The sequence below is a fragment of the Rhodococcus mengyinensis genome, from assembly GCF_048381435.1.
GTDB classification, from domain to species: domain Bacteria; phylum Actinomycetota; class Actinomycetes; order Mycobacteriales; family Mycobacteriaceae; genus Rhodococcus_F; species Rhodococcus_F opacus_D.
Genome location: NZ_JBLWIT010000062.1, coordinates 1 through 53,713 on the forward strand (window position 1 = coordinate 1; position 53,713 = coordinate 53,713).

Consider the following 53,713-nt stretch of genomic DNA (forward strand, 5'->3'; position numbering starts at 1 on the left):
TCGCCAGAATCTCGTCCGACAACGCCCCCTGGATATCTCCCCCGAGCCCCATCCTTGAATTCTAGTTCGAACACACTTTCGAGTCAATGGTTTCGAACCATCGGCATCAGGCCTGGTCCGCACCACACGTAGGCGACCGCGACCCCAGCCCCCGCGAAAACGCACGCACGCGAACGCGGGATGCCGAAGGACCGCGGGTTCCGGCGTTCCAGCGCGATCAGCAAGGCCCTTGCCGGACCACATCAACTTCCGGAGACGGCTGCCGATGGCCCGGCTTCACCGGCCTGATCGGGATGACCAGTGGCGGATCACACGCACATGCTCGACCGCGAAGGTGCGCCGGGCCTCCACCATAAGGCCCCGTTTGCTCTTGTCCCCCTTAAGCGTTCAGCATCGCACATCGCCGCCCTATTATCAGAGTCCTATAGTTCAACCATGAACATTTGTGTCTTCCTCTCCTCCGCCGACCTCGACGAGCGCTATACCCGACCGGCTCGCGAGTTCGCAGAACTCATCGGAAACGGCGGCCATACCCTGGTATGGGGCGGATCCGATACCGGGCTGATGAAGGTTGTCGCCGACGGAGTACAGGAGACCGGAGGGCGGCTTGTCGGGATCTCGGTCGAATTTCTCCGGGCTTTTGCCAGAAAGGACGCCGACGAGATGGTGATCGCCAAGGATCTCGCCGAACGCAAGGCGCTGCTGCTCGCCAGATCGGATGCGGTGGTGGTGATGGTCGGCGGCCTGGGCACGCTGGACGAGGCGACTGAAATCCTGGAGTTGAGGAAGCACGGACTGCTCGACAAGCCGGTGGCCCTGCTGAATACGGTCGGCTTCTATGACGGGGTGATACTTCAGCTCCGACGGATGGAGGACGAAGGGTTCCTGCCGCTACCCCTGATGGAGCTGGTCTACCTCGCCAACGAGGGTGCCGACGCACTGGCCCACCTGGAGGATTCCGTCAGGAGCCGGTGATGGAATCATGCCGCACTGAACACATTGGCGCCTCCGGTGCGAAGCGACTGTGAGCAGCATCGGGCTACGGCACCGCCCTGTCTAGAGCATCACCCTGCACAATGCGTCCAGCGCGCCTGCCCACGCACTGTCCGAGGGAGCCGCGTAGTTGACCACCAACGCGTCCCGCTCGGGCAACTGCCACCCGGCGTCCGCCACTTCGTAGCAGAACTGAGCGATTCCGCTGACCGCCAGTCCCTGCCGGGCCGCCGCCTCCACGACCGTGCGCTCGGTCCCGCGCGGGAGTTCGAGGACCGCTTGCAGCCCGGCCGCCATGCCGGTCACGCGGATGCCGGGCGCCCTCTGCGCCAGGGCCGCGACCAGTTGGTCACGGCGGCGCCGGTAGCGCAGCCGCATCGAGCGCACATGACGGTCGTACGCGCCCGATGCGATGAACTCCGCAAGTGTCAGCTGCTCCAGCGCACTCGACATGTAGTCGCCGTGCGCCTTGGCCGTCACGATCTCCGGGATGAGTTCCTCTGGTAGCACCATCCAGCCGAGCCGCAACCCCGGCGCCAGCGACTTGCTCACCGAACCGAAATACACCACCCGCTCGCGGTCGAGGCCCTGCAGAGCACCCACCGGCTGACGGTCGTATCGGAACTCCCCGTCGTAGTCGTCCTCCAAGATCAGCCCGCCGGTGGCACGCGCCCAGTTGACAGCCGCCGAGCGCCGGTCCGGGCTCAGCGCGACCCCCGTCGGATACTGATGCGCCGGAGTCATCAAAACCGCACCTACTCCGCGCAATCGTGCCAACTCGTCTGTACGGGCACCATATTCGTCGACATAGAGGGGCGGGGTACGCAGGCCGGCGCCGGTCAGCAGGTCACGATAGAGGTCGAGGCCGTACGACTCGACGGCCACCGCCTGCACCCGCCGCGCCCTCAGTGCCTGCGCCATCAACGTCAAACCATGATGGAAACCGGAACAGATGACGACCCGCTCCGGCTCGACGTACACCCCACGGGCCCGCGCCAGATAGTCCGCCAGGGCGGTACGCAACTCGACCCGGCCGAGGGCATCGCCGTAACCGAACGCTTCGTGCGGCGCCGCGGTCAGAGCGCGGCGGGCCGCGGAGAGCCACTGCATGCGCGGAAAGTCCGTGAGGTCCGGTGAACCCGGCAGCAGTCCGTACGTGGGACGGCGCTGAGTCGGCCTCGCACGGGCAGCTGCAGGCGCGGCCGTGCGCGCCTCGGCCCGCCTGGCCACCCATGTCCCGGAACCCTGCTGCGCGCTGAGCCAGCCCTCGGCCACCAATTCGGCGTAGGACTCGGTCACGGTATTTCGTGAGATACCAAGATCGGCGGCCAGCGAGCGGGACGCCGGCAGCCGCGTGCCAGGCGCCAGACGCCCCGTGCGCACGGCCTCTCGCAATGCGTCCGTGAGACCGGCGCGCAGCTTGGGTCCGCTCAGTTCCACCAGCAGGTCGGCACCGAACCCGGAAGGTGGCAAGCCCCCAGAATTGGTATGAATTTCTGGCATAGAAATGGACCATACTCTAGAGCCACTCGGGACGTAGCGTTGCTGGCATGACGATGAACGAAGTACACGAAAGCACTGAACTTCTCCCCGAGCACGCACCCCGCCTGGACTGGGCAAAATTCGCACCCGAGGCCTACAAGGCCATGATCCGCCTCGACACGGCCGCCGGGCTGGGCGTCGAGCCGACGTTGCTCAACCTGGTCAAGATCCGCGCATCGCAGATCAACCACTGCGCCTTTTGCCTGGACATGCACAGCAAGGACGCACTGGCCGCCGGCGAATCGGCGGAGCGGATCATCCAGCTCAACGCATGGACGGAGTCGAAACACTTCTACACGGCGAAGGAGATCGCAGCGATCGAGCTGACCGAGGCGATCACCGTGCTCACAGACGGATTCGTCCCGGACGAGGTGTACGCGAAGGCCGCAAACGAGTTCGACGATACCGAGCTCGCCCGACTCATCGTCGCCATCGCGACGATCAACACGTGGAACCGCTTCGGCGTATCCACCCGATTGGTCCCCGGTCACTACACGCCGGACTCCTAACGACCCGATCGAGCGAACGCGATAGGGCGACCAGCGAACTCGCGGAGGGGCTCGCGTCTGAAATCTGGTATCCGGGCGGCCGGTGGCCGAGAACGACCGGGACCTGCTGTCCGGATGCGTCCGGAATCCACGCCGCTTCCGGCACACCGACGCACCGACACACCGACACACCGACACACCGACACTAGGAGATCATGGTGAGTACCGCTTCGCCTCTGCCACACCGGCAGCCACTGGCGCGCGCCGCCGACGAGTTCGCGCTCACCACCGTCCTGCTGTTCCTCGCGGTGACTGTCGTCCGGTGGTTGCGTGATCCGGCCTCCACCCTCTACATCGCCGACCTGCACGTCGCACTTGCCGTCATCGGGGTTCTCAGCGGGATCATCCTCACCGGCCTGATGTTCAGTCCACCCGGCAAACGCGCTGGCGGGCACATGAATCCCGCCGTGACCATCGCCCTGTGGCTCATGAACGGCTTCCCTGGTCGCAGCGTTCCGCCCTACATACTCGCCCAACTTGCGGGTTCAGCGGTGGGGACGGTGCTCGGGCGCCTGGTGTGGGGGCATGCGGTCTCGTTCGCTCCTGTCGACTACGCCGCGATCAGGGCCGCGTCCGACTGGCAGCCCGCGTCCGTCTTTCTCGCCGAGATGGGCTCGATGATGGTCCTGATCGTTGTCGTCGGGTTCTTCCTTGCCTGTCCCGGCCGTGCACGCCTGCTGCCGTACGTCATCGGAGTGTCGGTCGGGCTGGTCATCGCCCTCCTCGGTCCCCGCAGCGGGGGATCGATCAACCCCGCCCGCCAGTTCGGTCCTGCTGCACTCTCTGGGCGTACCACCGATCTATGGATCTATCTGGTCGCGCCGGTCCTGGGAGCGGCACTCGGGGCCTCGGTCGACCACGTAATCAACCGGCGGTTGCGCACACCGCACCACGAGCGGGACCCGCGATTGCATGAATACTTGCGCAGCCCACAGCCCTCCGACACTCGTCACCTGGGGCCGGAGCGATGACATCATCGCACCCACTGACCTCACAAGCTGGGACGTACCGATTCGCGTTCGCCCCGATCCCTTCTCGGCATCAGATTGCCGAGAAGGACAGAAAAGAGTTCGACATGAAGAATTTTGCGCGTGGTGCACTGATCGCGGTTGCGGCCGTCACAGTCATCGGAGGGTACGGCGCCGGCGCCGCGTCGGCACATCCGACAGGCGCTCTGGACCGTCTGGCATCGGTCCACCAGTCGTCGATCGAAAACTCGTTCCCTCACCATCCTCACCACCCCATCGCCCCTCACCGCCTCGGCCCCAACCCATTCGGTCACGAGCGGGGAGGCCCAACAGAACGTCACAGGTTCAACCCGTTCCAGTGGGGTATCTGTCCCGGCTCTTCTCCCCAGAGCCATTGCTTCCCTCGAGGGCCGCGGTAGTCGGCCTCCTTGGGCCTGCACAGAGGCCAGCGCTTCCGAAAAGGCAGGGACCCGTATGACATCACCGTGCCGCGGTTGACAGCGGCGGTTCGGTTCTCACTTCCATTTCGTATAGTAAGGAGTAATCATGAGGATATTTCTTGCCGGCGCATCCGGCGTGATCGGGCAGCGGCTGATTCCCCGGTTGATTCAGGCGGGGCACGTAGTCGGCGGTATGACGCGCTCACCCAGCAAGACGGAGCTACTGGGCCACCTCGGTGCCGAACCGGTGCTGTGTGATGTCTTCAACCGGGAGGCTGTAATCCAGGCGGTTCGTGACTTCACACCGGACGTCATGCTGAACGAGCTGACCGATCTGCCGGATGATTCGGCGCAGATCAGTGAACACGCAGATCTGAACGCTCGCATCCGAACCGAGGGAACTCAGAATCTTATCGAGGCCGCTCGGCAGAGCGGGTCGCCGAAGATCCTGGCTCAAAGCGTCGCCTGGCAATTGCCTGATGGGCCCGCCGCTCGGGCGGTCGTAGAATTGGAGCGTACCGTTCTCGTCGAGGGCGGTGTTGTATTGCGCTATGGACAGTTCTACGGTCCCGGCACCTATCACGAGCAGCAACAACCCGAGGGACCTCGGGTTGGTATCGACCGAGCTGCCGAACGAACGGTGGAGGCGCTGGGCGAGCCGACGGGCGTCGTCGTCATAGTCGACTGAGCATTCCCGGGCTCTTACTGTTTCCACAGTCCTGACACGGCGACGACGTTGTCCGCCAACAGTTCCGTGGAACTGTCCGCCGGTACTGACGCCATCGACCGTTGGTGGGACTCACATCTGGAGAAGCGGGCTCGTAAACATGTTGCACACGGGGTTCCGACCGGCACGGACGTCTGGTCGACTACCTACAGTTGAGTGTCTACCTCGGCAAACCCAGGATTCTTTCGCCGATGATGTTGCGCTGAATCTGATTCGACCCGCGAGCGATCCGGCGTCCCCGGCTCTCGAGGAACACTCGCTGCAGGGAGTCGAGTTGATATCCGTCCCCCTCAGGACGGGTCAACGCAGACGCGCCGAGAAGCTCCAGCGCCGTCGAGCCGAAGATGCAGTGATACTCCGACCAGTTGACCTTGTCGATAGCCAGCAACTCGTCGACGGCCTGCCCCTCTGCGACTCGGGCACTGATCACGGAACCAACGGCACGCATCAACTCGACCTCGACCACCAGATCCGCCAACCGCTGGCGACCGATCACGTCGCCGAGCCGACCGTTCTTGTCCAGCCGCTCCACCAGCACGTCCAGTTCGTGGCGATAGCCGACGTACTGCGTCGCCGCCTTGCCCGCCCGTTCGGCGCCGAGTGTGGTCATCGCGACCACCCAACCGTTGCCGAGCCCACCCACCACATTGGTCAAGGGGGCGCGGGCATCGGTTATCCGTTCCTGCGCAAACCCCCTGTCGCCCGACGCCATCCGGATGGGGTCGACGTCGATGCCGTTGTCCGCCATGGGAACAAGGACAAACGAGATACCGCGGTGTCTCGGTGCTTCGCGGTCGGTGCGGCATAACAGGAACATCATGTTGGCCCGGGCTCCGTTGCTGGTCCAGATCTTGTCACCGGTTATCCGCAACTCGTCACCGTTCACGGTTCCACTGGTCCGCAGCGAGGCGAGATCGGATCCGGTCTCGGGTTCGGAGAAGCCCTGGCACCACGTGTCTTCGCCCGACAGAATGCGGGACAGGAACCGGCGCTTCTGGTCCTCGCTCCCATGGGCCAACAGGGCGGGCGCGAGCAGGGTCTCGCCCATTCCGAGATGCGGGCGTCGAAGTCCCGCGCGCGCGAACTCCTCTTCCACAACGAGAGTTTCGACCGGTCCCAGGCCCCGGCCGCCGTGTTCCTCCGGCCACGACAGGCACAGCCAACGCCCCTTCCGCAACAGATCGGTCCATCGCTTCTCTGCATCGGTGGCTTCGTGCCCGAACGGCTCCTGCGCGTATTCGAGTGGCATCCCCTCGGCGCGGTGGTCGGCCAGCCAGGCGCGGACCTCGGTCCGCAGGTCCGCCAGCCGAGCGGGTTCGTCGGCCCGCGCCGGCGCCTCGAACGCGGCGCCGGTGGCGAGGACTCCGGCGAGCAGACGCTCGCGGTGCCACACCGACGACCCGAACATCAGCTGATCGGTCTTCGCCCGCTTGAGATGAACATGAGCCTCGTGCTCCCAGGTGAAACCGATCGCGCCGTGCATTTGAATCGTCTCGCCGGCGATCTGCAGGTACCTCTCGGTCCCCGCGACGCTGAGCAGGCTCACCAGTGCCGGCAGTTCCGGCGCTCCGGTATCCGCGGCGTGAGCGGCAACGTCGACGGCAGCGGCGATCGGTTCGAGCGCACGGGTCAGATCGGCCAGCCCGTGTTTGACAGCCTGGTTGGTACCGATCGGACGACCGAACTGGTTGCGGGTCTTCGCATAGTCAGTCGTCAGGTGCAGGCACCTGCGGGCGCCGCCGACCCTCTCCGCCGCCTGCACGACGAGCGCCTTGTCGAGCGCTCGGGACAGCGCCTCCGAAATGTCTGCGGTGCCACTGATCCGTTGCGCTGCTGCGCTGTCGAAGGTGATGGTCGTGAGCGGACGGGTCAGGTCCAGCGCGGGTTGCCGGACCCGCAGCATGCTCGCGTCCGATGGTTCCACCAGAAACAGGCCGGTCCCGTCTTCGGTTCGGGCGGCGACGACGATCGTGTCGGCGCAGTGTCCGAAGATCACGTGATCGGCCCGTCCATCGATCCGCCAGCCGTCGCCGTCCGGCTGTGCACGCACGGTCTCCGAGCCGGCCTGCCACCACCCGTCGGCGTCGGCAAATGCCAGACACCCGAGACGAGTGCCGGCGGCGAGACCTGGCAGCAGCTCACTGAGCCACCGCTCCCGGGCGCAATCCGCGATGGCGAGCGTGGTCAACACGGAACTCGCGAAGAAGGGGCTGCACGCTGCGGAGCGCCCGCATTCCTCGGCGACCACCACGAGGTCACCGATACTCGCGCCTGATCCTCCGTATTTCTCGTCGACGAGCAGTCCTTGCAGTTCGAGTTGTTCGGCCATCGTCGCCCACATCTCGGGTCGGTATCCGAGTTCCGTGTCCTGGACGGCCAATACTTCGGCCGGTGCACTGGTTGCGGTGAGAAACTCGCGAACCGCGTCGCGAAGCGCGCGGTGTTCAGCGGTTGTAGTCATACCCATTCGATTGTCTCCTTCGAGTGTCCCGTGTAGCACCACCTCGGTCGGGATCCCCAGACCTGGGATGACCGGGCGGCCTGCGACCTGTCCGCCCGGCTGTGCATTATGTTGTCTTATATGGCTTTTCGACAGCAGGTGTGGCCGTGCGCACGCACTCACACGAGCAGTGTTCGGCGCGTCAGAATCGCTTGCTTCATGGCGATTCCCCCGCCGTTGGGGTAGGCCGCAATCTTGTCGGCGAGTTCGGTGGCCCGGACCAAAACCTGCTCGTCCGGCACCATCTCGTAGGCGAAGCTGCGGCGCAACAGGTCGGGACCGTACTGACGTTCACAGGCCAGCGTGAGCTGCAGTGCCTGGTTCACGTCGAATTTCGCGAGCAACCACCGCAGATTGTTCGGCGCAGCCACCCCCATCTCCGCCTCGCCGACCATGAGGAACGACGTCTCTCCCACCACGAGGAGGTCGCAGGACAGCGCGATCGCCGCAGCACCGTTGACAGCGGCCCGCTCCAGCGCCCCGATCAGCGGCTTCTCGAACTCGGACAGGGTGGTGTGCAGGTCGGTGATCGCCGCGGTAATCGCCGGCTCACCCGGGCGTACCTCGGCCAGATCCAAACCGGAACTGAAGCATCCGCCCGCGCCGTACAGCAACACCGCTGTGACTGTGTCGTCGTCCTGAGCGTCGGCGAACGTTCTGGCGAGCTGGGTGACCATCGGGACCGTCAGGGCATTTTTGCGCTCGGGACGATTGAGTTCTATGTCCAGCCGCCCACTCTGATGGTGCCGAACGACCACGACATCGCTCTCCGTAGAACTCACAACAGGCTCCTCGCGCGGCCGTCGAACTGCCCGACGGGAGCAGCCTGCCGCCCGGTGGCGCGTTCGCCGCCTATCAGGGACACGTTGCCTCTCAACCACATTGGTGTGCTCATCGCTTCCTTCCAGGATCGCTGACGACGGGCTGGTGCCTTCAGGCCAGGTTTATGGACGGCGGTGCCGTCGAACGTTCTGGTTCTGCCTACGTGTTCGGGTGGTGCGCGGCGATCGTGGTTGCGTCGCGTTCGGGGTTGACCAGGATGGTGGCGGCGAGTGCGCCGACCAGCATGATGACTCCCACGATGACGAAGCCTCGGCCGTATCCAGCGGCGGTATCGGCGGCGCCGGAGACGAGGGAGCCGATGAGAAGTGGTGCCGCGACACCGCCGAGGCTGTAGATCGCGACGGTGATGGACATGACGGATCCGCGTTGTTTGGCGGGTACTACGTCGGAGAGCAGGGAGAACGCCAATCCCCAGGCTGCGGTGTTGAGGGAGAACGCGAGCGCGATCAGCACCATTTGAGTGGGTCCGACGGGCAATGTTGTGAATCCGATCATGCACACACCGCCGGCGGCGAGTAGGCCGGCCGCGAACAGGGCGCGGGCGGTGCGGGACGATCGTCCGGCCAGCGAGAGGCGGGTGGAGATCAGGCCGGCGAGGAAGGTCAGGATGACGGCCGCGGCGAAGGGCAATGTGATCAGCAGTCCGGTGGCGTTGGCGCTGTAGTGCAGGCCTTCGCGCAGGTACAGCGGTAACCAACTCACCTTCAACGCGGTCGCCCAATAGGAGCAGAACGAGAAGATCGCGACACCGATCACTGTGGGGCGAGTCCACAGGAGCCGGACGGGCACGGTGTCGGGAAGCGTCACCGCCTGTTTCCCGGTGCCCGCCCCGGCATTGCCGGCGGGTCCTTCACCGCCGATGAACAGCCAGGCCACCAGCCAAATCACTCCGGCGGCCATGAGCACGAGAAACGCTGCGTGCCAGCTGTAGCTCTGGATGATCCAGGTCAGGACCGGGGCGGCGATCAGCGGGCCGAGGGAGGCTCCCATGATGACTACTGACGCCGGTAGTGAACGGCGGGTCGGGGAGAACCAGGTGTGGGCGATCTGCTGGGACAACGCCCCGGCGGGGCCTTCGGCGAATCCGAGCAGCATCCGGCAGGCGAGGAAGACCCCGAATCCGACCGTCGTGGTCATCGGGGCAAGGCTGAGCACCCACAGTCCGACCAGACCGGCGAGGAGCCATCGCGCGGAGATACGGCCGCCTAGGGATCCGAGAACGATCGCGCCCAGGGCGAACAGCCAGAAGAATGCGCTTTGGGCGGTGCCGAACTGTTCGCTGGTGAGTCCGAGGTCGGCCTTGATCTCGACGCCGGCGAGGCTGACGACGACCTTGTCGGCGAAGTTGATCAGCATGAACGCCATCAGCATCAGGGTGATGATCCAGCCGCGCCGGCGAACGCGGGGGCTGTCGAGTTCACGGTCGGCGGCGAGGCCGCCCTCGGTGCGGGTTTGTCGATTCTGTAGGGACACGAGTGCTCCTGGGGCCGTGACGGTGAGGGGTGGGTGGCGCGGTGGCGTGTCAGGTCACGTCAGGGAGTACTCGCCCAGCCGGTAGCGCGCGACGATCTCGTGGCTGTGTTCGCCGAGTTCGGGGACCCGCCCGGCGTCTGTGGTGCGGGGGGTGCTGCGGGAGCGGTAGGGGAGTCCTGGGATGGAATAGGTGTGTCCGTCGGCGGTGCTGCCGGTGGTGAAGATGCCGCTGGCAATCACATCGGGCGCACTGGGAACCTGGTCGTAGGTGCGAACGGCGCCGGCGACGATGCCCACGGAAGTCAGCGCCGTGAGGGCGGCTTCGGTGTCGAGGCCGGCGAAGAAGGGTGTGAGCGCGGCGAGGAGTTCGCCGCGGTGGGCGACCCTCGCCGGGTTGTCGGCGAAGCGGGGATCCTTCGGCAGGTCGGGTCGGCCCGCGAGGTCGCAGAGCTGGGTGAATCGCTGCTCGGTGTAGGCGGAGACGACGATCGAGCCGTCGGCGGTGGGGAAGATGTCGGCGGCCGGTGCCGCGGTCGGTTGCCCGTTACCGCGCCGGTGGGGCGCGACGCCGGTGAGGGAGTATTCGCCCCAGTTCACGCACTGCAGATCGATCGCCACGTCGAGCAGTGAGACGTCGATGTCGTCCCCGAGGCCGGTACGTTCTCGTCGGAACAGGGCCGCCAGCACCGCCTGCGTGACCACGTAGGAGGTGGCGTGGTCGACGAGCGGGAAACCGACCCGTTGCGGGTCTCCGTCCGCCTCTCCGGTCACGGACATCATGCCGGTTTCCGCCTGGGCGGCGATGTCGAGGCCCGGCCGGCGGCGGGAGGGTCCCTCGGTGCCGAAGCCGGACACCGCGGCGAGGACGACGGTGGGATTCAGTTCGCGTATTTCGTCGGCCGACAGGCCTAGCTTTTCCATCACCCCTGGTCGCAGGTTGTGGATCACGACGTCGGCTCGGGCGATGAGGGCCCGCGCGTGGCGGAGATCGTCCTCGGCTTTGAGGTCGAGGACGATCGACTTCTTGCGCCGGTTGTAGGCGCGCATGATGGCCTCGCCGTAGACGCCGATACCGCGCGCCTGGTCCCCGCCGGGGCCTTCGATCTTGAGGACGTCGGCGCCGAGGTCGGCCAGGGTCTGCGCGGCGCCTGGCGCCGCGATGTACTGACCGAAATCGACGACCATGATCCCGGTCAGGGGCAGGTCATCAGGAGCGTACGCAGAGTCTGGCATGGTTCCTCATTCTGTGCCGGTGTGGACCTCGGGGCTGGTGGAGCCGTTCTGGGTCCTCAGCCTGGCCGAATGGGTTGCTGTCGTACCATCGGCGGCTGTCACACTCTTCACGTCTGTAGTGTGTGACCCGTCACACCTAGGAGGCGTTCGATGCGCACCGCGCCCGAGGCAACCAAAGACGATCTGAAGGGCACCATCGCCCGTATTCGCCGGTCGGTGCCGCGGATGGCACGGACCATCATCGACCGCTACATCGCCACCTCGCCGCTCTACACGCAGACCGCGGTGCCCGAACATTTGCACCGGGAAAGCGCCCACACCGTTCGATCGTTGCTCGAGGTGTGCCTGCAGTCGATCACCGACGAGTCCATCGACGTCGCCGACACGATGCGCGAGAACATCGAACGCGGCACCGAACGAGTCGCGGAAGGGTTGCCGCTACGGGAGTACATGCGCTGCTGGCAGATCGGATTCGACGTACTCTCCGAAGAACTCGAACGCGAACTCGGCACCGACCACGGACTGTTCTGGTTCGCATACCGCCGAGCCCATATCACGTTTGACTGCATGCTACGAGAGGTCGTCTCCGCGTACGAGATCCACGCGCACGACCTCATTTCGGCGCAAGACCGAAACCATGCCCCCATCATCGATGCCCTCCTGCGCGGCGACGGGTGGGTGTTCGACGACCCCGACTCCGTCCCTGCCGAACCGAGCATCATGCTGCTGCACATCGGTGACACCCCCGCCGAAGGATCCGGCGACCGGAACGCCCGATCACTGGCGGCCACACGGAAGGTCCGCGCCGTTCGCGCCCACCTCGCCAGGGCGGTCCCCGGCCTGTGGCTCATCGATGTCCGGCCTCGGCACGCTCGGATTCTGATGCATCCACCGATCGGGGCTCTCGACCCGCTGGCCGTGGACCTTGCGCGGGTCAGCGGCGCACCAGTGACGATCGCGATCGAGGACGCCACTTCGATCGAGGATCTTCCGCGGGCCGGCACCACGGCCGCCGAGGTACTCGACATCGCGATCCGGTCCGGCCGCACCGGCACGGTCAGCCGAATGGGCGATGTCGCACTTGCGCACCATTTCGCCCACACCAGTGCGTCGCTGCCGGTGCTGCTGGAGCGCTGCGCCCCGTTGCAATCGCGACCGGACCTGATGCACACCCTCCGGGTCTATCTGGCCAGCAACCTGGATCGACGGGCCACTGCGGACACCCTGGTGGTCCATCCCAACACCGTCGACAACCGGCTCATCCGCGTCCGCGAGCTGACCGGCCTCGACGTACACGTCACCACGGAGCTGCTCACTCTCGCGGTCGCGGTCAGCGCCGCCACCGTTCACCCCGACGCGGGGGCCGACCACCCGCTGTGAATCTGTGATCGGTCACAGGCTGGGGCCGCCAGGGGTGTGCGCGCAGACGATTGTTCGGCTGATGTCCGGTGCACAGAATGAGGCGCACGGATCGCAGCGTCGCGGTCCGATACCCACGCCGAGGAGAGCGCCACATGACGGACATCATCGACTACGCCGACAAGGTCTGGAAGGGCGAAGCCAACCAGAACGCCTACCACCACGGAGACCTCCGGAAGGAGGGAATGCACTACATCGCGGAGGGCGCATACATGTGGCCGGCGTTCGGCAACGTCTACGTATTTCCCACCAAGGCGGGTCTTTTCGTGTACGACACCGGCGACCGCCGCACCGCCGAAGACCTGTTCGCAGCCACCCGGCGAATCTCCGAGCAACCGGTGCACACGGCCGTCTACTCGCACGGACACGTCGACCACGTCTTCGGCATGGACCCCTTCGACACCGAAGCGCGCGAGCGCGGCTGGACCCGCCCCACGGTCCTCGCACACGAAAACGTCATCAGCAGGTTCGACCGCTACAAGGAAACCCGCGGCTACAACGGCATCATCAACCAACGCCAATTCCAGGCACCGAACCTGATGTGGCCGGACGAATACCGATACCCCGACGCCACCTTCACCGACCAGACCACCCTCGCCATCGACGACCTGCAGGTGCACCTCCACCACGCCCGCGGCGAGACCGATGACGCCGCGATCGCCTGGATCCCCGACCGCAAGATCCTGTGCTGTGGGGATTTCTTCATCTGGGCCAGCCCCAACGCCGGAAATCCGCAGAAGGTGCAGCGCTTCGCACATGAATGGGCCCAAACCCTGCGGTGGATGGCCGACCTGGGCGCCGAAATCCTGCTCCCCGGACACGGGCTCCCGATCCTCGGCGCCGACCGAATCCGCACCACCCTCACCGACGCCGCCGAACTCCTGGAAATCCTGCACGGCCGCACCCTCGAGATGATGAACGCCGGAGCGACCCTCGACGAGGTCGTGCACACTGTTACCGCCCCCGCGGAACTGCTCCGCAAGCCCTACCTCGCACCCTCCTACGACGAACCGGAGTTCGTCATTCGCAACGTCTGGCGCCTCTACGGCGGCTGGTACGACGGCAACCCCGCCAACCTCAAGTCCGCCCCCCGCACCGACCTCGCCCGCGAGGTCGCGGACCTCGGCGGCGGCGCCGCCCAACTGGCCGAGCGGGCCCGCGCCCTACTGGCACGAGGCGAACACCGGCTGGCGGGGCACTTCGCCCAGATGGCCACCGACGCCGATCCGCAGAGCCGCGACTCACATCAGGCCCGCGTCGACATCTTCGGCCAGCTGGAACAAGGCGCCACCTCCACCATGGCGAAAGGGGTCTACGGATGGGCGGTGGCGGAATCGCGGGCCTTCCTCGACGGCAGCGACCACGCGACCGAACTGAAAGCCAAAACAGCCGGCCGCGCGCGATGGGCATTCTGACCTCAGACAATCCCCGTCCATCAGCGGACTCAGGTTCGGTGGATGAGGAACCGGACTACCGGTACACACTGGCGAACGAACGCACCTACCTTGCCTGGATCCGCACTGCTATGGCGCTCCTGGCTGCGGGTGTGGCTGCCCATCAGTTACTTGCTTTGCCCTCCGGGGCACTGCAGATGACGATCACGATGGTGTGTTTCGGGCTAGCTGCCGTCCTCGCCTCCGGCGCGTATCTGCGCTGGAGGGCCGCGCAGTCGGCCATCAGGCGGAACCTGCCACTTCCGGGCTCCGTCCTCGTGCCCGCTCTCGCTCTCGGTCTGGGGATCCTCACGCTCCTCGCCGCCGGAGCGGCATTGTGGTCGTGATCGGGTCCGCCGACCGGGATCCGGGACTACAACCAGATCGCACGGCATTGGCCTGGCGGAGAACCACACTCTCCGCCGCGGCGGCGACGGTGGCGCTCCTCCACATTCCCACCGTCCACGGTGACCGCGCTGCTTCGCTCAGCTTGGTACCAATGGCGGTGCTGCTGCTCTCGATCACGTACGTCAGCCACCGGCGAGGCCGTTCGCTGCGGCGGGGGACTCAGGGAATGACCGGACACCATGCCGGTCTGATAGCGCTACTCGTCACGGCCACAGTCGCCGCTGCCGCGACCGCAGCCTTTGCCCGATAGCCGCAGTCTCGAAACACAATTCGAAGCACACACTGGAAGGAGACACCGATGCCCGTAGCGGAAGTCGACAACAACCCGCTGTTCGGCGGCACCGAAATCACCGTTGTGGCCCCAGGAATCTTTACGATGGGCCTACAGGGAAATAGCTTGGCCGTAGAAACCGATGAGGGATTGCTCGTCGTCGACTCCGGACCGAGTCCATCCGTGGTTCCTCAGGCACTCGCACAACTCCGCGAACACACCGACCAGACAGTCCGCTGGATCGTCTACAGCCACGGCCACCTCGGCTACAACTACGGTGTGCCAGGGTTCCTGGCCGAAGCCGAGAGGCGCGGAGAACCCCGCCCGACGATCATCGCCCACGAGAATGTCGTTCGCCGCTACCAGCGCTACATCGAGACCGCCGGACTCCAGAACCACATCAACTCCCGCCAGTTCCGTCGGCCCATCGAAGAGTTCGCGCCAGTGCCGACCCTGACGTTCCCCGACCAAACCTACCGGGATGCAATGACACTCGGCGGCCCGAGCCGTCAGGTGCGGCTATTGTGGGCGCCTTCGGAGACGGACGATGTCACCGCCGTGTGGTTGCCCCATGAACGGATCCTCTACGGGAGCGCCGCAGTCATCGACAGCATCCCGAACATCGGCACGCCCATGCGCACCATGCGGGACGCCGTGCGGTGGGCGAACACCCTCGACAGTCTTGCCGCCCTCAATCCTGCCGTCCTGATCCCCGAGTTCGGATCAGTCATCCACGACGTCGGCGCAGAGCAGCTGGCCGCCACCGCGGCGGCACTTCGCTGGCTGCGCAGAGCCGTCGTGGAACGCCTCAACAAGGGAATGGGCGTCGACGACATCGTGCACGATATCGACTACCCGACCGAACGGTTCGACGTCCCGTGGATGAAACAAGCCTACGGACATCGGGACTTCATCGTGCGGGACATCGTCCGCTCGGAAACCGGGTGGTGGGACGGCAACCCGACCCACCTACACCCCGCCCGGCCCGACATCGCCGCCAACGCACGCGCGGCAGCGATCACCGACAAGCAGGCCGTGCTCGACCAGGCACACCGACTGCGTGACGCCGGACAGGTTCAGGAAGCGCTGCACGTCGTCGATCTGCTGGCACTCGCGACCGCAGACTTCCCGGAGGCCCACCACGCCCGCACACTTAAATCCGAACTGAGTGCGCTTCTGGCCAAAGACGCACCAAGCTACGTCTCGCGCAGCTTCTATCGAGCCGTGACCTAAAGCGGCACCCAGCAAGACGACAGGGCGGAGCCGGTCGAACTTGCGCAGCTCTCACCCGGCAGATCGACGAACGTCAGCTCGTAAATTCCGGACCCGAACGATCCGGAGGGGTTGATTCCCCCGCTACGATCCATCGACGGGCCATCGGTGCCGGAAAATTTCAACGTCGGGAACCATACGAACGATGAGCTTTCAGCGGCGAGGCCCACCGAATACGCGACGACGCCCGGGAGAGCAGCCACTGCTCGGCCCGGGCGTCGCGAACCTACGGTGCCGCCGGTCAGCCCACGGACATCGCATCAGCGGCGTCGACCGCGGGGTAGATGGGGTACTCCACACCGGACAGGTACTGGACAGTGCGCACCACCTGGCACGAGTATCCGAACTCGTTGTCATACCAGACGTAGAGGATGGCGGTGTCGCCGTCGACGATCGTCGCGTTCGCGTCGACGATGCACGCGGCGCGCGAACCGATGAAGTCACTGGACACGGCATCGGTTGCAGCGGTGTAGTCGAGGTTCCGGCTCAGCGCTCCGGTGAGCGACTCCTGGCTGAGATGCTCGAGCACCTCCTCCCTGGTGGTCTCACGACCCAGCTGAAGGTGGAGGATGGCGACGGATACGTCCGGAGTGGGAACGCGGATCGAGTTGCCAGTGATCTTGGCCTTCAGCTCGGGGAGCGCCTTGGCGACCGCCGACGCGGCGCCCGTCTCGGTGAGCACGAGGTTGAACGGCGCCGAACGACCACGACGGTCGGCCTTGTGGTAGTTGTCCAAGAGGTTCTGGTCGTTGGTGAACGAGTGCACGGTCTCGACGTGGCCTCGAGACACACCGAATTCGTCGTCCATGGTCTTCAGCGGCGGGACGATGGCATTGGTGGTGCAGGACGCGCACGACACGATCTGCTCGTTCGGGTCGAGGTCGCGGTGATTGACGCCGTGGACGATGTTCGGGACGTCTCCCTTGCCGGGCGCGGTGAGCACCACCTTCGCGACTCCGGGGCGGAGGTGCTTCGACAGTCCGTCGCGGTCGCGCCAGATTCCGGTGTTGTCGATCAGGATGGCGTTGTCGATGCCATGCTCGGTGTAGTCGAGGCTCTCCGGGTCGTTGCTGTAAATGAACTTGATGACGTTGCCGTTGGCGATCAGCGTGTTGTTGTCGGTGTCGACCTTGATCGTGCCGTTGAACTGCCCGTGGACGGAGTCACGGCGCAGCAACGATGCGCGCTTGGTCAGATCGTCGCTGCCACCCTTGCGGACCACCACGGCACGCAGGTTCAGCCCATTGCCCGAGCCGGCCTTCTCGATAAGCAGTCGAGTGACGAGGCGACCGATACGCCCGAATCCGTACAGGATCACGTCCTGCGGCTGCGCGGGACTCGTCTCGGCGCCGCCGACCAGGTCGGCGAGGCTCCGTGCAACGAACTCTGGGACCGATGCTCCGTCACCGTTGGCGCGATAGGCCATCACCAGCAGTCCGAGGTCGATCTTCGAGGGCCGAAGATTGAGGTGAGTCAGCGCTTCGAGGAAGGGGAACGTCTCCTCGACCGACAGTTCATCGCCGCTGATCTGCCGGGCGAAACGATGGGTCCGCAGGATACTGATGACCGACTTGTTCACCAGGGAGCGACTGTGAAGCAGAATGGTCACCGAGCGTCGGCGGTGCAGGCCGCCGATGATCGGGATCATCGCCTCCGCGAGAGCTTCCTCTGAGTTCCACTGGGCCAGTTCCACTGTGCTCACTGCGCTTGTCTGCCTTCCCGGCTCATGTGGCGTGTCCTTAGGTGGGATGCCGGCGAGCGCACACCGTTCCACCAGCGGTGACCTGGATCACCGGACCCGGTTTCGCGACTCGCGGACACCGGCGCGCCCGACGCACTCATCATATGGAAGCGTTTCGTCGGGCCGACAAGCCGGTCGCCGAAACGTCCGGTGGGACGAGAAGCCGGCCATCTCGCAGGTCTGACGACCGACGAGTTGCCCGAGCGGTAGCCGTCAGGCAACAGGCCGAGTGTAGGAGGAGGGAGCGGCGGCGGCAGCAATCAGGCAAGCTGCTGCTGTTTCGTCGACGGCGGCGGTACTAGCCCCGCGCCATGTCGACGAACTTGGACAGGTGAAGCTGGTGCGCCACGGTGATTGTCGCTGTCGGGCCGTTACGGTGCTTGCCGAGGATGAGGTCGGCCTCGCCGCCGCGGGGGTCGTCGCGTTCGGTGGCGTCGGGGCGATAGAGCAGGATCACCATGTCGGCGTCCTGCTCGAGCGATCCCGACTCACGAAGGTCGGCGACCTGGGGGCGCTTGTCCTGTCGCTGTTCGGGACCACGATTCAGCTGGCAGATCGCGACCACGGGAACCTCGAGTTCCTTCGCCAAAAGCTTGAGGCTACGGGAGAACTCGGAGACTTCCTGCTGACGTGACTCGACCTTCTTACCCGAGCTCATCAGCTGCAGGTAGTCGATCACGATGAGCTTGATGTCGTGTTTCTGCTTGAGCCGCCGGGCTTTTGCGCGGATCTCCATCATCGTGAGGTTGGGAGAGTCGTCGATGAACAGCGGCGCTTCACTGATCTCACTCATACGTCGAGCGAGCTTCGTCCAGTCGTCGTCGGTCATCTTGCCGGAGCGCATGTCACCGAGCTTGATCTTCGCCTCCGCCGACAGCAGACGCATGACGATCTCGGTCTTGCTCATCTCGAGCGAGAACATGACGCTGGCCATGCCGTGCTTCACGGAGCACGAGCGCAAAAAATCCATTCCGAGTGTGGACTTACCCACACCGGGTCGGGCCGCGACGATGATCATCTGGCCGGGGTGGAGGCCGTTGGTGATCTCGTCGAGTTCGACGAAGCCGGTGGGCACACCGAGGGAGATGCCGCCGCGGCTGGCGATGGAGTCGATCTCGTCCATCGTGGGCTGCAGGAGCTCCTCGAGGGGGACGAAGTCCTCGGTGGTGCGGCGTTCGGTGACCTCGAAGATCTCGGCCTGCGCGCGGTCGACGACCTCGGCGACGTCCTGACCGTCGGCGCCGGTGTAGCCGTACTGGACGATGCGGGTGCCGGCGTCGACGAGGCGACGCAGGATGGCCTTCTCCGCCACGATCTCGGCGTAGTAGCCGGCGTTGGCGGCGGTGGGGACGGTCTGGGTGAGCGTCACCAGGTAGGGCGCTCCACCGATCCGACGGAGCTCGCCACGGCGATCCAGCTCCGCGGACACCGTGACCGGGTCGGCGGGCTCACCGCGGCTGTAGAGGTCCAGGATCACGTCGTACACCGACTGATGCGCGGGACGGTAGAAGTCGCCGGGACGGAGCACCTCGAGCACGTCCGCGATGGCGTCCTTGCTGAGGAGCATGCCGCCGAGCACCGACTGCTCCGCCGCCATGTCCTGAGGTGGCTGCCGGCCGAACTCTTCGCCGGGCTCCGCGTCAGGCGGACCCGGGTATTCGGAACGGCCCCGATCGTCTACTACAGCCACTCGACCGACCTTCCCCATCACTGTTGCGCCACCCCGGGAAATGCTTCCCGGTGTTGGTGCCCCGAACTCTTTCTACTCGCCCCTACCGACAACCTTCGCAGGCTCTTCGCGGCAGTCGCCGTCGTGATCGCGAGACACGCCGGGACGACGTTAGGGATTAGCTACCCGGTGTTCAAACCAGCCTGTGTACACAGCTGGGGACAAATTGTGGAAACTGCTGGGTACGTTTGTTAACCCCATGGGGATAACCTGAGGATAAGTGCACATCACAATCCCAAAAACCCAGATCAGAGCCGTTTTTTGGTTTCTCACCACTGTGGATGAAAACCCGTTCGGCGTGTCTTTCGCGTTGACGACTCGGGCGTGTTGAGTTGGTCGCCCCTGCGTGGCAATATGATTCACCTCACAGATCGTCGGCGGGGCGGCTAACTTCCAGACACAGCTGGAAGCCGCTCCTCTGCGTGCTTCACACCAGTGAAAACGGGCTCGAGAGGGCGGCTGCGAGCCGGAATCGACAAGCACAGACCCCCCACACGCCGAGGCGTCCGGGGGGTCTGTGAATAAACGAGTCGACTAGGCGCCGACGACGTTCAGGTGGAACTTCGCAACCACGTCGGGGTGCAGGTTCACGACGATGGCGTGCTTGCCGGTCGCCTTGATGTGAGCCTTCGGCAGCTCCAGGTTGCGCTTGTCGACGACGGGTCCACCGGCGGCCTTGATGGCACCGGCGACATCGGCGGCGGTAACCGAACCGAAGAGCTTGCCCGAGTCACCCGCGGTCTTGACCGACAGCGAGATGTTCTCGAGGCCCTCGATGGCGTCCTTGAGCTCCTTGGCGTGGTCGAGTCCGCGCACGGCGCGAGCTTCCTGCGCGCGACGGATGCCCTCGACCTGCTTCTCGGCGCCACGGGTGGCGACGATGGCCAGGCCGCGGGGCAGCAGGTAGTTGCGGCCGTAGCCGTCCTTGACCTCGACGGTGTCGCCAGGCGCACCGAGGTTGTCCACGTCAGCGGTGAGGATGAGCTTCATGTCTTTCCTCCCTTTCCTTAGCGAGCCACGGTGGCGTAAGGCAGCAGCGCCACCTCACGTGAGTTCTTGACGGCAATGGCAACGTCGCGCTGGTGCTGGACGCAGTTGCCGGTGACACGGCGCGCGCGGATCTTGCCGCGGTCGCTGACGTACTTACGCAGAAGCGTCGTGTCCTTGTAGTTGATCTGCGTGTTCTTCTCTTTGCAGAAGATGCAGATCTTCTTCTTCATTACCTTGTCGCGCAAGGGCGGCTTCGGCATTAGTTTGCTCTTTTCTGGATGTTCCGATCAGGTACGGATCAGAACGGGGGTTCGTCGCTCCCGCCACCAGAGCCTCCGAAGGAGCCGGACGCCTGCGGCGCGCTGCCCCACGGATCATCTCCGCCGGTGTTGGATTGCGGACGTCCGCCGCCCGATCCGCCGGAGGAACCGAAGCCACCGCCGCTGCCGCCACCACGGTTGGCCTTGTTGACCTTGGCCGTGGCGTACCTCAGCGAGGGGCCGATCTCGTCGACCTCGAGCTCGACGACAGTGCGCTTTTCACCTTCACGAGTTTCGTACGAACGCTGCTTGAGCCGGCCGCTCACGATCACTCGCGAGCCACGGGTCAAGCTCTCCGCGACGTTCTCGGCTGCCTCGCGCCAGATGTTGCAACGCAGAAACAGTGCTTCGCCGTCTTTCCATTCATTGGTCTGACGGTCGAAGGTGCGGGGCGTGGACGCGACAGTGAAGTTCGCGACCGCGGCACCCGCGGGGGTGAATCGAAGCTCCGGATCAGCCGTCAAGTTTCCGATGACGGTGATGACGGTGTCGCCTGCCATATGGTTCCTCCTGCAGAATGTGGAGTTCGGTTGGGCACGAGCCTAGGGCTGGTGACCGACAGAAATCACTTGTTGTGGCGCAGAACCTTCGTACGCAGCACCGACTCGTTCAGACCGAGCTGACGGTCGAGCTCTGCGACGGTGGCGGGAGTAGCGCTGATGTCGATCACCGCGTAGATACCTTCGCTGTGCTTCAGGATCTCGTAGGCGAGACGACGCTTACCCCAGACATCGACCTTGTCGATCTTGCCGCCGTCCTGGCGAACAACATTGAGGAACGTATCCAGCGAAGGAGCAACAGTGCGCTCGTCCAGGCTGGGGTCAAGGATGACCATCAATTCGTAATGACGCATAAGACCTCATCACCTCCTATGGACTAGTGAAAACGGCCACGGACTGTCCGTGGCAGGAGGGTCGTTGCGTCAGCAACCTTTGCAGGTTACACGACGAGCCCCTGACCAGCGAAATCAGGCAAGCCGGTGTGACACCGGGAACCGCGGGGTACGCCGACACGATGGCAGAGGACAAGAAATTCCGACAGGGCGACGAGGTGGAGTGGAACACCCACGGCACCACCACGTCGGGGACGGTCGAGGAGAAGATCACCGAGGACACCGAGGCGGCGGGCCGCACGGTGCGGGCGTCCGAGGACGACCCGCAGTACCGCGTCGTCAGCGACAAGAGCGGGCGGGACGCCGTCCACAGACCCGACGCCCTGCGCCGGCCGAGCGACTGACCTCCGCACCCGCGGCGTTTCCGCTTCGCACGTGGAGGCCCGCGCACCCTAATGTGGATTCATGCATATCGGAGCTCGGCAGCGGTCGCCGATCACGGCGCTCGTCGTCGGGTTGGCGGGCCTCTCCATGCTCGCCGGCTACCTGCAGAAGGCGCGGTGCGCCGGGGCTCCGTTCGACGGCGTCGGGCGAAGCCTGATCTTCGACCGCATCAAGGACACACAGGTCTGCTACTCCGATATCCAGTTCCTGTGGCTCGGACGCGACGTCAACCTGCACGTTTTTCCGTACGTCACCGGGGGAATCAACGCCGACGGCATCCTCACCGGCGGCACCGTGGAGTACCCGGTGCTGAGCGGTGTGCTGATGTGGCTCGGCGGCATCGGTTCACACACCGACGCCGACTTCCTGCTGCACTCGGCGCTGATCCTCGCCCCGTTCGGCCTGCTCACGGCGTGGATGCTGGGACGGCTGGCCGGCTGGTGGGCGCTGCTGTGGTCGGCCACTCCGCCGCTGGTGCTGTATGCCTTCCACAACTGGGAACTGCCCGTGGTCGCGACGTCGGTGGCCGCGATCTTCGTCATGACACTCGAACGGATCCCCCTCCGCGCCCGTGCTGTCCTCGCGGCGGTGCTCCTCGCCGTCGGCTTCTGCCTGAAGGTGTATCCGGGTGCGTTCGTGCTTCCGCTGATCGCCTACGTCCTCACTCGGAACGGCACCGCCGGGCGGCGTTACGACGTGCGCGGCGCGGTGATGGTCGCGGTGGCCGCGATCACCACCGTCGTGGCGGTGAACCTGCCGTTCGCCCTCATCTCCTACAGCGGGTGGCGGGCGTCGTTCACGTTCCAGGAGAACCGTCAGGCCGACCTCACCACCAACTCCATCTGGTACTGGGGCCTGCGGCCGCTGTTCGGTCCGGTCGCCGACGACGTCCCGCTCCCCGCGTACGACCAGACGGTGAGCCTGCTGTCGCCGCTCCTCGTGTGCGCGGCGTTCGCGATCGCCCTGCGTCTCGGCTGGCTGCGGTTCCAACGCGACGGCGCTTACCCGTGGATCGCCGTCAGCGCCGCCATGCTCTGCGGATTCCTGCTGCTGCACAAGGTGCATTCGCCGCAGTACACGTTGTGGCTCATCCCGTTCTTCGTCCTGCTGCGCGTCCCGTGGGGGCTCGTCGCGGCGTATCTGGTGGCCGACCTGTCGATGGGGATCGGCGTCTTCAAATACTTCGGCGCGCTCGCCGCCCAGACCGACGCGTCGACGTTCGAGGTTCTCGTGAAGTTCGGGGTCTGGGGCCGCGCGGGACTGCTGGTGGTGCTGTTCTTCGTGTTCCTGCGCGCCGCCCAACGACATCCGCCCGTCCGCGGGCGCACCGGTCCCGAATCCGGCCGGCGGCCGGTGCTGAAATCTCCCGAGCCGGTGCGATGAGCGAATCCTGGTTCGCGCACCCCACACTGACCGGACGGCACGTCCGACTCGAACCGCTGGGCGAGGACCACGTCGACGGCCTGCTGGACGCCGCCGACGACCCCCGCATCTTCCACTGGACGTCCGCCGCCATCGCCGATCGCGACGACGCGGTGGCGTTCGTCCGCACCGCCGACGAGGATCCGACCCGCCTCGCGTACGCGCAGATCGACATCACCACCGAGCGGATCGTCGGCTCGACGTCGCTGTATCTGATCGACCCGAAGCACGCTCATCAATCCGGAGGCGAAACTGCTGTTGCTTCGGCGGGCGTTCGAAGACCTCGGCGCGGTCCGCGTCGAATGGCACACCGACGAACGCAACGCCCACTCCCGCGGCGCCATCGCGAAGCTGGGGGCCGAGTTCGAGGGAATCCTTCGCAAGCACCGACGTCGCCGCGACGGAACGTGGCGCAACACCGCACTGTTCTCGATGATCGACGAGGAGTGGCCGCGCATCTGCCCCCGACTCGAGGCACGAGTCGAGGGCTGACACGGTCGGGTCACGTCACGTCACGTCACGCGACGGGTGCGGTGGCTGTCACCCTCTTCACGAACTCGACTACCGCCGAGCGCATTTCGGCACTGCGCGGAACCGCCCCGGACATCCAGAACGCGCCGTGCATCAGCCCGTCGAAGCGGATCGCCTCGGTGTCGACCCCCGCCTGCCGCAACGACTCGGCGTACGCCTCCGCCTCGTCGCGGGCCACCTCGTTCTCGGTGGTGAGCACGAGGGCCGGCGGCAACCCCTCGAGACCGCCGGCGCGACTCGGAACCGCATACGGGTGCTTCGCATCCTCGGGGGAGGACAGGTAGTTGCTCCAGAACCAGTCGAGGTCCCCGGCGCCGATCACGTACCCCTCGGCGAACTCCGTCTTGGACGGGAGGTCCGCGTTCGGATCGATCACCGGGTAGATCAGCACCTGCCCCCGCAGGCGCGGTCCGCCCTCGTCCCGGGCCCGCAGCGCGGTGACGGCGGCCAGGTTGCCGCCCGCGCTGTCACCCATGACGACGACGTTGCCGGGGTCACCGCCGTAACTTTCGACGTTGTCGGCCACCCACTGCAGGGCGGCGGCCGCGTCGTCGGCGGCGGCCGGGAACCGGTGTTCCGGGGCGCGGCGGTACGTCGCGGCGACGACGATCACGCCCGCGCCGTTCGCGACCGCCCGCGCCGGTTCGTCGACGACGTCGATGTCGCCGGCGACGAACCCGCCGCCGTGGAAGTACAGAACGACCGGGTGCGGCGCCCGGCCCTCCGGCACGTAGACCCGCAGCGCGATCTGCGCTCCGCCGCTCTCGTAGTGCGCTTCTTCCACCCGGGCGACGGGTTCGGGCGGCGCCTGCAGTCCGGTGAACGTCGCCACCACCGCCCGCGCCTCCTCCACGGTGCTGTGCTCGAAAGCCTTCAGCCCCTGCGCCTGTAGTCCGGCGATCAATTCTGCTGCGTGTGCGTCGAGTGCCATGTCGGTCTCCTTCGTAGGGGGTTCGGGGTCAGGACACGGTGGAGGCCACGTGGGCCTCCGCCCGGGTGAGTGCAAAACCGGAGTAGCCGCCTGCCACCACCTCGTCACACGTCGCCCGGTAGGTGGGGGCGCCGCCGAGGTAGACCATGCAGGCACGAGGCTTGCCGGGAATGTTCGCGCCCATGTACCACGAGTTCGTCTCCGGCAGCAGGGTCTGGTTGGCGATGTCGTTGGTCAAGGCACCCCAATCGCTTTCGGCCTGCGCGGTGGGCTCGATGACGTCGAGGTCGCGGCGGTCCAGGTAATCGATCGCGTCGGTCGCGAAGTCGACGTGGTCCTCGATTGCGAGGGGCATGTTGTAGAGCACCGACGGCGACTGCGGTCCGGTGATGAGGAACAGGTTCGGGAACTCGTTAACCATGATGCCGAGGTAGGTCTTGGGTCCGTGCTCCCACTTCTCGGCCAGCGGCAGACCGCCGCGACCGCGAATGTCCATGGCCATCAGCGGACCGGTCATCGCGTCGAATCCGGTTGCGAGGACGATGGTGTCGACCTCGTAGGTGCGGTCACCGACCCGGACTCCGGTTTCGGTGATCTCGTCGATCGGCGTGGACTTCACGTCGACGACGCTGACCGAGTCGCGGTTGAACGCCTCGTAGTAGTTGGTCTCGAGCGGGGGACGCTTGGTGCCGTACGCGTAGCCCGTCGGCGCCAGCGTCGCGGCCTTCGCCGGGTCCTGCACGCGCTCGTGGATCCGGTCGCGGATGTAGTCGGCGATCGTGTCGTTGGCCTTCTTGTCGAACAGGATGTCCTGGTAGGAGTCGATGAACAACCGGAACCCGCCGGCGTTCCAGCGCTCGTCGAACGTGCGGCGGCGCTCCTCGGCGTCGACGGCGAGCGCGGACGGCTGCACTCGAGTGAACGGGACGCCGAGGAAGTGGTTGCGGGCCGCGGTCCGCACGTCCGCGTAGTTGCTCTTGATATTCGCCACCTCGTTCGGGTCGATCGGACCGTTGCCGAGGGGGGTCGCGAAGTTGGGGGTGCGCTGGAAGACCACCAGTTCGGCCGCGTCCTCGGCAATGAACGGGATGACCTGAATGCCGCTGGCCCCGGTGCCGATCACGGCCACCCGCTTGCCGGTGAAGTCGGCGCCTTCACGCGGCCAGTTTCCAGTGAGCAGCACCTCGCCGCGGAAGTTGTCGATACCGCCGAACTCCGGTGTCTTCGGCACGGACAGGTTGCCTGCCCCCGAGATGAAGTACCGGCTGCGAACGACGGCGCCGTCGTCGGTGCGGACCGTCCACACGGAGTTCTCGTCGTCCCAGTGCACGCCGACCACGCGGGTGTCGAACGTGATGTCTTTGCGCAGGTCGAAGCGGTCGGCGACGTGTTCGAGGTAGCGGAGGATCTCCGGCTGTCCGGCGAACTTCTCACTCCACTGCCATTCCTGCTGCAGGTCCTCGTCGAACGAGTACGAGTAGTGGACGCTCTCGATGTCGCAGCGGGCACCGGGGTACCGGTTCCAGAACCAGGTGCCGCCGACGTCCGAGCCGGCTTCGAACACCCGCGTCGACAGCTTCATCGTGTCGCGCAGCTTGCGCAGCGCGTAGAGGCCGGCGAATCCGGCACCCACGACGACGACATCGACGTCGGCAGAAGAAATGGGCTTTGACATGGTGTTGAGCTCCTCGAGGCGATGGGTTCCGGCCGGAGTCGAGCGGGCAACCGGGGTATGCCAACGACAATGACCCACGTCACATCACCCCCACACCGGGTAAAACACCCCCTCGGCTACCTGTGTTGTCCGTCACATTCGATGGGGGTAGGTTTCGTTCCACACCTGGCCAACCGGACACGGGAGAAATCCACTGACTCGCTCGAGAGAACTCACGAGGTCGATGACCAGCTTCGTCGGCCGGCGCCGCGAGATCGAGGAAGCCCGCGCACGACTGCAGCAATCCCGGCTCGTGTCGCTGCTCGGTGCCGGCGGCGTGGGCAAGACGCGGCTGGCCGAGGAACTCGCGGTCCGCTCCGCGCGTGCCTTCCGCGATTCCGTCCGGTGGATCGACCTCGCGCCCGTCCGCGATCCCGCCGCGCTGCCCTCCGCGGCCGCGGCCGCCCTCGGCGTCACCGACCAGTCGAGCCGTGCGGTGATGGACAAGGTGATCGACCAACTGCAGTCCCGGCACATGCTGGTCGTCCTCGACAACTGCGAGCACCTACTGTCCGCGGCAAGCGAATTCGTCGGTGCCGTCCTCGCCTCGGCGCCGGAGGTCCGGATCCTCACCACGAGTCGCGAACCGCTCGGGATCGCCGGCGAATTCACGTACCTCCTTCCGCCACTGAGCACTCCGGGTGACATCGAGGACTGCCGCGCCGCGGACATCGCCCCGTTCGAATCGGTGTCGTTGCTCGTCGAGCGCGCGCAGGGCGTCGTCGCCGACTTCCGCCTCACCGACGCGAACGCCCCCGCCATCGCGCAGCTGTGCAATCAGCTCGACGGGATCCCGCTCGCCATCGAACTCGCCGCGGCCCGGCTGCGGTCGCTGTCCGCGTCGCAGCTCGTCGAACGACTCGACCAGCGTTTCGCACTCCTCACCGGCGGTGACCGGGCGGCGATGCCCCGCCAGCAGACGTTGCGCGCCCTCATCGACTGGAGTTACGAACTGTGCTCGGACACCGAGCGGCTGCTGTGGTCGCGGCTCGCCGTGTTCCCCGGAAGCTTCGATCTCGAAGCTGCGGAAGCCATCAGCGGGTTCGGTGCGTTGTCGGACTCGCCGGTCATCGACGTCCTCGACCGCCTCGTCGGAAAATGTCTTGTCACCGTGGACCGTTCGACCGAGCGTCTCCGCTACTCGCAGCTGATGACGGTGCGGGAGTACGGGCACGAGCTCCTCGAGCTGAGCGGGGAGCGCGACGAGCTGTACCGGCGACATCTCGAGCATTATTCGGAGCGTGCCCGCCGGTCGTCGCTCGACTGGTGCGGGCCAGGACAATCCGAGATCCTCGCGGAACTGCGGATCGACCACCCCAACCTCGTGGCCGCCCTGGACTGGGCCCTGCACGACGACTCGCAGCGGGCGGCGGCCGCGGAACTGGCCGTCTCGCTGCGGTACCACTGGATCGCGGGCGGCAACCTGTCCGACGGGAGGACCCGGCTCGAGCGGATACTGCTACGGCTCACCGAACCCACCCGGGAACGGGGCGACGTGCTGTGGGTGACCGCGTGGACCGCGCTGATCCAGGGCGACCGCGACGCCGCGCGCGAGCACCTCGACGAGTGCACGGCGATCGCGACCGCGCTCGGTGACGAACGACTGCGCGCGCACGCCGACCACTGGGCGGGGATCCACGCAGTGTTCTCCGGCCGCCCCGACGACGCCATCGGACTGTTCCGTGATGCCATCGCCGTTCACCGCGCCGTCGGCGACACGGCCTCGGTGCTGACCGCATCGTTCGAGATGGGCATGGCGCAGACCTACGACGGCCGACTCGACGACGCCCTCGAGACGTGCCGCGACGTGATCGCGGTGGCGGACGTGCACGGCGAGAAGTGGAACAAGGCCTACGCCCTGTGGGTTTCGAGCGTTGCGTACTTTCACCTGGGCCGGTGCGACGATGCCGTCGATGCCGCCCAGCAAGCATTGCGGATCCAACGCGACTTCAAGGACAAGATCTGCACGGCCCTGTCGATCGAGGTGCTGTCGTGGGTGGCCACGTCGAGCGGTGACGCGAACGCGGCGGCGAGGCTGTGCGGCGCCGCGAAGGGTGTGTGGCATCGGCTGGGCACGTCCGTCGCGGCGTTCGGCCCGCACATCACCGACGACTCCCTCTCGTCGGAGCGCACCGCGGCCCGCATCGTGGGACCGGACGAGTTCGCCCAGCTCGCAACGCCTGCGGTCCGGCTCACGATCGAGGAGGCCGTCGACCTCGCACTGGGAACCCCCACCGAGCACAGGACACCTCGCGCCGAGGCGTCACCGCTCACCAAACGGGAACAGGAAATCGCCGGCCTGCTCGCCCAGGGCCTCAGCAATCGGCAGATAGCCGAGTCGTTGGTGATCTCGCGGCGCACCGTCGACGGACACGTCGAGCACATCTTCGACAAGCTGGCCGTCAGCTCCCGCACGCAGGTGGCGGCGTGGGTCGCTGCCCGGGCACATCCGCCCGCCGTGGAGACCGGCCGATAACCGGACCGCAACCGCCCGCCGCGCGAAAGGCACTGCACAGTCGGGAATCTCGACGGTCTATACTCCACCTCGTCGCCCACGGTCGTGGGCTCCACCACGGGGAGGCAACGCATGACGTCGCAGCAGCAGGACACCTCGGCGGACCACAGCGGGCCGCTGGCACCGCCGCCCGCCAGCAGTCTGCCGCTCGCCATTGTTGCGATCATCGCGTTCGTGCCGTTCGGCATCGTCGCACTGCTGCGCTCGCTCACCGTCCACCGACTGTGGGAGCGGGGCGAATACGACCTTTCGGTGCGCGCCGCCGCCGACGCCCGACAGTGGTCGATCCGCGCCATCGCCCTCGGCCTGTCGATCGCGGTGTTCGCGGTCGGGGCGGCGCTGGTGCTGTCGAAGCCCTAAACGCTGTGAGCGGGAGCCGATTCTACCGGCGGCCGCGGCCGTAGCCAGGCGGGCAGCCACCGCGGCTGCGCATCGGGCGCCTGGTCGAGCACGCCGCCCGCCGGATCGTCGATGAAGCCGTATCGCACGAGGTCCTCGCCGGGCCGGTAGATCTGGCGGATGATCAGCGCGCAGATGACCACGACCGCAATGTCGCGGACCACCACCGCGGCGGTGAACCACTGCTCGGGGAGTCCCTTGTTGGACACGCCGAGGTAGTAGAACATCCGCGGCACCCACACCAGCGCGTCGATCGTCATCCAGGCCAGCAGGATCCGCCGGTGCGGGAACGCGAGGACGGCCAGCGGGACGAGCCACAGCGAATACTGCGGGCTCCACACCTTGTTGGTGAGGAGGAACCCCGCGACCAGCAGGAAACACAATTGGGTCAGCCGCGGCCGTCGCGGCGCCGTCAGCGCGATGTACCCGATCCCGACACACACGAGAGCGAACAGCAGGAACGACACCGCGTTGAGCACGGTGGGCGCCTGACCGGCCGACAGGATCCCGTCGAATCCGGTCCAGCCCGTGAACGACGAGATGACGTTGTAGACGGAGTCCGGGTCGGCGCCGCGTTCGGAGTTGAGCCGGAAGAATTCGGCCCATCCGCGTGGGAACAGCAGGGCGATCGGCAGATTGACCGCCAGCCACGCGCCGATACCGGTCAGCGCCGTCACCGACCACTCACGGACCCTGCCCGTGCGCAGGCACAGCACCAGCAGAGGTCCGAGGAGCAGCAGCGGATACAGCTTGGCGGCACCACCGAGCCCGAGCAGGATTCCGGCGAGAACCGGCCGTTTCCGCGACCACGCCAGCAGCCCACCCGTAGCGAAAGCCGTTGCGAGGGGATCGAAATTCGTGAACACGTGCACGATCACCAGCGGGGACACTGCGATCAGCGCGGCGTCCCAGATGCGCCGTCCGGCCAGCAGCGCACTCGCCCAGACGGTGACCAGCCACGCCAGCGCCAGACCGAACGCGACGACGTTGAAATAGATCGCTACCTGCAGCGCACCGGGCAGCCAGTGCACCGCATCCCACGACTTCGCGATCGTCATCGCGCCGTACTGGTAGAGCCCGGAGATCACCGGGTACTCCATGTAGCGGCGCTGGGTCTGGCCGTTGCCGGCGTCTTCCTCCCACCACTTCTTGTAAGGGAAGGCGCCCTCGTTCAGCCGTTCCGCCCCGTACAGCGGGACCGTGTCCGAGTAGCACATGGCGACGTACTGCCGGCTGCCACTCCAGTCGAGCCCGAGCGCGCCGTTCTCGCCGACCGACGCCTGCTGAATGCACGGCGCCTTCGCGAACCAGCCGAGCGCGAGAAACACGATCGCCAGCAACAGAATGGCGCGCATCGGCGTGAAGAACCGGCTGCGCCCGACGACCGCATGCCGTCCGACCGGACCACCGATCACCCCGGAGAGGTCGGCGGTCAGCGGGTCGGTGCGCCCGGGAAGGTCCCGCCAATCCGCGGAACGCCGATCCTTCGCCAGCGGCGCGGGCGAGACGAATCCCGTCTCACCCGCGTCGCGGACGTCGTGCGCGTCAGGGTTGTCGGCCACTCCGCGAGGCTACCGGTCGCCGTTAACGGGCCGGAACCTGCTGTTGGCCGTTGCCGTTACCGGCGTTCGGCGGCGTCGTCGTCTCCGGTTCCTCCGGAACCGCCGGGGCCGCGGTGGTCGGCCTCGGTGCCAGACCCGGAATCGGAATGGTGATCCCGGGAAGGATCTCGACCGGCGACGGCGTCACGACCACCGGCGGCACGAGCTCCGTCGGCAGCTGGAACGTGCTCGTCGGCGGCGCCGACGTCTTGGTCGGTGCCGGTGCCGAATAGGCGGGGATACCCGACTGGCCACCGATCGCACCCGGCTTCGGGAACTTCTCGACGTCCGTGCCCTCGAGGGCGCCGTCCATCGTGTCCTTCCAGATGTCGGAGGGCAGACCGGAACCGTAGATCATGGCGCCGCTGCTGTTCTCCAGCGCCTGACCGTCCGTGGTGCCCACCCAGACCGCCGTGGACAGCGACGGGGTGTACCCGACCATCCAGGCGTCCTTGTTCTTGCCGGTGTCACCGAGCTGCGCGGTACCCGTCTTTGCCGCCGACGGGCGTCCGCCCGCCAGGTTGTGGCCGCGCGAGTACCCGGCGATGGGTTCCATCGCCGAGGTCACGTTGTCGGCGACGTCCTTGTCGATGCGGTCCTCACCGGTGTCACCGCCGCGGTCGAGCAGGACCGTTCCGTCGGCGCTGACGACCTTCTGCACGAAGTGCGGCGCGTGGTACGTACCCGAGGCGGCCAACGTGGCGTACGACGACGCCATGTCGAGGACCCGCGACTGGTACTGGCCGAGCACGATGCCGTTGTTCGGACCGCTGCCGTCGGGCTCGGTCAGCGACGGCCCGACGCCGGGGATCTCCTTCGGGATGCCCGCCTTGTGGGCCATCTCGGCGATCGCCTGCGGTCCACCGTCGAGTTCGAGTTCCTGACGGTAGAAGCTGGTGTTCAGCGAACGCTTCAGCGCCTCGGCGATGGTGCAGGTGCCGCAGCCCTCGCCTTCGACGTTGCTGATGGTGATGCCGTTGACCGTGAGCTCCGAGCTGTCGTACATCTGCGACAGCGGGATGCCCTGATCCAGGGCCGCGGCGAGACCGAACACCTTGAACGACGAACCGGTCTGCAGTCCCGCGTTCGCGAAGTCGTAGCCGCCGCCGTCCTCGCCGCCGTAGTACGCGCGCACCGCGCCGGTCTTCGGATCGACCGACACGACACCGGTACGCAGGTTCTCCGGCTCACCCTCCATGTTGGAGCGCGCCGAATCCACCGCCGCCGCCTGGGCGACGGGGTCGATCGTCGTGGTGATCTCGAGGCCCTCGGTGTTGAGCAGCTGCTCGCTGATCCCCGCCTCACCCAGCTCCCGCAGAACCTGGTTCTTGATCAGGCCCTCCGGCCCGGAGTCCTGGTTGCCGTTGTCGACCTGCGCGATCGGCACGTACGGCGGGTACTGCATCACCGACCGGGCCGACTGCTCCAGAGTTCCCGCCGACACCATGCCGTCGAGCACGTAGTTCCAGCGCGCCTGCGCACCCTCCGGGTTGTTCTCCGGATCGAGCAGCGACGGCAGCTGGATCGAGGACGCCAGCACCGCGCTCTCCTCGACCGTCAACTGGTCGACGGGCTTGTTGAAATACGCCTTCGACGCGGCCGCGATGCCGTACGCACCACGCCCGAAGTAGATGGTGTTCAGGTACGCGGCGAGGATGTCGTCCTTGGACCACTCGCGGGCCATCTTCGACGAGATGACGAGTTCCTTCATCTTTCGCGTCAGCGAACGCTCGGAACCGACCATCGTCTTCTTGACGTACTGCTGCGTGATGGTCGAGCCACCGCCAGCGCTGTCCTTGCCCAGGACGTTGTCGCGGGCGGCACGCGCGAACCCACCGATCGAGAAGCCGGGGTTCGAGTAGAAGTCCCGGTCCTCGGCAGCGAGCACCGCGTCACGAGTGTGCTTCGGGATCTGGTCGAGCGTCACCTCGGTGCGGTTGCCCTCCGGCGGCACGACCTTGCTGAGCACCGACGTTCCGTCGGATGCGTAGATCGTCGCCACCTGGTTGGTCTTGAGGTCGCCGGGCCGCGGGACGTCCTGGACGACGTACGCCGCCATGAACAGCAGGATCGGAATGATCAGACCCATCGCGACGCACGCGTACGCCGTCCGGCGCACGATCTTCCACCGCGACTTCTTCACAGCCGTCTTCTTTCCACCCTTGGGCGGTTCGCCACCGCGGCCGCCGCCGGTCTTGCGACCGTTCGACGGCGGAGGTCCCGGCGGGCGCCCACCGGGGCCCGACTGGTTACGCGCCACCGGGGGCGCGCCTGCGGGGCGTCCGGGCGGCGGGCCCGGACGACGCGGCGGGGGACCCGGCGGACGCCCACCACCCTGCGGCGGCGGACCGGGACGACGAGGCGGCGGGCCGGGGGGACGGCCACCACCCTGCGGGGGCGGAGGCGGCATCCGACGCGGCGGCGGGCCGCCCGATCGGCCCGGCGGGGGCCCACCCGCAGGCTGTCCGCCGCGGGGTGGTGGACCTCCGGGGCGTCCCTGTGGCGGGGGGCCACTCGGTCGTCTCGGTCCGTTCGGTCGATCACCCGGGGCGTTGCTGCGGGGGGAACTCACGTACAAATCTCCAGTGGTTGTGGACCGGCTTCAGTCCTGCGTTACGTCTGTGGGCACTCTTCTGCCCGCGTCCGTGTTCGGGCGTGTCTACTCGCTCGCGGTTCGACGGCTCGGAGGCCGCGGCCGTGGCGACGAACGCCTGGGCCGTTTCGGTTCGGGCACGGTACCGAGAACATAGGACTGGACCAAATGGTTCCAGCTGCATGTCCGGCACACCTCGACCACGTGAACCGAGAACTCCTCCTGAGTGGACGCGAGACGCACCAGCTCCTCGGCCGTACGAGCCGAACCCGACACCGGGCCCAACTTGTCACCGAAGACCCAGGAGACCAGAGTCAACTGCTCCTTACGGCAGATCGGGCACACCACATCACTGCCCTTGCCGTGGAACTTTGCGGCACGAAGCAGGTAGGGGCTGGCGTCACACACTTCCGTGACACCTGTCCTGCCCGAGTAGACCTCGGCCAGGAGTGACCGGCGCTGAAGCGCATAGTCCACCACCTGCCGCTGTATCCGCACGGAGACCAGAGTACGTGCGTCGCGTCCGGAGAGAAGGGGTCGGTCGAGTGACGCTGGTCAAACACGGTTGCCGCACTACGATGCCGGTGTGGCCTCAGGACCGTCCTCGCAGACTCGCGCACGTGACCTCGATCGGGTCAACGCATGCAGCCAGCTCGACGCCGCCTACGCCGACGGGCAGCTCGGCGCCGGCGAGTACCACGACCGCACCGCCCAGGCCATGTCGGCGAAGACCCTCACCGAACTGAACCTGCTGATCAGCGACCTGCAGCTGCCGTCGTCGATCACCGCACAGGCACCTGTCCGGACACCGGGATCGCCCCACCGGGCATTGCGGATCGCGCTCGCGTGCGGTGCGGTGATCACGGTCGGCGCGGTCGGTCTCGCGCTCACCGAGCAGGACGGCCCGGACCCCGCCACGCCACCGGTCCCGGTGCAGGTCGACAAGCCACTCGCCCAGCCGGAGGTCGAGGTGCCCGCGGTGGAACCGATCATCGTGGGCCAGGCGCAGCCCCTCACCCAGGACGGGATCCACGCCCTCTCCGAGCAGTACCGGCAGAAGTTCGGCGACCTCACCGTCCACGAACTGGGGTTGTACGACGAGTACGCGATCCTGTCGCGGACAGCCCCGGACGCGCCCGACAAGGTCGACCGGTACGACTTCCGCGGCGGGTTCAAGACGTCGGGCATCCGCACGCAGCGCCTCCCCGGAACCGGCGAGGTCGACCTCGCGCAGGTAAACGTGCCGGCCCTCGTCGCGCTCATCGCCGACGCACCCCGGCTGGTCGGAGTCCCGGACGGCACCATCGGGCACGTTCTCCTCGCCGACGGCGGCAAGGGACCGACGATCAACGTGTACGTCTACGACAAGCAACAGACCGGCGGGGGCTACCTGCGGGCGACGCTCGGCGGAGACGTATGGCAGGTGAACCCCGCGAACTAGTTCTAAGATCCACCCGTGGCCAGCCGATACCCACCGAACACGCGGGCACGCGACGTCGATCGAGCCAACACGTCCGCACTGCTCGACGCCGCGTTCGGCGACGGCCAGATCAACGAGGCGGAACACCGCGCGATGTCCGAACTCGCCGCGGAGGCGCGCACCCTCGCCGACCTCGAGGTCCTGGTCAGTGACCTGCAAAGGCCCGCCGACGCACCACCGGACGCACGTCCCCCACGCGACACCGCCAAGCACTGGTTCCCGGCCGCCGTCGCCGTCGCCGCAGTCGTGGCGGCCGTCGGCGCCTTCACGCTCGTCGACAGCGACGACGCGCAGGCCACCGTGACCCCCGTCGCGCAGCAGGTCGATTTCGATTCCGTCGAACCGCTGGTCGTCGCGACGCCGAATCCCGTCACCCCCGAGGGCATGAAGGTGTTCCTCGACCGGTACCGCGCCAAGTTCGGCGACCTGATCGTCGACGACCTCACCCTCTACGAGGGCGGCCACGCCAGCCTCGAACGCGCGCTTCCCCTCGAACCGAACCGGATGGTCCGCTACGACTACCGCGGCGGGTTCACGCCGTCGGGTACCCCGACCACCCGGAAGGTCGACACACCCGTGTTCGACCTGTCGACGCTGAACCTCGATCGGATCGGCGGAACGGTCGTGGGTGCCCCGGTGAGCCTCAACGTCCCCGACGGAGAAGTCAGCCACATCTCGTTCGAAGCCGACGAGGACGGCCCCAGCGTGTCGATCTACGTGACCAACGAATTCAGCGAGAGCGGACACATGGAACTCGCCCCGTCCGGTGAGCCTTTGAGCGTCTACCCCTTCGGCCGATAGGACGCAGATGCCCAGGACCACACTCGCGGGAATCCGCGCCCGCGACTCCGACCGCGCCGACGCCTGCGGGATGCTCGACGCCGCGCTCGCCGACGGGCAACTGCCCGCGGAGGAACACGCCTCCCGCACCTCCACGGCGATGCGGGCGAAGACGTTCGACGAACTGGACCGCCTCATCGGGGACCTCCAGATCCCCAGCCGGCTCGCGGCCAGCCCCGTCGTGTCGCCGCGACGCCGCCGATCGTCGCGGCGGTGGGTGTATGCCGCGGTCCTCGTCGTCGCCGCAGCTGCCGTGGGCGGCATCGCCGGAGCCGTCACGAACAGCGACCTCGGCCCGTCGAAATCGGTACCGAACCTCACCACCGGCGCCGGGCTGCACTTCTTCCTCGACGAGTACCGCGCCGAATACCGCGACACCGTCGCCGACGAACTCGGCCTCTACCCGGCCCACGCCGTCTTCGACCGGCCGTCCGCCGGCAACGCCCGGCAATCCGACTCCTACCTCTACGACGGCGAATTCGACGACTGGGGCAGCTCCTCCACCCGATCCGACGACGAGAAGTCCTTCGACCTCGGCACCGTCGACCAGGTCGCGATCGCCCGCCTGCTCGCCGGGGCACCCGAAACCCTGCGCGTCCCCGACGGCGCGGTGGAGATCGTCTCCTTCCGGTACGAACCCGGGTCCGACGACGGACCGCCGACCATCTCCATCCACGTGAAGAACGCCGCCGGCCACACCGGACACATGGTCGTCGGATTCGACGGCGAACCGTTCGACATCTACCCCTACGAGGACTGAGCGTCCGGGGTCGTGCCCGGCGGTGGCCACCCGGCCGCCGGCCACCGGGCTTCCCCGTCGCCCGATGTGACATTCGTTCAGTCAGACGGCACCGGTGTGACATTCGGCGACCCGGCCGGACACCCGGACCTGTGTTAACAACCTGTGACGGCTTGTCCCATGTATCGAGCGCGCGTATCCTCCTATATATCGGTGCGATATAGTTTTGAATCGCATCACGCGGTTAGGTCGGGCGACTCAGGGGGTGGACGTGCTCGAATTGGCAATTCTCGGGCTGCTCCACGAGTCACCCATGCACGGATACGAGCTGCGCAAACGGTTGACGGGACTGCTGGGTGCATTTCGCGCCTTTTCGTACGGTTCCCTCTACCCGACGCTCCGACGCATGCAGGCAGACGGTTTGATCGCCGAGGACGCAGGCCCTCCGGGGACCGTCAAGCGTCGCGCCCGCCGCGTCTACCAGCTCACGCCGATCGGCAAGGAGCGGTTCAAGGAACTGGTCGCCGACACGGGTCCGCAGAACTACACCGATGACGGATTCGGCGTTCATCTCGCCTTCTTCAGCCGCACTCCCGCAGAGGCGCGGATGCGGATTCTCGAAGGCAGACGACGCCAGGTCGAGGAGCGCCGCGAGGCGCTTCGCGACGCGATCGGAAAAGCGAGCGGCACGCTGGATCGCTACACCAAGCAGCTCCACCAGCTCGGTCTCGAATCCAGTGAGCGTGAAGTGCGCTGGCTCAACGAGCTGATCGCCGCCGAGCAATCGACAGCAACACCTAAGAAAAAAGGAGAACCCGACCATGGGTGAGAACAGCACCGCGGTGCGCGTGGCCATTGTGGGCGTGGGGAACTGTGCCTCGTCCTTGGTTCAGGGCGTGCAGTACTACAAGGACGCCGACGAGACGGCGACCGTTCCCGGCCTCATGCACGTCAAGTTCGGCAAGTACCACGTGCGCGACGTCCAGTTCGTCGCCGCGTTCGACGTCGACGCCAAGAAGGTCGGATTCGACCTGTCCGAGGCCATCTTCGCCAGCGAGAACAACACCATCAAGATCGCCGACGTCCCGCCGGCCGACGTTCCGGTGTTGCGCGGCCCCACCCTCGACGGCATCGGCAAGTACTACGCCGAGACCATCGAGATCTCCGAGGCCGAGCCCGTCGACGTCGTCAAGGCTCTCAAGGACGCCAAGGTCGACGTGCTGGTCTCGTACCTGCCCGTGGGTTCCGAGGACGCCGACAAGTTCTACGCCCAGTGCGCCATCGACGCGAATGTCGCGTTCGTCAACGCCCTGCCCGTGTTCATCGCTTCCGACCCCGAGTGGGCTGCGAAGTTCAAGGACGCCGGCGTCCCCATCGTCGGTGACGACATCAAGTCGCAGGTCGGCGCCACCATCACCCACCGCGTGATGGCGAAGCTCTTCGAAGACCGTGGCGTGCAGCTCGACCGCACGATGCAGCTGAACGTCGGCGGCAACATGGACTTCAAGAACATGCTCGAGCGTGACCGCCTGGAGTCGAAGAAGATCTCCAAGACGCAGGCCGTGACGTCGAACCTGACGCGCGACCTCGGTCCGGGCAACGTGCACATCGGCCCGTCGGATCACGTCGGCTGGCTCGACGACCGCAAGTGGGCGTACGTCCGCCTCGAGGGTCGCGCCTTCGGTGACGTTCCGCTGAACCTGGAGTACAAGCTCGAGGTCTGGGACTCCCCGAACTCGGCCGGCATCATCATCGACGCCGTCCGCGCAGCCAAGATCGCCAAGGACCGCGGCATCGGTGGACCCGTCTACCCGGCGTCCGCGTACCTGATGAAGTCCCCGCCGGTCCAGATGGCGGACGACAAGGCTCGCACCGAGCTCGAGGCGTTCATCATCGACGCGTAGTTCACCACGCAGCAATATCGGGCGAATGCACCTTTCGTCGTCTTCACGGCGATGAAAGGTGCATTCGCCTTTGTGTTCGATTTCTTGTCAGACCCTCCCTCTACGGTGACACCCAGGATTCATCGAGGGAGGCGTGATGTCCGACAACACTTTCGATCGAGAGATCGACGACGCTTGGACCGAGCTCCAGGACCGTCTGACCGGGTACGTGCACGCTATGGAGGACGACGACGAACTGGTGCTGCAGTCGCAGTACGACAGCGTCGACGACGGCCTCGTCGAGACCGCCGCGTGCGTGCGGTTCTTCGCGTGGGCCGGCGACAAGGTGCGGTGCGAGGTGCCGTCCAACCGCTTCCTGCACCCGGCGCGGGCGCTCACCGAGGAGGAGCACGATCGGCTGATCGAGCTCGGCTGGAACCGCCCCGACCTGTGCGAGCACGTCGACGAGGGCAACGGTTCCGCGTCGTACTACCTCGACGCCGACCGGGAGGACGCCCACCTGCTGGCGTCGATGACGGTCACCGTGTTCCGGGAGATCTGGGACCTTCTGCATCCCTCGTTCCTGAAGGCGATCACCGGTGGCCGGGACGAGACTCCGGAGTTCGGCTCTGCTGACGTCCCGGCCCAGCTGCGTGACGGCGCCGGGTTGCGCGACCGTGTCGATGCCGCGGTCGAATCGATGCTCGATCAGGCACCGGGCAAGGACGCGGACGGCGACATCCTCGTGTGGGTCGGCGACCTCCCCACGTATGTGCGGGTGATCGAGGAGGACGCCCGCGTCGAGGTGTTCGCCCGCGTGGTCCACACGATCAGCGATCGCACGCGCACCGCGGAGGCGCTCGCCGACCTCAATCGCCAGTGGCCCGACATCAAGTTCCTGCTCATCGTCGACAACGTGGTCGCCGTCATGCGCGTCGACGGATCACCGTTCGTCGCGGATCATCTGGTGTCGGTGTTCCGGATGTTCGAGCATTTCGTGGACACCGTCGACGACGCGTTCGCCGAAAAGCTCGGTGGCAAACTCAATTCCACGCCCGGCGCCACGTCCTCGTACGCCGACCACGAATGCGAGGACGAGTTCCCCGCCGCCCTCGTGACCCTGATCCACCTCGACTCGGAGAGCGGGCTCGACCCGGACGACGTGGCGGAGATCTGCGGACGCGACCGCGACACCATCCTCGAGTTCCTCCGGCTCTGCACCGAGCAGGAGTTCGAGTGGCGTCACAACGCGGAACTCGCCCGCGACGAGGAGCCCGAAGAGGCCGACATGTGCGAGGACGAGGCGAGCGCCTGGGCGAAGACGAAGGAAAGCCTCCGCGCCGCGCTGCGGGTTGTGGTGCTGCCGAACAGGACTCCGCCGCGCGGCGGGATTCAGAACCTCGGCTAACCCGGTAGCGGGATGATGACGCCCGGGAGGATTTCGATCTGGGTCGGCGCCGGGACGGGTGCGGGCACCGGCGGGACGGGCGGGACCGGGACGGCCGGTGGCGGAACCTCGACGGGCGCCGGGGTGGGGGCACCGGGCGGCGGGACAACCCCGCTGGTGCCGGTTCCCGTTCCGTCGCCGCTGGTTTGACCGGACCATGTGGGCACACCGGCCTGGCCGCCGATCGGGTCGGGCCACGGGAAGTCTTCCCAATCGGTGTCTTCGAGGGCGCCGTCCATCGTGTCTTTCCAGATGTCGGACGGCAGACCCGAACCGTAGATCAGGCCGCCCCAGCTGTTGTTGATAGCGGTGGCGTCGGCCTTGCCGATCCACACCGCCGTCGCCAGCGACGGCGTGTAACCGACCATCCAGGCGTCCTTGTTCTCGCCGGTGTCCCCGAGCTGCGCCGTGCCGGTCTTCGCCGCGGACGGGCGTCCCCCCGCCAGGGCGTGGCCACGCGAGTAGGAGGCGATCGGCATCAGAGCTTGGCTGATGTTGTCGGCCACCGCGGCATCGAGCCGGCGCTCACCCGGGCTCGGCGCACGGTCCAGGAGCACGACGCCGTCGGCGGTCACGACCCGCTGCACGAAGTACGGCTGGTGGTAGATGCCCGACGCCGCGAGAGTCGCGTACGCGGACGCCATGTCGATCGGCCGCGACAGGTACTGGCCGAGGACGATGCCGCCCTCGGGTTCGCCGCCGTTCTCGCTGAGCGTCTTGCCCTGCACCCCGGGGATGAACTCCGGGATCCCCGACTTGTGGGCGGCGTCGGCGATGGCTTGCGGACCATTGTCCAGCGACATCATCAACCGGTAGAAGCTCGTGTTCAGCGACCGCTTCGTCGCCTCGGCGATGGTGCACGTGCCGCAGGACTCGCCCTCGACGTTGCCGATCTGCACGCTGCCGACCGTCAGCGGAGCACTGCTGAAGCGGGCGGACAGGGGGATGCCCTGCTCCAGCGCCGCGGCCAGGCCGAACACCTTGAACGACGACCCGGTCTGCAACGGCGCCTGGGCGTAGTCGAAGCCGGCGCCGTCCTCGCCGCCGTAGTACGCGCGCACCCCGCCGGTGCGGGGATCGATCGACACGACTGCGGTCCGCAGCCCCGGGTCCTCCCCTTCGAGGTTGTCGTGGACGGCCTCGATCGCGGACTGCTGCGCCCTCGGATCGATCGTGGTGGTGATCTGCAGACCCTCGGTGTTGAGGGTCTGCTCGGAAATCCCCGCGTCCGACAATTCGCGCAGCACCTGGTTGCGGATCAGGCCGTCGGGCCCCGGCGCGGAGTTGGCGTCGGTGGGCCGGTTGGACGGCGCAGTGACCGGGAATTCGGTCGCGCTGCGGTCCTGCTGAGCGAGCACACCCATCGCGACCATGCCGTCGAGGACGTAGCTCCAGCGGGCCTGCAGCTGGTCGAGGTTGGCCTCGGGGTCGAGGTAGGACGGGCTCTGAATCACGGAGGCGAGCACCGCGCCCTCGGCCACCGACAGGTCGCCGACCGGCTTGTCGAAGTAGGCGCGCGAGGCCGCCTCGATGCCGTACGCGCCGCGGCCGAAGTAGATGGTGTTCAGGTAGGCGGCGAGGATCTCGTCCTTGGACCACTCGCGGGCCATCTTGGTGGAGATCACGAGTTCGCGCATCTTGCGGTACACGTTGCGGTCCGCGCCGACCAGCACGTTCTTCACGTACTGCTGCGTGATCGTCGACCCGCCGCCCGCGCTTTCCTTGCCGAGGACGTTGTCGCGGGCGGCACGCATGAACCCGGTGACGGAGAAGCCGGGGTTGGAGTAGAAGTTGCGGTCCTCCGCCGACAGGACGGCGTCGCGGACGTGCTGAGGAATGGCGTCGAGCGCGATCTCGGTGCGGTTGCCCTCCGGCGGGATCACCTTGGTCAGCTCGGTGGTGCCGTCGGCGGCGAAGACGGTGGCCACCTGATTGGTCTTCATGTCCGACGGGCGCGGGACCTCGGCGCGGACGTAACTGACCAGGAACCCGACGAGCGGGATGACCAGCAGCAACGCGATCACGACCAGGCTCACCCGGCGGACCGCGCGCCACCGGTTGCGCTTCTTCTGCCCGTCCGGTGATGGAGTGGTCGTGTCAGCCGCACCGTCGTCCGCGGGCGGTGTGCCCCCCGCATCGGAGGCATGGTTGCCCGTCGCGTCGTTGCCAGAACTCACTTCCACACTCCCGGTCAGTTATCCGGTCACGGAGGATCATCGCACCCACCCGTACGTATGTTATGTGAATGGCCTCGAGTGTGACGCGCGCCGCGCTAACGCTCAGCAAATGTCCATACCGACCGTACTGTTTCAGCGCATCCGATTCCGGGCGACGACCGCCAGCCCCGACAGCACCAGGCATCCGAGCAACACCAGCGCGGGGGTGACGCCGGGGTCGCCGCGGACGACCTCGACGACCGCGGCGATGAACGCCATCACCGTGAAGAACCCGAGGACGCCGATCAGAACCTCGAGCCGCTGCCGCTTCGCCACCGGATGCACGGCCGACACCTTTCCCCTCGCTCCGCTCGACCGTTAACTCTTCACGCCGCCGGCCGTCAAACCCGACACGATGCGACGCTGGAACAGCAGCACCATGATCACCAGCGGAATGGTGACGATCGTGCCCGCCGCCATGATCGCCGCGTACGGCACGACGTGCGGGTCGTTGCCGGAGAACCGGGCGATCGCGACCGTGACCGGTTCGGTGGCATCGCTGGAGAGCTGGCTGGCGAGCAGGTATTCGTTGACGGTCGCGATGAACGCGAGGATGGCGGTGGTGAACAGGGCGGGCGCGGCGAGCGGCAACATCACCAGACGGAACGCCTGACCGCGGCTGGCGCCGTCGATCCGGGCCGCCTCCTCGAGCTCCCAGGGGAGTTCCTTGAAGAACGACGTCAGCGTGTAGATGGTGAGCGGCAGGACGAACGAGATGTTCGGGATGATCATCGCCTGGTAGGTGCCGATCCAGCCGATGTTCGTGAACAGCTGGAACAGCGGAGTGACGAGGGCGACGACGGGGAACATCGACGCGCCGAGCACGATCCCGACCACCACGTACTTGAACCGGAACTCGATGCGGGCCAGCGCGTAGGCGGTGAAGATGCCGACGGCGAGGGCGACGACGGTGGTGATACCGCCGATGATCATGCTGTTGACGACGGCCCGGGTGAAGTTGTTGCCGCTGCTCGTCGACAGCGCGTTCTGGAAGTTCTCGAGCGTGACGTGCGTGGGCCAGGGTGTGGTGTCGAACGTGTAGTCGGGGTCGCGGAACGCCGTCACCATCATCCAGTAGAACGGGGCGAGCCCCCAGACGAGGATGATCGCGACACCGATGTAGATGCGGGAGTTCTTGAAAGCGAACCGCTTCGGGCGGTTGCGGCGGACCGTTCTGGTCGGGAGTTCGAGCTCCGGGGCGCGATGGGTCACGACTTCGGCCCCTTTCGCTGGGCTTCCTGAGTCTCGACGGCGTTGGCACCGAGGAACTTCACGAGGACGAACGCCACCGCGAAGATCAGGAGGAACGTGATGGTGGAGAGCGCGGACGCGCTGTTGAACCCTTGCCGCACCTGGTCGACCACGAGGATCGACACCGTCGTGGTGGCAGGGTTGCCGCCGGTCAGGATGGCGGGGAGGTCGTACATGCGCAGGGCGTCCATCGTGCGGAACAGGATCGCGACCATCAGCGCCGGCTTCACCAGCGGGAGCGTGATCTGCCGGAACCGCTGCCACGCGGAGGCGCCGTCGACCCGCGCCGCCTCGTACACGTCCTGCGGGATCATCTGCAGGCCGGCGAGGATCAGCAGGGCCATGAAGGGGGTGGTCTTCCAGACGTCCGAGATGATCACCGCGAATCGCGCGGGCCAGGCGTCCGACGTCCACAGGATCTCGGTGCCGAGGAGTCGGTTGGCGATGCCGTCGTAGGCGAAGATGAAGTACCAGAGCTTGGCGGTGACCGCGGTCGGGATGGCCCACGGGATCAGGACCGCCGCACGCAGCAGGGCGCGGCCCTTGAACGTCTTGCCCATGATGATCGCCATCCACAGGCCGATCGCGACCTCGAGGCCCACCGTGACGACCGTGAAGAACGCGGTGTTCCCGACGGCCGACCAGAACTGCGAGCCGAGCGTGCCGGGCGGGCACGCCACGGCCACGCCGCTCGGGGAGGTGCACTGCTGCAGAATCCAGTGCGTGTAGTTGGTGAATCCGGCCCAGCCGCCCTCGACGAACATGCCGGTCGACGGATCGAGTCCCGCGTCCTTCTGGAACGACATCACCACTGCCCGGATCACCGGGTAGCCGATGACGACGGCCAGCACGGCCAGCGTCGGCACGACGAACAGCCACGCGCGGCGACTGCTCAGCCCAAAGCGTCGCCTGTTCTCGCTCTTCTCACGCGAACCGCGGCCGGGGTCGTTATCCCCGGCCGCGGGACGGGCCGGCGCTCCACTGGTGGTCCCAGTCGGAACGGCCATGTTCACTCCTGTGCTCTACGAGCCTGCGGACTGGATGCCGGACTGCATGTCCGTGATCGCCTGATCCACCGACTTCTCACCCTTGATGGCAGCGTAGGCGTTGTCCTGCACGGCCTTCGACACGGCGGGGTAGAACGGCGTGACCGGACGGGGGACGGCGTTCTCGATCGACACCTTCAGCGTCGGCATGAACGGGTAGGCCGCGATGATCTCCGGGTCGTCGTACAGTGCGGCGCGGACCGGCGGCAGCGAGCCCATGGCGATGATCCGCTGCGCCTGCTCACCCTGCAGGAAGGTGAGGAAGTCGCGGGCCGTGGCCTTGTTCTCGGAGTACGCGCTGATGGCCGCGTTGTAGCCACCGAGGGTCGAGGCGCCGATGCCGTCCTTGCCGGGCAGCGGGGCGACCGCGAACTTGCCCTTGACCGCGGACGAATCCTTGTCGGCGGTGCCGTACACGTACGGCCAGTTGCGCAGGAACAACGCCTTGCCGTCCTCGAACGCCTTCTGACTCTCGGGCTCCTTGAACGTGGTGTCCTGGGCCGGGATGTCACCGTTCTTGAAGTTGTCGACCAGCACCTGCAGGCCGGCGCGGGCCTCGGGGCTGTCGACGGTCGGCGTCTTGCCGTCCTCGCCGACGAACGAGCCGCCGTACGCGTTGATGACCTCGGCGGTGTTCACCGTCAGGCCCTCGTACGGTGCGAACTGACCGGCGTAGCAGTCGATGTTGTTGGTCTTCGCGACCTCACACGCGGCGGCCAGCTCGGCCCACGTCTTCGGTGCGGCGGGCAGCAGGTCGCTGCGGTAGTACAGCAGGCCGCCGTTGGTGTTCTTCGGCGCGGCGTATTGGGTGCCGTTGTAGGTGGCGCTGTCGACCGTGGCGGGGAGAATTCCGGTGTTGTCCACCGCGAACTCGCCGGTCAGCGGCTGCAGCCAGCCCTTGGCCGCGAACTCCGCGGTCCAGGGGACGTCGAGCGCGACGACGTCGTAGTCGGACTGCTTGGCCTGCAGGTGCTGGACCAGGTCGTCGTGCGCCTGATCGGCGTCATTCGACTGCTCCTTGAACGTCACCTGCTCGTCCGGGTGCTCGGCGTTCCACGCGTCGATGATCTGGCGGACGACACCGGTCTCGGTGGTGTCCTTGCCCTCGACGTACGTGATGGGTCCGCGACCGTCGAGGTTCTCCGACGTGGAGTCGCTGCCGCTGTCGCTCGAGCAAGCGGTGAGCGTGACCAGCGAGGCAGCGGTGGCAAACACCGCGGCGCGCCGGACCGCTCTCGAAATCTGAACCATGGAGTCTCCCCGTAGGTAGATGTGGATGAACCCGTTACCGGCACGACAGAACTCGCGGCACCGGCGCGGTGTCGGAACATACTGTGGCATGGAACACCGTCGAAGTGCCGCATTACCCCCGACCTGAATCGGTCACGAGCCGTTCCGGTCACCGCCGGTTCAGCTCAGCCGGTAGCCCTCGGACGCCGAGAACAGGTGCACCTGGGACGGGTCGACGTGCAGTTTCACCAGGTCACCCTTGCGGGGCGGGTTCCGCCAGTCGGCGCGGGCCACCAACTGCTGCGTCACCCCGTTGACGGTGCTGCGGCCGTAGATGTAGGCGTCGGATCCGAGTTCCTCCACCACCGCGACCTCCATCGGGATTCCGGTGGTCGACAGTTCCAGGTGTTCGGGGCGGATCCCGACGACGACCTCACGTTCGTCGGTATCCGCGCGCAGCTGCCGGGGCAGCGGAATGGTCGCGTCGCCGAGCACGACCCCGTCGGGGGTGATCGGCAGCGTGAAGAGGTTCATCGACGGCGACCCCATGAAGCCGGCGACGAACACGTTGGCGGGCCGGTTGTAGAGGTCGCGGGGCGACGCGCACTGCTGCAAAACCCCGTCCTTCAGCACCGCCACCCGGTCGCCCATCGTCATGGCCTCGACCTGGTCGTGCGTCACGTACACCATCGTCGTCTCGAGCCGGCGCTGCAGCTGCGCGATCTGGGTGCGCGTCTGCACGCGGAGCTTCGCGTCGAGGTTGGACAGCGGCTCGTCCATCAGGAACACCTGCGGCTGCCGGACGATGGCACGTCCCATCGCGACACGCTGCCGCTGACCGCCGGACAGAGCTTTCGGCTTGCGGTCCAGGTACGGCTCGAGGTCGAGGAGTTTCGCCGTCTCCTCCACACGCGTGCGGATGTCGTCCTTCGCGGCACCGGCGAGCTTGAGCGCGAAACCCATGTTCTCGGCCACCGACATGTGCGGGTACAGCGCATAGTTCTGGAACACCATCGCGATGTCGCGTTCCTTGGGTTCCTGGGTGGTGACGTCGCGGTCACCGATGAGGATCCGTCCGCTGTGGACGTCCTCGAGCCCGGCCAGCATCCGCAGCGACGTCGACTTGCCGCAGCCGGACGGGCCGACGAGGACCAGGAACTCACCGTCCTCGATCTTCAGGTCGAGCGTATCGACGGCCGGTTTGTCCGAGCCGGGGAACAGGCAGGTGGCACCGTCATAGGTCACTGTGGCCATGAACGTCGAAGTCCCTTCTACCCGGCGCCGCGCACAGGTGCGTGAGAATGTACCTGTTGACGCACTTTCTCACTCACCTACGGGTCGGTGGATGATCGGCTCGCGCAACCGCCGTCAGGCCTCGTCGCGAAGCCACCGATGACGATTCGGCCGAATTAGCCTCGGTCCGAATCATGTTGGTGGCATTCATCTACAGGTTTCTCCACAGCTGGGGATGAATGAGCCGATGAATCGGCGCGGTGAATTCCGCGTGAACACCACGAGTCGCCGGCACAACCGCAACGAGACCTCCTGCCGCAAGGGGCGCTTCGCACCCGTGCGCCTTTTTGGTTGCCCTAGCTACCAGAACGGCGCACGGGCGGCGGAGCCGCCTCGAACCGGTCCGGGCTGTCCACGACACCCGCGCTGCAGGCGGTCAGGCGGGGTTCGGCGCGGGTCGTGCGAACCCGGACCAGGTCGGTGCCGTCCGGATGCCGGACCAGGACGTCGGTGTCGCCGTCCGGGCGTGGGACCGCCGACAGCGGGATCACGTCGTCGAGTCCGAGCAGCGACCGCTCGGCCCGCACGGTGTGCTCGGCGAACTGCATCACCGGGTCGACGGTGCACCGGCCGCGATAGTGCTCGAGCACCACGCGTCCGCGATCGTGTTCGGCGACAATGTGTTCCGCGGACTCCGCGGTGACCCGGCCGTAGTAGATGCCCGACGGCAGGCACACCACGGTCGCGGCGAACCGGTCGCCGCCGACGTGCGTCGACTCCCAGACCCGTCCGTCGCGGTGGCCGAGGCCGGTGACGACGGGGCGTCCGAACGACGCGCAGCAGGCGTCCTTCTTGCCGTGGGTGCAGACGAGGAACAGTGACTCGGTGGGGTCGAGGCGTTCCCCCACTCCGGGTGGCAGGTCGAGATCGAGGTCGAGCAGCTCCCGGTCCTCACGCACCAGCAGACGCTCCGCCCAGCCGTCGGCTCGTCCGGGACGCACGAGGTAGACGTGACGTCCGGCGGCGACGTCGCGGCGCTGCCGGGTGCGGATCAGCACCGGACGCACTCCCGCGTCGGCGCACCGGGCGGCGAGCGCGTCGCCCAGGACCGGGTCGAGGCGGCTCTGCCGGAGCCGGTCGCGGCCCCACGGTCCGGGTTGCTCGATCAGCAGCCAGCCGCGCACCCGGGGCGCGGTGCCGCACAACGGCTCCTGGAGTGACCGGGAGAGCGCCGCGCAGGCCGGTGGCCTCCACCCCTCGGGCGACATCGTCGTCTGCACGCTCACGCAGCAGACTGTATAAGGTTAGGTTCGCCTATCTTCTACCCCCTTCGAGATCGAGGTCCAGGATGCGTTCAGCCACGTGCTCTCCGAATGTCACCGACGTCCAATGGCAGGAGATCGTCGACGCCCTGACGCGACGCGAATTCGGGGCCGGGCTGGGAGCAGCCGCACTGGCCGCCCTCACCGCCGCCTGCGCGCGACCCGACGCGGCAACCGGCAGTGACAGCGGCGCCCAGCGCACCGTCACCCACGCCATGGGCACGACGACGGTGAGCAACCGGCCCAGTCGCATCGTCGCCCTCGACAGCCTGCCTATCGACACCGTCGTCACGCTCGGGAAGACACCGGTCGGGGCTGCTCAGGCCGGTTCCGCCGACGCGCTGCCCGCCTACCTGGGCGGCGGACTGGACAGCACCACCGTCGTCGGGTCGATCGCCGAACCGAACCTCGAGGCGATCGCCGCGCTGCAGCCCGACCTCATCCTCAGCAGCAAGCAGCGGCACGGCGACCTGTACGACGCGCTGTCCGCGATCGCGCCCACCGTCTTCTCGGTGTCGCCTGCGGTCGACTGGCAGGGGACGCTGCGGCTGTTCGCCGAGGCCATGGGTGAGACGGAAGCAGCCGAGCAGAAGCTGTCGGCGTTCCACGCTCGCGCCGCGGCTTTGACCGAAACCAACCGGGGACGCACCGCGCACGTCATCCGCGTGATGGACGACGGTCTGCGCCTGCACGGGCCCGGCACGTTCTCCGGTTCCGTGCTGACCGCGGCCGGCTACACCATCACCGGGCAGCCGTGGGACGCGAAGAACGACATGTCCGAGATCTCGCTCGAGAACGTCGCCCAGATCGACTCCGACATCGCGTTCGTCGCCAACACGTCCGCACCGGGAGAACTGGGGATCGACCCCGTACTCATCGGGCAGATGGGGCCGTCACGACGCGACGGTGTCCGCCAGACCGACTACCGGGTGTGGATAACCGGCATCGGCCTCACCGGCGCAAACCTGATCCTCGACGACCTCGAGCGGCTGTAGGCGGCTCCGCCGCCCGTGCGCCTTTTTGGTAGCGCCGACGACCAGAAAGGCGCACGGGGGCTAGCCTGCCTGGGTGAGTTCCGACAAGATGCTGACCCGCATCGGTGGGCTCCTCCGGCAGGCGGAATCCACCGACAACCCGCACGAGGGCGAGGCCTTCATGGCCGCCGCCCAGCGGCTCGCCACCGCCTCCTCGATCGACCTCGCGGTGGCGCGCGCACACGCGGCAGGCCGCGAGAAGCGGGCCACTCCCACGCAGCGCCTGATCACCATCGGTGAACCGGGGAAGAAGGGGCTGCGCACGTACGCGCAACTGTTCCTGGTGATCGCCGCCGCCAACGACGTCCAGTGCGACATCGCCCAGACGTCGGCCGTCATCTACGCGTACGGGTTCGCCGGCGACATCGACGTCTGCGAAGCCCTGTACGCGAGCCTGCTGATCCAGATGGTCCGGGCGTCCGACGCCTACATCAAGTCGGGGGAGTACCGCGGCGAGACGACGGTGCGGACGCAGGTCGAGAAGCGCGGACGCCGCCGCGTCGCGACACGGGTGCGGCGCCCCGTCGCCGGTGTCACCGCCCGGTTGAACTTCCAGCTCGCCTACGCCGCGCGGATCGGGCAGCGCCTCGCCGACGCCAAGAAGGAGGCCGAGGAGCAGGCGGTGTCCGTGCCGGAGTCGTCGGCGGAGACGGCGCTGGTCCTGCGCGACAAACAGCTCGAGCTGAAGGACTACTACTCGGAGAACTCGCAGGCCCGCGGCACGTGGCGCGGAGGGCGGGCGTCCGCAGGACATTCGTCGAGCGCCCGCCGGGCAGGCGACCGCGCCGCCCGCACCGCCCGCCTGAGCAACTCACCCGAACTGTCGACCGCCCGCAAGCAGATCCCGTCGTGAAGCGACCCCGCGACACTCAGCGGACCGCCGTGTACGACGCGGAAGCCCTCGTGCGCACCATGTTCGACCGCGCCGACGAGCGCGGGCTGCGCGTCGTGGACGTGATGGGGTCGCAGGTGACGCTGCCGGTGGAACGCAAATTCGCGTCGATCGACTCTGTGCAGGACTACGTAGACCGGGTGCTCGCCCTGAACTGGGTGCGGTCGACGTGGACGCGGGCGGCCACCCCGGTTCACGTCCGCGCGCGGTCGGGCAACAAGGCCGCCCACTACGAAAGCGATTGCGCCACAATCGCGGTCCCCGAGCATCGGAACGGAAATGCCTGGGCGTTCCGCGAACTGGTGGTGCTCCACGAGGTGGCCCATCACCTGGATCCGTCCGACCCCGAGTATCCGACGGTCGCACCGCACGGACCGGAGTACGTGGACCGCTACCTCACCCTGGTCGGGGAGATCATCGGCCCCGAGGCGGCTTTCGTCCTGCGGACCATGCTCCTCGCGGGCGGGGTGCGGCTGAACTGAGGTGCCTCAGGCGCGGGGGCGCAGCCGGACGAAACGGATCTCACGGCCGGCCGCCCGGAAGTCGGCCGCGCTGCCGTCGACGTCGAAGCCCATGCCTCGGGCGATCCGCATTCCGAGTTTCGGATGCTCCGACCCGTAGTGCGCCATGAAGTCCGCACCGGTCTCGGGGTCGAGGAATTCGGCTGTGACGGACAGTCGCCGGCGGCCCAGCTGGATCCTCGCGTTCGGCTGCGCCCGCAGGTTCCGGTACCAATCGGATTTGGGACCGAACCCGGCGGCCAGCACGTAGCTGTCGCCGACGGCGTCGTGGTTGACCACCTCGAGCACGACCTGCCGCCGGGCGCCGGTCTTGCGCCCGACGTGTTCGAGGAGCAGGAATCGGCCCCCGAGGAGAAAACCGAGGTGGACGCGGTAGAGGTAGATCGGCGCGCGGAAGAACGCCCGCCGGATGCCGGTGGGCGGGTCAGGCCTCTGCGTGACCTTCACACACCCAGTCTTCCACGTCCGCCGTGTGGTCGGGCGGTGATGCGTCCTCGTCCATTTCGGAGACGATGGGCGGAAGGTGCGCCGACAACCGGGTGAATGTACCGCTTGGCGTATCTGGGGCGCCGGACGGTACATTCGCCCGCTCAAATCGCCCGCTCGGCGGGTTCGTTGTGCGCCCGACCGTCGCGCGAGCACTATGGATCGAGAAGGCCCAACGTCTACTCCGAGGAGCCACGAATGACTCGTCCAGTTCGCATCGGTGTCCAACTTCAGCCGCAGCACGCGCCCGACTACGGGCTGATCCGCGACGCGGTACTGCGCGCCGAGGACGCCGGCGTCGACATCGTCTTCAACTGGGATCATTTCTATCCGCTGTACGGCGACCCGGCCGGCGCCCACTTCGAGTGCTGGACGATGCTCGGGGCGTTCGCCGAGCAGACGGAGCGGGTGGAGATCGGCGCACTCGTCACGTGTGCCGGCTACCGGAACCCGGATCTGCTCGCCGACATGGCCCGCACCGTCGACCACATCAGCGGTGGACGGCTGATCCTGGGCATCGGCTCGGGTTGGTTCGAGCGCGACTACGACGAGTACGGCTACGAATTCGGTACCGCGGGGTCGCGGCTGAACCTGCTCGCCGAGTACCTTCCGCGGATCACCGCCCGGTTCGGCAAGCTGGAACCCGCACCCACCCGGCACATTCCGATCCTCATCGGCGGTGGCGGCGAGAAGAAGACACTGCCGCTGGTCGGGCAGTACGGCGACATCTGGCACAGCTTCAGCGACATGGATACGTACAAACGTAAGTCGGGGATCCTCGCCGGGTACGCACGGGATGCCGGACGCAGCCCCGACAGCATCCAGCACTCCACGTCGTGGCCGGGTGTCGACGACGCGGCAGCCCACGTCGACGCCGGCGTCACCCTGTTCACCGTCGGTGTGGGCGGACCCGACTACGACCTCGGCACGCTGAAGGAGGCCATCGCCTGGCGCGACGAGAACACCCCGCCGCCGCTGTCGGGCCTGGCCTAGGCGCTTCGCACCCGTGCGCCTTTGTGGTTGTTCTGGCTACGGCGTATTCAGTCGGTCGACGCAACATCCCTGGTAAGGAAGGGTGTTGTGGATGGTGTTCAAGGGGCGGCCGCCGATCGAGCGGCGAGTGCGGGAGCAGTTCTGGGAGTGTTTGCGGGCGGGGCAGGACACGGTCAGCGCGGCGTGTGAGGTGCAGGTCTCGCTGACCCAGATGCGGCGGTGGCTGGTGCAGGTCGGTGGAGTGCGTCCCCGCCGACCTGTTCCCCCGTCGGGGCGGTATCTGTCGCTGTCCGAGCGGGAGCAGATCGACGAATTCCGCCGGGACGGGTGGACGATCCGGGCGATCGCCCACGCACTGGGCCGCAGCCCGTCCACGATCAGCCGGGAACTGCGGCGGGCGTTGTCCTCTCGCGGGAAGTATCTGGCCTCACGGGCCCAACGGGACGCCGAGGCCCGCGCCCGGCGCCCCAAGACCGCCAAGCTCGCCGCCCACGCCGAGTTGCGGGAGCAGGTGCAGGGGTGGCTGGGTGAGGACTTGTCACCGCAGCAGATCTCGCACAAGCTCAGGCGGGAGTATCCGAGCCGGCCGGAGATGTGGGTGTCACACGAATCGATCTATCAGGCGTTGTTCGTCCAGTCCCGGGGAGCGTTGACGCGGGAGCTGACCGCCCATCTGCGGACCGGCCGCTACCTGCGTAAACACCGAAGCACGGTCGGTGAGCGGCGGGGGAAGTTCCCGGACATGGTGATGATTTCCGAGCGTCCCGCCGAGGTCGAGGACCGGGCGGTGCCCGGGCACTGGGAGGGCGATCTGATCATCGGGGCGAACAACAAGTCGGCGATCGGGACGTTGGTGGAGCGGTCGACCCGGTTCGTGATGCTGTTGCACCTGCCGGATGGGCATTCCGCCGAGCAGGTGCGGTCGGCGATGACCCGCAAGATCACCGAGCTTCCCCAGCACCTTGCCAAGTCGATCACCTGGGATCAGGGTGCGGAGATGAGTCAGCACGCCCGGTTCACTGTCGAGACGGGGGTGCCGGTGTATTTCTGTGATCCGCGTTCGCCGTGGCAGCGCGGGACGAACGAGAACACAAACGGCTTGCTGCGCCAGTACTTCCCCAAGGGGATCGCGTTGGACGGGTTCGAAGAGGTCTACCTCGACGTGGTGGCCGATAAACTCAATCGTCGTCCCCGTATGACGCTCGACTGGGACAGTCCAGCCGAGCGTCTCGGGAAACTCGTTGTTGCGACGGCCGCTTGAAAACGCC

Annotated in this window: 48 protein-coding genes and 1 pseudogene; 25 read left to right on the forward strand and 24 right to left on the reverse strand. The window is 66.8% G+C overall.

Annotation, left to right across the window (positions count from 1 at the left end):
• Positions 1 to 435 precede the first annotated feature (435 nt).
• A complete protein-coding gene (locus ACNJ7E_RS12725) occupies positions 436 to 975 on the forward strand; it encodes an LOG family protein (RefSeq protein ID WP_283333268.1) in 540 nt (179 codons plus the stop codon).
• A gap of 81 nt (positions 976 to 1,056) precedes the next feature.
• Here ACNJ7E_RS12725 and pdxR read toward each other — a convergent pair whose 3' ends face one another.
• On the reverse strand, positions 1,057 to 2,466 hold the full coding sequence (gene pdxR, locus ACNJ7E_RS12730; RefSeq protein ID WP_418340046.1) for a MocR-like pyridoxine biosynthesis transcription factor PdxR: 1,410 nt from the start codon (positions 2,464 to 2,466) through the stop codon (positions 1,057 to 1,059).
• Between the two features lie 77 nt (positions 2,467 to 2,543).
• Here pdxR and ACNJ7E_RS12735 point away from each other — a divergent pair, with 77 nt between their 5' ends.
• From ACNJ7E_RS12735 to ACNJ7E_RS12745, 3 genes are all read left to right on the forward strand, one after another.
• Positions 2,544 to 3,044: a carboxymuconolactone decarboxylase family protein gene (locus ACNJ7E_RS12735; protein WP_280779371.1), complete on the forward strand. Its 501-nt coding sequence runs from the start codon at positions 2,544 to 2,546 to the stop codon at positions 3,042 to 3,044.
• A 197-nt stretch (positions 3,045 to 3,241) separates the two neighbouring features.
• The gene (locus ACNJ7E_RS12740; RefSeq protein ID WP_280779370.1) at positions 3,242 to 4,054 is read left to right on the forward strand and encodes an MIP/aquaporin family protein; all 813 of its coding nucleotides are present in this window, start codon (positions 3,242 to 3,244) and stop codon (positions 4,052 to 4,054) included.
• A 543-nt stretch (positions 4,055 to 4,597) separates the two neighbouring features.
• On the forward strand, positions 4,598 to 5,179 hold the full coding sequence (locus ACNJ7E_RS12745; protein ID WP_280779369.1) for an NAD-dependent epimerase/dehydratase family protein: 582 nt from the start codon (positions 4,598 to 4,600) through the stop codon (positions 5,177 to 5,179).
• A gap of 199 nt (positions 5,180 to 5,378) precedes the next feature.
• Here ACNJ7E_RS12745 and ACNJ7E_RS12750 read toward each other — a convergent pair whose 3' ends face one another.
• The 4 genes from ACNJ7E_RS12750 to ACNJ7E_RS12765 all read right to left on the reverse strand — a co-directional run bounded on the left by ACNJ7E_RS12750 (position 5,379) and on the right by ACNJ7E_RS12765 (position 11,267).
• Positions 5,379 to 7,841 (reverse strand): acyl-CoA dehydrogenase family protein, encoded by a 2,463-nt coding sequence (locus tag ACNJ7E_RS12750; RefSeq protein ID WP_418340047.1) that lies wholly within the window; start codon positions 7,839 to 7,841, stop codon positions 5,379 to 5,381.
• A complete protein-coding gene (locus ACNJ7E_RS12755; RefSeq protein ID WP_418340048.1) occupies positions 7,838 to 8,500 on the reverse strand; it encodes an enoyl-CoA hydratase/isomerase family protein in 663 nt (220 codons plus the stop codon). The genes ACNJ7E_RS12750 and ACNJ7E_RS12755 overlap by 4 nt, the downstream gene beginning before the upstream one ends.
• Before the next feature lie 199 nt (positions 8,501 to 8,699).
• A complete protein-coding gene (locus tag ACNJ7E_RS12760) occupies positions 8,700 to 10,034 on the reverse strand; it encodes an MFS transporter (protein WP_280779366.1) in 1,335 nt (444 codons plus the stop codon).
• A 54-nt stretch (positions 10,035 to 10,088) separates the two neighbouring features.
• Positions 10,089 to 11,267 (reverse strand): CaiB/BaiF CoA transferase family protein, encoded by a 1,179-nt coding sequence (locus ACNJ7E_RS12765; RefSeq protein ID WP_418340049.1) that lies wholly within the window; start codon positions 11,265 to 11,267, stop codon positions 10,089 to 10,091.
• Positions 11,268 to 11,417: 150 nt separating this feature from the next.
• On the opposite strand from ACNJ7E_RS12765, the gene ACNJ7E_RS12770 reads away from it, so the two are divergent.
• From ACNJ7E_RS12770 to ACNJ7E_RS12790, 5 genes are all read left to right on the forward strand, one after another.
• Positions 11,418 to 12,647, forward strand: a complete 1,230-nt coding sequence (locus ACNJ7E_RS12770; protein ID WP_418340050.1) for a PucR family transcriptional regulator — start codon at positions 11,418 to 11,420, stop codon at positions 12,645 to 12,647.
• Positions 12,648 to 12,781: 134 nt separating this feature from the next.
• Complete coding sequence (locus tag ACNJ7E_RS12775) at positions 12,782 to 14,101, forward strand: alkyl sulfatase dimerization domain-containing protein (protein WP_283333277.1); 1,320 nt, start codon at positions 12,782 to 12,784, stop codon at positions 14,099 to 14,101.
• Entirely contained in the window at positions 14,089 to 14,466 is a 378-nt protein-coding gene (locus ACNJ7E_RS12780) for a YidH family protein (protein ID WP_280779362.1), read from the forward strand. The genes ACNJ7E_RS12775 and ACNJ7E_RS12780 overlap by 13 nt, the downstream gene beginning before the upstream one ends.
• A complete protein-coding gene (locus tag ACNJ7E_RS12785) occupies positions 14,463 to 14,777 on the forward strand; it encodes a DUF202 domain-containing protein (protein ID WP_418340051.1) in 315 nt (104 codons plus the stop codon). Before ACNJ7E_RS12780 ends, ACNJ7E_RS12785 begins: the two co-directional genes overlap by 4 nt.
• Before the next feature lie 48 nt (positions 14,778 to 14,825).
• Positions 14,826 to 16,031 carry an alkyl sulfatase dimerization domain-containing protein gene (locus tag ACNJ7E_RS12790; protein ID WP_418340052.1) on the forward strand — a complete coding sequence of 402 codons (1,206 nt, stop codon included), beginning with the start codon at positions 14,826 to 14,828 and terminating at the stop codon, positions 16,029 to 16,031.
• 280 nt (positions 16,032 to 16,311) lie between these two features.
• Here the strand turns inward: ACNJ7E_RS12790 and ACNJ7E_RS12795 are convergent, their stop codons facing one another.
• The 6 genes from ACNJ7E_RS12795 to rpsF form a co-directional block, all read right to left on the reverse strand.
• A complete protein-coding gene (locus ACNJ7E_RS12795) occupies positions 16,312 to 17,772 on the reverse strand; it encodes a glyceraldehyde-3-phosphate dehydrogenase (RefSeq protein ID WP_280779359.1) in 1,461 nt (486 codons plus the stop codon).
• A gap of 337 nt (positions 17,773 to 18,109) precedes the next feature.
• Positions 18,110 to 19,501 carry a replicative DNA helicase gene (dnaB, locus tag ACNJ7E_RS12800; RefSeq protein WP_029539771.1) on the reverse strand — a complete coding sequence of 464 codons (1,392 nt, stop codon included), beginning with the start codon at positions 19,499 to 19,501 and terminating at the stop codon, positions 18,110 to 18,112.
• Between the two features lie 573 nt (positions 19,502 to 20,074).
• Positions 20,075 to 20,530, reverse strand: a complete 456-nt coding sequence (gene rplI / locus ACNJ7E_RS12805) for a 50S ribosomal protein L9 (RefSeq protein ID WP_009476433.1) — start codon at positions 20,528 to 20,530, stop codon at positions 20,075 to 20,077.
• 17 nt (positions 20,531 to 20,547) lie between these two features.
• Entirely contained in the window at positions 20,548 to 20,790 is a 243-nt protein-coding gene (gene rpsR, locus ACNJ7E_RS12810) for a 30S ribosomal protein S18 (RefSeq protein WP_005249686.1), read from the reverse strand.
• A 38-nt stretch (positions 20,791 to 20,828) separates the two neighbouring features.
• Positions 20,829 to 21,350 carry a single-stranded DNA-binding protein gene (locus tag ACNJ7E_RS12815; RefSeq protein ID WP_005249678.1) on the reverse strand — a complete coding sequence of 174 codons (522 nt, stop codon included), beginning with the start codon at positions 21,348 to 21,350 and terminating at the stop codon, positions 20,829 to 20,831.
• Positions 21,351 to 21,415: 65 nt separating this feature from the next.
• On the reverse strand, positions 21,416 to 21,703 hold the full coding sequence (rpsF, locus tag ACNJ7E_RS12820) for a 30S ribosomal protein S6 (protein ID WP_005249677.1): 288 nt from the start codon (positions 21,701 to 21,703) through the stop codon (positions 21,416 to 21,418).
• 161 nt (positions 21,704 to 21,864) lie between these two features.
• On the opposite strand from rpsF, the gene ACNJ7E_RS12825 reads away from it, so the two are divergent.
• The 3 genes and pseudogenes from ACNJ7E_RS12825 (at position 21,865) to ACNJ7E_RS12835 (ending at position 24,040) form a co-directional block, all read left to right on the forward strand.
• A complete protein-coding gene (locus ACNJ7E_RS12825) occupies positions 21,865 to 22,086 on the forward strand; it encodes a hypervirulence associated TUDOR domain-containing protein (protein WP_280779753.1) in 222 nt (73 codons plus the stop codon).
• Between the two features lie 61 nt (positions 22,087 to 22,147).
• A complete protein-coding gene (locus ACNJ7E_RS12830) occupies positions 22,148 to 23,509 on the forward strand; it encodes a glycosyltransferase 87 family protein (protein ID WP_009476436.1) in 1,362 nt (453 codons plus the stop codon).
• Positions 23,506 to 24,040, forward strand: a pseudogene (locus tag ACNJ7E_RS12835) (GNAT family N-acetyltransferase). Before ACNJ7E_RS12830 ends, ACNJ7E_RS12835 begins: the two are co-directional and overlap by 4 nt.
• A 25-nt stretch (positions 24,041 to 24,065) precedes the next feature.
• Here ACNJ7E_RS12835 and ACNJ7E_RS12840 read toward each other — a convergent pair.
• Entirely contained in the window at positions 24,066 to 25,010 is a 945-nt protein-coding gene (locus ACNJ7E_RS12840) for an alpha/beta hydrolase (RefSeq protein ID WP_283352210.1), read from the reverse strand.
• A 28-nt stretch (positions 25,011 to 25,038) separates the two neighbouring features.
• On the reverse strand, positions 25,039 to 26,685 hold the full coding sequence (locus ACNJ7E_RS12845; protein WP_418340053.1) for a flavin-containing monooxygenase: 1,647 nt from the start codon (positions 26,683 to 26,685) through the stop codon (positions 25,039 to 25,041).
• A 223-nt stretch (positions 26,686 to 26,908) separates the two neighbouring features.
• On the opposite strand from ACNJ7E_RS12845, the gene ACNJ7E_RS12850 reads away from it, so the two are divergent.
• Complete coding sequence (locus ACNJ7E_RS12850; RefSeq protein ID WP_280779354.1) at positions 26,909 to 29,200, forward strand: ATP-binding protein; 2,292 nt, start codon at positions 26,909 to 26,911, stop codon at positions 29,198 to 29,200.
• 111 nt (positions 29,201 to 29,311) lie between these two features.
• Positions 29,312 to 29,599, forward strand: a complete 288-nt coding sequence (locus tag ACNJ7E_RS12855; RefSeq protein WP_009476441.1) for a CD225/dispanin family protein — start codon at positions 29,312 to 29,314, stop codon at positions 29,597 to 29,599.
• Here ACNJ7E_RS12855 and ACNJ7E_RS12860 read toward each other — a convergent pair.
• The 3 genes from ACNJ7E_RS12860 to ACNJ7E_RS12870 all read right to left on the reverse strand — a co-directional run bounded on the left by ACNJ7E_RS12860 (position 29,596) and on the right by ACNJ7E_RS12870 (position 34,330).
• Positions 29,596 to 31,200 (reverse strand): glycosyltransferase family 87 protein, encoded by a 1,605-nt coding sequence (locus tag ACNJ7E_RS12860; RefSeq protein WP_418340054.1) that lies wholly within the window; start codon positions 31,198 to 31,200, stop codon positions 29,596 to 29,598. The genes ACNJ7E_RS12855 and ACNJ7E_RS12860 overlap by 4 nt on opposite strands.
• A gap of 22 nt (positions 31,201 to 31,222) precedes the next feature.
• Positions 31,223 to 33,499: a transglycosylase domain-containing protein gene (locus ACNJ7E_RS12865; RefSeq protein WP_317571465.1), complete on the reverse strand. Its 2,277-nt coding sequence runs from the start codon at positions 33,497 to 33,499 to the stop codon at positions 31,223 to 31,225.
• Between the two features lie 399 nt (positions 33,500 to 33,898).
• Positions 33,899 to 34,330 carry a DUF5318 domain-containing protein gene (locus ACNJ7E_RS12870; protein WP_029539769.1) on the reverse strand — a complete coding sequence of 144 codons (432 nt, stop codon included), beginning with the start codon at positions 34,328 to 34,330 and terminating at the stop codon, positions 33,899 to 33,901.
• A gap of 88 nt (positions 34,331 to 34,418) precedes the next feature.
• Here ACNJ7E_RS12870 and ACNJ7E_RS12875 point away from each other — a divergent pair, with 88 nt between their 5' ends.
• From ACNJ7E_RS12875 to ACNJ7E_RS12900, 6 genes are all read left to right on the forward strand, one after another.
• Positions 34,419 to 35,273 carry a DUF1707 SHOCT-like domain-containing protein gene (locus tag ACNJ7E_RS12875; protein WP_418340055.1) on the forward strand — a complete coding sequence of 285 codons (855 nt, stop codon included), beginning with the start codon at positions 34,419 to 34,421 and terminating at the stop codon, positions 35,271 to 35,273.
• Positions 35,274 to 35,288: 15 nt separating this feature from the next.
• A complete protein-coding gene (locus tag ACNJ7E_RS12880) occupies positions 35,289 to 36,113 on the forward strand; it encodes a DUF1707 SHOCT-like domain-containing protein (RefSeq protein WP_418340056.1) in 825 nt (274 codons plus the stop codon).
• Between the two features lie 7 nt (positions 36,114 to 36,120).
• Entirely contained in the window at positions 36,121 to 36,912 is a 792-nt protein-coding gene (locus ACNJ7E_RS12885) for a DUF1707 SHOCT-like domain-containing protein (protein WP_418340057.1), read from the forward strand.
• 250 nt (positions 36,913 to 37,162) lie between these two features.
• A complete protein-coding gene (locus ACNJ7E_RS12890; protein ID WP_005264441.1) occupies positions 37,163 to 37,720 on the forward strand; it encodes a PadR family transcriptional regulator in 558 nt (185 codons plus the stop codon).
• Positions 37,713 to 38,795, forward strand: a complete 1,083-nt coding sequence (locus ACNJ7E_RS12895; RefSeq protein WP_141470615.1) for an inositol-3-phosphate synthase — start codon at positions 37,713 to 37,715, stop codon at positions 38,793 to 38,795. The genes ACNJ7E_RS12890 and ACNJ7E_RS12895 overlap by 8 nt, the downstream gene beginning before the upstream one ends.
• 136 nt (positions 38,796 to 38,931) lie before the next feature.
• Entirely contained in the window at positions 38,932 to 40,182 is a 1,251-nt protein-coding gene (locus ACNJ7E_RS12900; protein WP_418340058.1) for a T3SS (YopN, CesT) and YbjN peptide-binding chaperone 1, read from the forward strand.
• Here the strand turns inward: ACNJ7E_RS12900 and ACNJ7E_RS12905 are convergent.
• The 7 genes from ACNJ7E_RS12905 to ACNJ7E_RS12935 form a co-directional block, all read right to left on the reverse strand.
• Positions 40,179 to 42,404, reverse strand: coding sequence for a transglycosylase domain-containing protein (locus ACNJ7E_RS12905; protein ID WP_418340059.1), 2,226 nt, complete (start codon positions 42,402 to 42,404; stop codon positions 40,179 to 40,181). The two genes, ACNJ7E_RS12900 and ACNJ7E_RS12905, sit on opposite strands and share 4 nt — an antisense overlap.
• Before the next feature lie 126 nt (positions 42,405 to 42,530).
• Positions 42,531 to 42,722 (reverse strand): hypothetical protein, encoded by a 192-nt coding sequence (locus tag ACNJ7E_RS12910; protein WP_280779346.1) that lies wholly within the window; start codon positions 42,720 to 42,722, stop codon positions 42,531 to 42,533.
• A gap of 33 nt (positions 42,723 to 42,755) precedes the next feature.
• Positions 42,756 to 43,649: a carbohydrate ABC transporter permease gene (locus ACNJ7E_RS12915; RefSeq protein WP_418340060.1), complete on the reverse strand. Its 894-nt coding sequence runs from the start codon at positions 43,647 to 43,649 to the stop codon at positions 42,756 to 42,758.
• Complete coding sequence (locus tag ACNJ7E_RS12920) at positions 43,646 to 44,695, reverse strand: carbohydrate ABC transporter permease (RefSeq protein WP_005570354.1); 1,050 nt, start codon at positions 44,693 to 44,695, stop codon at positions 43,646 to 43,648. The genes ACNJ7E_RS12915 and ACNJ7E_RS12920 overlap by 4 nt, the downstream gene beginning before the upstream one ends.
• A 15-nt stretch (positions 44,696 to 44,710) precedes the next feature.
• Entirely contained in the window at positions 44,711 to 45,985 is a 1,275-nt protein-coding gene (locus ACNJ7E_RS12925) for an ABC transporter substrate-binding protein (RefSeq protein ID WP_005264448.1), read from the reverse strand.
• Positions 45,986 to 46,144: 159 nt separating this feature from the next.
• Entirely contained in the window at positions 46,145 to 47,218 is a 1,074-nt protein-coding gene (locus ACNJ7E_RS12930) for an ABC transporter ATP-binding protein (RefSeq protein ID WP_280779344.1), read from the reverse strand.
• Between the two features lie 335 nt (positions 47,219 to 47,553).
• Positions 47,554 to 48,483, reverse strand: a complete 930-nt coding sequence (locus ACNJ7E_RS12935; protein ID WP_418340061.1) for a ferredoxin family protein — start codon at positions 48,481 to 48,483, stop codon at positions 47,554 to 47,556.
• A gap of 62 nt (positions 48,484 to 48,545) precedes the next feature.
• On the opposite strand from ACNJ7E_RS12935, the gene ACNJ7E_RS12940 reads away from it, so the two are divergent.
• From ACNJ7E_RS12940 to ACNJ7E_RS12950, 3 genes are all read left to right on the forward strand, one after another.
• On the forward strand, positions 48,546 to 49,514 hold the full coding sequence (locus ACNJ7E_RS12940; protein WP_280779342.1) for an ABC transporter substrate-binding protein: 969 nt from the start codon (positions 48,546 to 48,548) through the stop codon (positions 49,512 to 49,514).
• A 73-nt stretch (positions 49,515 to 49,587) separates the two neighbouring features.
• Complete coding sequence (locus tag ACNJ7E_RS12945) at positions 49,588 to 50,406, forward strand: DUF2786 domain-containing protein (RefSeq protein WP_378472685.1); 819 nt, start codon at positions 49,588 to 49,590, stop codon at positions 50,404 to 50,406.
• A complete protein-coding gene (locus ACNJ7E_RS12950) occupies positions 50,403 to 50,927 on the forward strand; it encodes a TIGR04338 family metallohydrolase (RefSeq protein ID WP_041811575.1) in 525 nt (174 codons plus the stop codon). The genes ACNJ7E_RS12945 and ACNJ7E_RS12950 overlap by 4 nt, the downstream gene beginning before the upstream one ends.
• A 6-nt stretch (positions 50,928 to 50,933) precedes the next feature.
• Here ACNJ7E_RS12950 and ACNJ7E_RS12955 read toward each other — a convergent pair whose 3' ends face one another.
• The gene (locus tag ACNJ7E_RS12955) at positions 50,934 to 51,413 is read right to left on the reverse strand and encodes a nitroreductase family deazaflavin-dependent oxidoreductase (RefSeq protein WP_280779337.1); all 480 of its coding nucleotides are present in this window, start codon (positions 51,411 to 51,413) and stop codon (positions 50,934 to 50,936) included.
• A gap of 237 nt (positions 51,414 to 51,650) precedes the next feature.
• Here ACNJ7E_RS12955 and ACNJ7E_RS12960 point away from each other — a divergent pair, with 237 nt between their 5' ends.
• Both ACNJ7E_RS12960 and ACNJ7E_RS12965 read left to right on the forward strand, forming a co-directional pair.
• On the forward strand, positions 51,651 to 52,445 hold the full coding sequence (locus ACNJ7E_RS12960; RefSeq protein WP_005264455.1) for an LLM class F420-dependent oxidoreductase: 795 nt from the start codon (positions 51,651 to 51,653) through the stop codon (positions 52,443 to 52,445).
• Positions 52,446 to 52,536: 91 nt separating this feature from the next.
• Positions 52,537 to 53,706, forward strand: a complete 1,170-nt coding sequence (locus ACNJ7E_RS12965; protein WP_418339463.1) for an IS30 family transposase — start codon at positions 52,537 to 52,539, stop codon at positions 53,704 to 53,706.
• Positions 53,707 to 53,713 lie beyond the last annotated feature (7 nt).

Coding starts and splice junctions, on each gene's coding strand:
- ACNJ7E_RS12725 (WP_283333268.1), top strand. CDS start 436: ATGAACATTTGTGTCTTCCTCTCCTCCGCCGACCTCGACGAGCGCTAT.
- ACNJ7E_RS12735 (WP_280779371.1), top strand. CDS start 2,544: ATGACGATGAACGAAGTACACGAAAGCACTGAACTTCTCCCCGAGCAC.
- ACNJ7E_RS12745 (WP_280779369.1), top strand. CDS start 4,598: ATGAGGATATTTCTTGCCGGCGCATCCGGCGTGATCGGGCAGCGGCTG.
- ACNJ7E_RS12765 (WP_418340049.1), bottom strand. CDS start 11,267: ATGCCAGACTCTGCGTACGCTCCTGATGACCTGCCCCTGACCGGGATC.
- ACNJ7E_RS12770 (WP_418340050.1), top strand. CDS start 11,418: ATGCGCACCGCGCCCGAGGCAACCAAAGACGATCTGAAGGGCACCATC.
- ACNJ7E_RS12775 (WP_283333277.1), top strand. CDS start 12,782: ATGACGGACATCATCGACTACGCCGACAAGGTCTGGAAGGGCGAAGCC.
- ACNJ7E_RS12780 (WP_280779362.1), top strand. CDS start 14,089: ATGGGCATTCTGACCTCAGACAATCCCCGTCCATCAGCGGACTCAGGT.
- ACNJ7E_RS12790 (WP_418340052.1), top strand. CDS start 14,826: ATGCCCGTAGCGGAAGTCGACAACAACCCGCTGTTCGGCGGCACCGAA.
- rplI (WP_009476433.1), bottom strand. CDS start 20,530: ATGAAGCTCATCCTCACCGCTGACGTGGACAACCTCGGTGCGCCTGGC.
- rpsR (WP_005249686.1), bottom strand. CDS start 20,790: ATGCCGAAGCCGCCCTTGCGCGACAAGGTAATGAAGAAGAAGATCTGC.
- ACNJ7E_RS12815 (WP_005249678.1), bottom strand. CDS start 21,350: ATGGCAGGCGACACCGTCATCACCGTCATCGGAAACTTGACGGCTGAT.
- rpsF (WP_005249677.1), bottom strand. CDS start 21,703: ATGCGTCATTACGAATTGATGGTCATCCTTGACCCCAGCCTGGACGAG.
- ACNJ7E_RS12825 (WP_280779753.1), top strand. CDS start 21,865: ATGGCAGAGGACAAGAAATTCCGACAGGGCGACGAGGTGGAGTGGAAC.
- ACNJ7E_RS12830 (WP_009476436.1), top strand. CDS start 22,148: ATGCATATCGGAGCTCGGCAGCGGTCGCCGATCACGGCGCTCGTCGTC.
- ACNJ7E_RS12840 (WP_283352210.1), bottom strand. CDS start 25,010: ATGGCACTCGACGCACACGCAGCAGAATTGATCGCCGGACTACAGGCG.
- ACNJ7E_RS12845 (WP_418340053.1), bottom strand. CDS start 26,685: ATGTCAAAGCCCATTTCTTCTGCCGACGTCGATGTCGTCGTCGTGGGT.
- ACNJ7E_RS12850 (WP_280779354.1), top strand. CDS start 26,909: ATGACCAGCTTCGTCGGCCGGCGCCGCGAGATCGAGGAAGCCCGCGCA.
- ACNJ7E_RS12855 (WP_009476441.1), top strand. CDS start 29,312: ATGACGTCGCAGCAGCAGGACACCTCGGCGGACCACAGCGGGCCGCTG.
- ACNJ7E_RS12885 (WP_418340057.1), top strand. CDS start 36,121: ATGCCCAGGACCACACTCGCGGGAATCCGCGCCCGCGACTCCGACCGC.
- ACNJ7E_RS12895 (WP_141470615.1), top strand. CDS start 37,713: ATGGGTGAGAACAGCACCGCGGTGCGCGTGGCCATTGTGGGCGTGGGG.
- ACNJ7E_RS12900 (WP_418340058.1), top strand. CDS start 38,932: ATGTCCGACAACACTTTCGATCGAGAGATCGACGACGCTTGGACCGAG.
- ACNJ7E_RS12920 (WP_005570354.1), bottom strand. CDS start 44,695: ATGGCCGTTCCGACTGGGACCACCAGTGGAGCGCCGGCCCGTCCCGCG.
- ACNJ7E_RS12925 (WP_005264448.1), bottom strand. CDS start 45,985: ATGGTTCAGATTTCGAGAGCGGTCCGGCGCGCCGCGGTGTTTGCCACC.
- ACNJ7E_RS12930 (WP_280779344.1), bottom strand. CDS start 47,218: ATGGCCACAGTGACCTATGACGGTGCCACCTGCCTGTTCCCCGGCTCG.
- ACNJ7E_RS12940 (WP_280779342.1), top strand. CDS start 48,546: ATGCGTTCAGCCACGTGCTCTCCGAATGTCACCGACGTCCAATGGCAG.
- ACNJ7E_RS12960 (WP_005264455.1), top strand. CDS start 51,651: ATGACTCGTCCAGTTCGCATCGGTGTCCAACTTCAGCCGCAGCACGCG.
- ACNJ7E_RS12965 (WP_418339463.1), top strand. CDS start 52,537: ATGGTGTTCAAGGGGCGGCCGCCGATCGAGCGGCGAGTGCGGGAGCAG.